The 57,671-nt window shown below is 62.9% G+C and carries 45 protein-coding genes, 1 tRNA gene, 1 pseudogene and 1 riboswitch; of the genes and pseudogenes, 22 read left to right on the top strand and 25 right to left on the bottom strand.

The window, feature by feature from the left end:
- The first annotated feature begins 49 nt into the window (after positions 1 to 49).
- Positions 50 to 127: riboswitch (SAM riboswitch) on the top strand.
- Between the two features lie 113 nt (positions 128 to 240).
- Entirely contained in the window at positions 241 to 1,410 is a 1,170-nt protein-coding gene (gene metX, locus ACFSQT_RS11130; protein WP_379018472.1) for a homoserine O-acetyltransferase MetX, read from the top strand.
- A gap of 58 nt (positions 1,411 to 1,468) precedes the next feature.
- Complete coding sequence (gene metW / locus ACFSQT_RS11125) at positions 1,469 to 2,083, top strand: methionine biosynthesis protein MetW (RefSeq protein ID WP_379018470.1); 615 nt, start codon at positions 1,469 to 1,471, stop codon at positions 2,081 to 2,083.
- 42 nt (positions 2,084 to 2,125) lie between these two features.
- Here the strand turns inward: metW and ACFSQT_RS11120 are convergent, their stop codons facing one another.
- Positions 2,126 to 2,413, bottom strand: coding sequence for a DUF1330 domain-containing protein (locus ACFSQT_RS11120; protein WP_379018468.1), 288 nt, complete (start codon positions 2,411 to 2,413; stop codon positions 2,126 to 2,128).
- 408 nt (positions 2,414 to 2,821) lie between these two features.
- Between ACFSQT_RS11120 and ACFSQT_RS11115 the strand changes: the two genes are divergently transcribed.
- Positions 2,822 to 3,757: a glycosyltransferase family 2 protein gene (locus tag ACFSQT_RS11115; protein ID WP_379018466.1), complete on the top strand. Its 936-nt coding sequence runs from the start codon at positions 2,822 to 2,824 to the stop codon at positions 3,755 to 3,757.
- Positions 3,758 to 3,778: 21 nt separating this feature from the next.
- Here ACFSQT_RS11115 and ACFSQT_RS11110 read toward each other — a convergent pair whose 3' ends face one another.
- The 3 genes from ACFSQT_RS11110 to ACFSQT_RS11100 form a co-directional block, all read right to left on the bottom strand.
- A complete protein-coding gene (locus ACFSQT_RS11110) occupies positions 3,779 to 4,582 on the bottom strand; it encodes a DUF1194 domain-containing protein (protein WP_379018464.1) in 804 nt (267 codons plus the stop codon).
- 87 nt (positions 4,583 to 4,669) lie between these two features.
- Positions 4,670 to 6,496, bottom strand: a complete 1,827-nt coding sequence (locus ACFSQT_RS11105; RefSeq protein ID WP_379018462.1) for an ABC transporter ATP-binding protein/permease — start codon at positions 6,494 to 6,496, stop codon at positions 4,670 to 4,672.
- 133 nt (positions 6,497 to 6,629) lie between these two features.
- Positions 6,630 to 7,418, bottom strand: coding sequence for a class I SAM-dependent methyltransferase (locus ACFSQT_RS11100; protein WP_379018460.1), 789 nt, complete (start codon positions 7,416 to 7,418; stop codon positions 6,630 to 6,632).
- A gap of 158 nt (positions 7,419 to 7,576) precedes the next feature.
- On the opposite strand from ACFSQT_RS11100, the gene gloB reads away from it, so the two are divergent.
- Positions 7,577 to 8,344 carry a hydroxyacylglutathione hydrolase gene (gloB, locus tag ACFSQT_RS11095; RefSeq protein WP_379018458.1) on the top strand — a complete coding sequence of 256 codons (768 nt, stop codon included), beginning with the start codon at positions 7,577 to 7,579 and terminating at the stop codon, positions 8,342 to 8,344.
- A 21-nt stretch (positions 8,345 to 8,365) separates the two neighbouring features.
- Complete coding sequence (locus ACFSQT_RS11090) at positions 8,366 to 8,794, top strand: cupin domain-containing protein (RefSeq protein WP_379018456.1); 429 nt, start codon at positions 8,366 to 8,368, stop codon at positions 8,792 to 8,794.
- A gap of 31 nt (positions 8,795 to 8,825) precedes the next feature.
- On the opposite strand, the gene ACFSQT_RS11085 is transcribed toward ACFSQT_RS11090, so the two are convergent.
- From ACFSQT_RS11085 to ACFSQT_RS11075, 3 genes are read right to left on the bottom strand one after another with little or no spacing between them, the layout of a single operon-like run.
- Positions 8,826 to 9,500, bottom strand: coding sequence for a lysoplasmalogenase (locus ACFSQT_RS11085; protein ID WP_379018454.1), 675 nt, complete (start codon positions 9,498 to 9,500; stop codon positions 8,826 to 8,828).
- Positions 9,497 to 10,390 carry an aromatic amino acid exporter YddG gene (gene yddG / locus ACFSQT_RS11080; protein WP_379018452.1) on the bottom strand — a complete coding sequence of 298 codons (894 nt, stop codon included), beginning with the start codon at positions 10,388 to 10,390 and terminating at the stop codon, positions 9,497 to 9,499. The genes ACFSQT_RS11085 and yddG overlap by 4 nt, the downstream gene beginning before the upstream one ends.
- Positions 10,391 to 10,427: 37 nt before the next feature.
- Positions 10,428 to 11,216, bottom strand: a complete 789-nt coding sequence (locus tag ACFSQT_RS11075; RefSeq protein WP_379018450.1) for a DUF3108 domain-containing protein — start codon at positions 11,214 to 11,216, stop codon at positions 10,428 to 10,430.
- Between the two features lie 255 nt (positions 11,217 to 11,471).
- Here ACFSQT_RS11075 and rpmB point away from each other — a divergent pair, with 255 nt between their 5' ends.
- The 3 genes from rpmB to ACFSQT_RS11060 all read left to right on the top strand — a co-directional run bounded on the left by rpmB (position 11,472) and on the right by ACFSQT_RS11060 (position 13,292).
- Positions 11,472 to 11,768: a 50S ribosomal protein L28 gene (gene rpmB, locus ACFSQT_RS11070; protein WP_379018448.1), complete on the top strand. Its 297-nt coding sequence runs from the start codon at positions 11,472 to 11,474 to the stop codon at positions 11,766 to 11,768.
- 159 nt (positions 11,769 to 11,927) lie between these two features.
- The gene (locus ACFSQT_RS11065; RefSeq protein ID WP_379018446.1) at positions 11,928 to 12,608 is read left to right on the top strand and encodes a queuosine precursor transporter; all 681 of its coding nucleotides are present in this window, start codon (positions 11,928 to 11,930) and stop codon (positions 12,606 to 12,608) included.
- A gap of 3 nt (positions 12,609 to 12,611) precedes the next feature.
- Positions 12,612 to 13,292, top strand: coding sequence for a spermidine synthase (locus ACFSQT_RS11060; RefSeq protein WP_379018444.1), 681 nt, complete (start codon positions 12,612 to 12,614; stop codon positions 13,290 to 13,292).
- 24 nt (positions 13,293 to 13,316) lie between these two features.
- Here the strand turns inward: ACFSQT_RS11060 and ACFSQT_RS11055 are convergent, their stop codons facing one another.
- The 7 genes from ACFSQT_RS11055 to ACFSQT_RS11025 form a co-directional block, all read right to left on the bottom strand.
- Positions 13,317 to 13,802 carry an SRPBCC family protein gene (locus ACFSQT_RS11055; protein WP_379018442.1) on the bottom strand — a complete coding sequence of 162 codons (486 nt, stop codon included), beginning with the start codon at positions 13,800 to 13,802 and terminating at the stop codon, positions 13,317 to 13,319.
- Positions 13,799 to 14,167, bottom strand: coding sequence for an ArsR/SmtB family transcription factor (locus ACFSQT_RS11050; RefSeq protein ID WP_379018440.1), 369 nt, complete (start codon positions 14,165 to 14,167; stop codon positions 13,799 to 13,801). Before ACFSQT_RS11050 ends, ACFSQT_RS11055 begins: the two co-directional genes overlap by 4 nt.
- Positions 14,168 to 14,479: 312 nt before the next feature.
- Positions 14,480 to 15,508 carry an esterase-like activity of phytase family protein gene (locus tag ACFSQT_RS11045; protein ID WP_379018438.1) on the bottom strand — a complete coding sequence of 343 codons (1,029 nt, stop codon included), beginning with the start codon at positions 15,506 to 15,508 and terminating at the stop codon, positions 14,480 to 14,482.
- The gene (gene cobT / locus ACFSQT_RS11040; RefSeq protein ID WP_379018436.1) at positions 15,505 to 17,403 is read right to left on the bottom strand and encodes a cobaltochelatase subunit CobT; all 1,899 of its coding nucleotides are present in this window, start codon (positions 17,401 to 17,403) and stop codon (positions 15,505 to 15,507) included. The genes ACFSQT_RS11045 and cobT overlap by 4 nt, the downstream gene beginning before the upstream one ends.
- Positions 17,404 to 17,412: 9 nt before the next feature.
- The gene (locus tag ACFSQT_RS11035; protein ID WP_379018434.1) at positions 17,413 to 17,868 is read right to left on the bottom strand and encodes a hypothetical protein; all 456 of its coding nucleotides are present in this window, start codon (positions 17,866 to 17,868) and stop codon (positions 17,413 to 17,415) included.
- 9 nt (positions 17,869 to 17,877) lie between these two features.
- Positions 17,878 to 18,864: a cobaltochelatase subunit CobS gene (cobS, locus tag ACFSQT_RS11030; protein ID WP_379018432.1), complete on the bottom strand. Its 987-nt coding sequence runs from the start codon at positions 18,862 to 18,864 to the stop codon at positions 17,878 to 17,880.
- 123 nt (positions 18,865 to 18,987) lie between these two features.
- Positions 18,988 to 19,617 (bottom strand): J domain-containing protein, encoded by a 630-nt coding sequence (locus tag ACFSQT_RS11025; protein ID WP_184876143.1) that lies wholly within the window; start codon positions 19,615 to 19,617, stop codon positions 18,988 to 18,990.
- Positions 19,618 to 19,797: 180 nt separating this feature from the next.
- Between ACFSQT_RS11025 and ACFSQT_RS11020 the strand changes: the two genes are divergently transcribed.
- Positions 19,798 to 20,100: a BolA family protein gene (locus ACFSQT_RS11020; protein ID WP_379018430.1), complete on the top strand. Its 303-nt coding sequence runs from the start codon at positions 19,798 to 19,800 to the stop codon at positions 20,098 to 20,100.
- 30 nt (positions 20,101 to 20,130) lie between these two features.
- Here the strand turns inward: ACFSQT_RS11020 and ACFSQT_RS11015 are convergent, their stop codons facing one another.
- Together ACFSQT_RS11015 and ACFSQT_RS11010 are read right to left on the bottom strand one after the other, a co-directional pair.
- The gene (locus ACFSQT_RS11015; protein WP_379018428.1) at positions 20,131 to 21,684 is read right to left on the bottom strand and encodes an acetolactate synthase large subunit; all 1,554 of its coding nucleotides are present in this window, start codon (positions 21,682 to 21,684) and stop codon (positions 20,131 to 20,133) included.
- Positions 21,685 to 21,810: 126 nt separating this feature from the next.
- On the bottom strand, positions 21,811 to 22,617 hold the full coding sequence (locus ACFSQT_RS11010) for an alpha/beta hydrolase (RefSeq protein WP_379018426.1): 807 nt from the start codon (positions 22,615 to 22,617) through the stop codon (positions 21,811 to 21,813).
- Positions 22,618 to 23,072: 455 nt separating this feature from the next.
- Here ACFSQT_RS11010 and ACFSQT_RS11005 point away from each other — a divergent pair, with 455 nt between their 5' ends.
- Genes ACFSQT_RS11005 through ACFSQT_RS10995 form a run of 3 tightly spaced genes read left to right on the top strand, consistent with a single transcriptional unit; the run spans position 23,073 to position 27,904 of the window.
- Positions 23,073 to 25,022, top strand: a complete 1,950-nt coding sequence (locus tag ACFSQT_RS11005) for a PrkA family serine protein kinase (protein ID WP_379018424.1) — start codon at positions 23,073 to 23,075, stop codon at positions 25,020 to 25,022.
- A gap of 18 nt (positions 25,023 to 25,040) precedes the next feature.
- A complete protein-coding gene (locus ACFSQT_RS11000) occupies positions 25,041 to 26,354 on the top strand; it encodes a YeaH/YhbH family protein (RefSeq protein ID WP_379018422.1) in 1,314 nt (437 codons plus the stop codon).
- A gap of 8 nt (positions 26,355 to 26,362) precedes the next feature.
- On the top strand, positions 26,363 to 27,904 hold the full coding sequence (locus tag ACFSQT_RS10995) for a SpoVR family protein (RefSeq protein WP_379018420.1): 1,542 nt from the start codon (positions 26,363 to 26,365) through the stop codon (positions 27,902 to 27,904).
- Between the two features lie 135 nt (positions 27,905 to 28,039).
- Here ACFSQT_RS10995 and ACFSQT_RS10990 read toward each other — a convergent pair whose 3' ends face one another.
- From ACFSQT_RS10990 to ACFSQT_RS10980, 3 genes are read right to left on the bottom strand one after another with little or no spacing between them, the layout of a single operon-like run.
- Complete coding sequence (locus ACFSQT_RS10990; RefSeq protein ID WP_379018418.1) at positions 28,040 to 28,936, bottom strand: HlyC/CorC family transporter; 897 nt, start codon at positions 28,934 to 28,936, stop codon at positions 28,040 to 28,042.
- Complete coding sequence (gene aroB, locus ACFSQT_RS10985; RefSeq protein WP_379018416.1) at positions 28,933 to 30,096, bottom strand: 3-dehydroquinate synthase; 1,164 nt, start codon at positions 30,094 to 30,096, stop codon at positions 28,933 to 28,935. The genes ACFSQT_RS10990 and aroB overlap by 4 nt, the downstream gene beginning before the upstream one ends.
- On the bottom strand, positions 30,093 to 30,701 hold the full coding sequence (locus ACFSQT_RS10980; RefSeq protein WP_379018415.1) for a shikimate kinase: 609 nt from the start codon (positions 30,699 to 30,701) through the stop codon (positions 30,093 to 30,095). Before ACFSQT_RS10980 ends, aroB begins: the two co-directional genes overlap by 4 nt.
- 209 nt (positions 30,702 to 30,910) lie before the next feature.
- Here ACFSQT_RS10980 and ACFSQT_RS10975 point away from each other — a divergent pair, with 209 nt between their 5' ends.
- The 5 genes from ACFSQT_RS10975 (at position 30,911) to ACFSQT_RS10955 (ending at position 34,956) form a co-directional block, all read left to right on the top strand.
- Positions 30,911 to 31,063 (top strand): histidine kinase, encoded by a 153-nt coding sequence (locus ACFSQT_RS10975; protein ID WP_379018488.1) that lies wholly within the window; start codon positions 30,911 to 30,913, stop codon positions 31,061 to 31,063.
- Between the two features lie 50 nt (positions 31,064 to 31,113).
- Positions 31,114 to 32,043, top strand: a complete 930-nt coding sequence (locus tag ACFSQT_RS10970) for a site-specific tyrosine recombinase XerD (RefSeq protein WP_379018413.1) — start codon at positions 31,114 to 31,116, stop codon at positions 32,041 to 32,043.
- Between the two features lie 99 nt (positions 32,044 to 32,142).
- Entirely contained in the window at positions 32,143 to 33,093 is a 951-nt protein-coding gene (locus ACFSQT_RS10965; RefSeq protein WP_379018411.1) for an acetyl-CoA carboxylase carboxyltransferase subunit alpha, read from the top strand.
- Positions 33,094 to 33,311: 218 nt separating this feature from the next.
- On the top strand, positions 33,312 to 34,643 hold the full coding sequence (locus tag ACFSQT_RS10960) for a L,D-transpeptidase family protein (RefSeq protein ID WP_379018409.1): 1,332 nt from the start codon (positions 33,312 to 33,314) through the stop codon (positions 34,641 to 34,643).
- 55 nt (positions 34,644 to 34,698) lie between these two features.
- On the top strand, positions 34,699 to 34,956 hold the full coding sequence (locus ACFSQT_RS10955; RefSeq protein WP_379018407.1) for a sulfurtransferase TusA family protein: 258 nt from the start codon (positions 34,699 to 34,701) through the stop codon (positions 34,954 to 34,956).
- A 3-nt stretch (positions 34,957 to 34,959) separates the two neighbouring features.
- Here the strand turns inward: ACFSQT_RS10955 and ACFSQT_RS10950 are convergent, their stop codons facing one another.
- A complete protein-coding gene (locus ACFSQT_RS10950; protein WP_379018405.1) occupies positions 34,960 to 36,072 on the bottom strand; it encodes a CobW family GTP-binding protein in 1,113 nt (370 codons plus the stop codon).
- 4 nt (positions 36,073 to 36,076) lie between these two features.
- Complete coding sequence (locus tag ACFSQT_RS10945) at positions 36,077 to 37,231, bottom strand: serine hydrolase (RefSeq protein ID WP_379018403.1); 1,155 nt, start codon at positions 37,229 to 37,231, stop codon at positions 36,077 to 36,079.
- 216 nt (positions 37,232 to 37,447) lie between these two features.
- Here ACFSQT_RS10945 and ACFSQT_RS10940 point away from each other — a divergent pair, with 216 nt between their 5' ends.
- Positions 37,448 to 38,611 carry a M20 aminoacylase family protein gene (locus ACFSQT_RS10940; protein ID WP_379018401.1) on the top strand — a complete coding sequence of 388 codons (1,164 nt, stop codon included), beginning with the start codon at positions 37,448 to 37,450 and terminating at the stop codon, positions 38,609 to 38,611.
- A gap of 85 nt (positions 38,612 to 38,696) precedes the next feature.
- A tRNA-Arg gene (locus ACFSQT_RS10935) sits at positions 38,697 to 38,773 on the top strand.
- Between the two features lie 359 nt (positions 38,774 to 39,132).
- Here the strand turns inward: ACFSQT_RS10935 and ACFSQT_RS10930 are convergent.
- A complete protein-coding gene (locus ACFSQT_RS10930; protein WP_379018399.1) occupies positions 39,133 to 39,888 on the bottom strand; it encodes a recombinase family protein in 756 nt (251 codons plus the stop codon).
- A gap of 768 nt (positions 39,889 to 40,656) precedes the next feature.
- On the opposite strand from ACFSQT_RS10930, the gene ACFSQT_RS10925 reads away from it, so the two are divergent.
- Entirely contained in the window at positions 40,657 to 41,118 is a 462-nt protein-coding gene (locus tag ACFSQT_RS10925) for a hypothetical protein (RefSeq protein ID WP_379018397.1), read from the top strand.
- Between the two features lie 422 nt (positions 41,119 to 41,540).
- Entirely contained in the window at positions 41,541 to 52,598 is an 11,058-nt protein-coding gene (locus tag ACFSQT_RS10920) for a VCBS domain-containing protein (protein WP_379018395.1), read from the top strand.
- Between the two features lie 226 nt (positions 52,599 to 52,824).
- On the opposite strand, the gene ACFSQT_RS10915 is transcribed toward ACFSQT_RS10920, so the two are convergent.
- The 3 genes from ACFSQT_RS10915 to ACFSQT_RS10905 form a co-directional block, all read right to left on the bottom strand.
- Positions 52,825 to 54,171: an HlyD family type I secretion periplasmic adaptor subunit gene (locus ACFSQT_RS10915; RefSeq protein ID WP_379018393.1), complete on the bottom strand. Its 1,347-nt coding sequence runs from the start codon at positions 54,169 to 54,171 to the stop codon at positions 52,825 to 52,827.
- The gene (locus tag ACFSQT_RS10910; RefSeq protein ID WP_379018391.1) at positions 54,158 to 55,927 is read right to left on the bottom strand and encodes a type I secretion system permease/ATPase; all 1,770 of its coding nucleotides are present in this window, start codon (positions 55,925 to 55,927) and stop codon (positions 54,158 to 54,160) included. Before ACFSQT_RS10910 ends, ACFSQT_RS10915 begins: the two co-directional genes overlap by 14 nt.
- A gap of 205 nt (positions 55,928 to 56,132) precedes the next feature.
- On the bottom strand, positions 56,133 to 57,155 hold the full coding sequence (locus tag ACFSQT_RS10905) for a DUF5681 domain-containing protein (RefSeq protein ID WP_379018389.1): 1,023 nt from the start codon (positions 57,153 to 57,155) through the stop codon (positions 56,133 to 56,135).
- A gap of 22 nt (positions 57,156 to 57,177) precedes the next feature.
- On the opposite strand from ACFSQT_RS10905, the pseudogene ACFSQT_RS10900 reads away from it, so the two are divergent.
- A pseudogene (locus ACFSQT_RS10900) lies at positions 57,178 to 57,621 on the top strand (transposase); the annotation flags it as partial.
- Positions 57,622 to 57,671 lie beyond the last annotated feature (50 nt).

The raw sequence follows: 57,671 nt of genomic DNA, 5'->3' as shown, positions 1-57,671 counted from the left end.
GGACTGCGGCTGGCCGTTGACGCCAGCGTGCCACAGCCCTAGAAGAGGTGCGAACTTCCGTGGTGATTTGGCCGGTCGGCTTGCAGCCACGTTAAACAACTTGCTAAAGGGCCGTTTGCATCCTGTAACCGGCTTTGCGACTGCAATGCCGGTTTTTTGTTGTCCGCGCCGGCCGGACACCGCATCGGCATCGATTTTCGACAGGCACGGTGCGCGGATTCAAAGTGTGAGATGGATGCAATGGCCGCTCTGCGCGCTGGACGAACCAACAACGAGGCTGACAAGCCGTCGAGCCCGGTGTTGCGTTTTGGGCCCGACAAGCCGCTCAAGCTTGATGCCGGCACGCTGCTGTCGCCATTCCAGATCGCTTATCAGACCTATGGCACGTTGAACGACGCCCGCTCCAACGCCATCCTCGTCTGCCATGCGCTGACCGGCGACCAGCACGTCGCCAACACCAATCCGGTGACCGGCAAACCGGGCTGGTGGGAAGTGCTGATCGGCCCCGGCAAGATCATCGACACCAACCGTTTCTTCGTCATCTGCTCCAACGTGATCGGCGGCTGCCTGGGCTCCACCGGCCCGGCCTCGACCAATCCCGCCACCGGCAAGCCCTACGGGCTCGACCTGCCGATCATCACCATCCGCGACATGGTGCGCGCGCAGCAGATGCTGATCGACCATTTCGGCATCGAAAAACTGTTCTGCGTGCTCGGCGGTTCGATGGGCGGCATGCAGGTGCTGGAATGGGCGTCGAGCTATCCGGAGCGCGTCTTCTCGGCGCTGCCGATCGCCACCGGCGCACGCCATTCCTCGCAGAACATCGCCTTCCATGAGGTCGGCCGGCAAGCCGTGATGGCCGATCCGGACTGGCACGGCGGCAAATATTTCGAAAACGGCAAACGCCCGGAAAAGGGGTTGGCGGTAGCGCGCATGGCGGCCCACATCACCTATCTGTCGGAAGCCGCCCTGCACCGGAAATTCGGCCGCAATCTGCAGGATCGCGAGGCGCTGACCTTCGGCTTCGACGCCGACTTCCAGATCGAAAGCTACCTGCGCCACCAGGGCATGACCTTCGTCGACCGCTTCGACGCCAACTCCTATCTCTACATGACGCGGTCGATGGACTATTTCGATCTCGCCGCCGATCATGGCGGGCGGCTGGCGGATGCCTTTGCCGGCACCAAAACCCGCTTCTGCCTGGTGTCCTTCACCTCGGATTGGCTGTTTCCGACCGAAGAGAGCCGCTCGATCGTGCACGCGCTCAACGCGGCCGGCGCATCCGTATCCTTCGTCGAGATCGAGACCGACCGTGGCCACGATGCCTTCCTGCTCGACGAGCCGGAACTGTTTGCCGCCATCAATGGCTTTATCGGCTCCGCGGCACGGGCGAGAGGGCTCAGCGCATGAGCCCGGAAAGTTGCAGACTTGTCCGTCCAGGATCATGCGCAAGGCAGGAGGCGAAGCCATGAGCGTCAACCGCGACCAGCGCGTCGACCTCGAGGTCGTCGCCAACCTCATCCCGCCCCAGTCCCGCGTGCTCGACGTCGGCTCGGGCGACGGCTCGCTGCTCGAGTTGCTGCAGGACACCAAACAAGTCGACGGCCGCGGCCTTGAGCTGTCGCAGCGTGGCGTCAATGAATGCGTGGCACGCGGCCTCTCGGTCATCCAGGGCGATGCCGACAAGGATCTCGAATTCTATCCCGACAAGGGCTTTGACTTCGTCGTCCTGTCGCAGACCTTGCAGGCTACCCGCAACCCGAAGCTGGTGCTCGACGAACTTCTCAGGATCGGCAACCGCGCTATCGTGTCCTTCCCCAATTTCGGCCATTGGCGGGTGCGCATGTCGCTGTTCCTCAACGGCCGCATGCCGGTGACCAAGGACCTGCCCTATTCCTGGTACGACACGCCCAACATCCACTTCTGCACCATCCGCGACTTCGTCAACCTGTGCGACGAGCTCGGTGCGACCGTTGAGAAGGCAACGGCGCTCGACGCCAATGGCCAGAAGATCGGCCTGTCGATGCCCTGGTGGTTCTGGAATTTCTTCGGCCAGCAGGCAGTATTCTTGCTGAGACGATAATCTCGCTGCTGTATCTCTTTAATCGCTGCGCCGTTGTCGACTTCACGTCTGGCCAAGGACATCTGTGGCCCTATGTGGATGCTCAACGCCATCAACGAAGATCACAGCGGATTGCGAGTTGTCGGTCCGCAACCTCAGGATCGCCTGGTAGCCGGCCGGGTTGTACCATCCGCGCACTTGCTGTCTGTCTGGAAACTCGATGATGATCAGGTGGCCCGGCCATTTGTTTTCGATCACCTCGACATCGCCGCCATGGACCAGAAAACGGCCGCCGAAAGGTTCCAGCGAGGCATCGATCTTCTGCAGATATTCGACAATCTGCGGACCCATCTGGACTTGGCGCATATGGGCAACGGCGTAAGCGGTCGTGATTGTACTCCCTCCGGAACCGAAGCCGACCAGCCGGCCTCGCAACGGCAATCTGCCCAAACACCGGCCACGTTGCGATTACGTCTGACGTAATGGCATGCATCCGGATTGTAGACGCGTCGTCGCAAAGGCGATTTGCAAGCATAGCGCGCGGCAATAGTGTTGCAGTTGAAGCGCTAGTTTCTGGAATTCGTCATTTCACCCGCTTTGAGCAGCATCCCGATTGGTGACACGGACGCCTGTTTTCTGTAGCGTCATGGCCAATACAGGGGGATATGGAAGGGGGAGTCCGATCCATTTTGACCGTCCTGAAAGATCGAAAGACCTTGCAGAAGGCGTGTTTTTTGCGCTGGGAATGGCTGACGCTATATGACCGGGAAGACAGAGCAGGCTCCTCTCATTACGGTGATCACGCCGACCCACAACAGGCGGGAAGCGGTATTGCGCGCTGTGGAAAGTGTCCTTTCCCAGAGTATGTCGAGGTTTGAGCATATTGTCGTCGACGATGGCTCGACTGATGGGACCGCGGCGGCGCTGGCCGGCATTCGCGATCCGCGACTGATCTATGTCGGCGCGAAATGGCGAGGCGCCAATGCCGCCAGGAATGCGGGCATCGAACGCGCGCGGGCGCCCGTCGTGACATTCCTCGATTCCGATGACGTCTATCTGCCGCACAGGCTTGAACGGACCCTGACCTGGTTCGATGCCGATCCGGCGCTCGAAGTGCTGATCAGCTCCTATGTCTCGCTGAAGGGCGGACGCGCCACCAATTGCATCAATCGCGATGCATTCCTTAACCCGGGCACGCTGGAGCGAACGCTGGTCGCGGAGACGATCTTGATCGCGGGATCGGCGATAACAGCCCGCCGCGAGGCCCTGCTGGCCATCGGCGGCTACGACAGCGATATCGCCCGGATGCAGGATCGGGAATTGCTGCTGCGCCTTGCCCGGCGCTTCGGCGCGCAACTGTCCCAGAACATCGACTGGACCAAGCACAATTCGGAGAATTCGATTTCGCGACGCCGCCGCGGCTATGTCGAAGCCTATGCGAACCTGATGAGCAAACACCCGAATATTGCGCGCTCGTACCCGCATATTCCGCCCTACATGATCACGCGGCAGATCATTTCCGATATTCTGAAATGTCGGATACCGGAAGCCTTCTCGGGCTACATGGCCAACCGCTCGTCGAAGGACCTCGGCTATTCGCTGCCCGAACTGATCAATGGCTATGTCTATGGCCGGCGCTGGCGCCGCGACCTCCACGATGAGTTTCGGCAGAAGTTCGGCGCCCGTCCGGCCTGAGGCCTGTCGTAACAGCAGAGCTCATCGGTCGAGTTCCGGAAAATATGGATCCGAAAAAAACCGCCTGTCCCGCTCGCCCTGCAGGCAGTCGATAGGCGTGGCAGCATCGACGGGGACGACCCTGGCCTTGTCCTGAACGCCGCTCACTTCTAGGATCAGCTTGCGCCGTATTGCCGTCGAAAATTCAGCGGCCGCGTAGATCGGCAGCACGAAGGAACCAGGCCCTCCGGTCACGCACTGTGCATAATACCGGTCGAGATGGCTGAAAGTCGGCGACGGGTTGATCAGGATCGGCAGGCCGTTGATGACGATGCCTTTCGCGGTTGCCGCATCACGCGTCGCGGTGACCGGCGGCCCGATATTGTTCGGACCATCGCCTGATATATCGATGACACTGCGCTCACCCTCGAAAGAAGTGCGATCGAAAAGCTCGGTGCCGAAAGCCAGCGCACCGGAAATCGAGGTGCCGCGGAAGCTGCGAAACGGGCGGGCCGCGACCTTGTCGGCAAAGCTGTTGGCGCTCTCGGCGCTGTCGATGATTTGCCAGTCGATGACCCCGTCATCGCGCACCGTGCCGGCCCATTCGAAATACGCGAGCGCGATGCGGCCCGTCTTGCCGGCGCGGACAGCCTGGATGAAATCGGGATGCCGCAGCGCCTCGACATAGCCGGCGCGCTGCAAGGCGAACTCCTTCTCGTCCATCGACAGCGAAATGTCGACCGCCAGCACCAGCCCGACGTCCACCGCCAGCGCATCCGGCGGCGACGCTATGGGAGTTGCCTGGGCACAGGCAAGACAGGCAAGCAAGCGCAAAGCATCAAGCATGGCCGACGCCAGGGTTGTTTCTTCGGGAAATCTTCCTTCGCGATCACGGCAAAATAAAGCTTGGAGCCTGCAACCCGGGAAAACAGCCTATTTCCGGCGGCGGGCGGCAGTTGGCGGCGGGTCGATCGCGCCGGCCCTGACGCGAACGGGTTTCAGCGCCGGTGCATCGGCATCCTTGACGATCGTCAAGGCGCGCGGAAAGAACTGGTTGTTGTGCAGTCCGCGTCCGATGTTGAGGATCGCGGTCCCGGGCAAGCGCTTCTCCAGCATTGACAGCACGCGCCGCAGCGAAGGTCCGTCGAACGCGTCCATGGCTTCGTCGATGATCACCCACTTCGGCTGCCGCAAGGCGAGCCTGGCGAAGGCCAGCGAACGCTGTTCGTCATCGCCCAGCTCATGCTCCCAGCGCGCGCTGCGATCGAGTGAGGATGACAGTCGTCCAAGCCCGACTTCGGCAAGCACCGCTGAAATGTCGGCGTCACTCGCCGGCGCCGGTCCGTTCGGATGATCGAGGACCTCGCGCAACGTACCGGCCGGGAAATACGGGACGCGCGGCACGAATATGGGGGTTTCTCCCGCCGGCAGGCCAATCCGTCCGCGCCCCCATGGCCACAGGCCGGCTATGGCGCGGAAGAACAACGTCTTGCCGGCGCCCGGGTCGCCGGTGATCATGACGCGCTCGCCGGGGCGGATTTCGACATGCTGATCGGCGAGCCTGGTGCAGCCCTCCGGCGAGGCCACTTCGAGCTTCTCGAAAGTCAGGCTGCCATTGGCATTGTCGCCGAAGGCAATGCGCCTTTCCGTGTCGTGCAGCACATCGGTTTCATCGAGCGCGATGCGGAAGTCGGCGACGCGCATCAGCGTGGCGCGCCAATCGGCAATGCTGCCGATGTTGTTGATGAACCAGCGCAAGGAAGAGTGCACCTGGTTGAAGGCGCCGACCGCCATCATCAGCCCGCCAAAGCTGATATCGCCTGAGAAATAGACCGGCGAGGCGACCAGGATGGGTGCCACCACGGTGATCCAGCCATAGGTGTCGGTCACCCAGGACAGGTTGATCTGGGCGGTGTAGATGCGCCGCATGGCCCCCAGCACCGTGCCGAGGTCGAGTCCCAGCCGTCGCCTGGCGTCGGCCTCGCCATGGTACAGCGCAATGGCATCGACATTCTCGTTGACGCGCACCATCGAGGAGCGCAGCTCCGCTTCCCGCGTATAGCGGTCGCTGTTGAGGCGGATCAGCGGCCGGCCGACCAGCCAGCTCAGCCAGGAGGCGGTGCCGGCATAAAGGATGGCGGCCCAGACCATGTAGCCCGGTATGGCCAGAGAGGTGCCGCCGATATGAAACACGAAGCCCGAAGACAGCTCCCACAGCACACCGACGAAGGACACGAGCAGGATGCATGACTGCAGCAACCCGACGCCGAGATCGGTCGACAGGTCGGACAGATGCGCGGCATCCTGCTGCATGCGCTGGTCAGGATTGACACCGATGGCGCCGGCATTGGCCAGACGGAAGGCGCGCGCTGGTCGCATCCATTGGTCGATCAGATCCGCCGTCAACGCTTCGCGCAGCTTCAGCCTGATCATCTGGTTGAGCCAGGTCTGGCCGATATTGAGCACCAGAAGCCCGCCGGCGATTGCCGCAAAGACGAGAAGCTGGTGCAGGAAGGCCGCCATGTCGCGGCGCGCAAGCGCATCGTAGAAAGGCTGGTTCCAGCGGTTGAGCAGGACCTGGCCGATCGACGTAGCAATGATGACGGCCATGATGCCAACCGATGTCCAGAGCAGCCAGCCGCGAACCGGCGACCCCGCCAGCGCCTGCCTGATCGTTGCCACCTGATCGCGCAGGCTGCTGGCTTCGACCGCCACGGTGATGGGCTGAACGGCGGCGACATTGTCCAGTTGATCAGCCATGGCTGGGGTCCTTGCGTTCAGTAGCGGCGCTGAAACCGGATGGAGAGACTTGAAGGCACCCATCGTTCAAATGAGCTGCCAGCCCACTGGCGACAGATAGGGTGGGAAACGACCCCGGACGTTCTCGCAGCGATCACGAAGCCGTCACCCGCGCAGCCGATGGCTTGGCATCCCCGACCTCGTTCCGACGGCCGAGCCGCGTGGCGCCGTGCGGCGACAGCACCGGTACGAAGACGCGGCGCGAGGCGCGCTGGGCGACCGGCACGCCTTGATAGAGCCGTTTCTGCGCCTCGACGACGATGACTCCGGAAAAGATCGGCCACAGCCGCCGGCCGGCGCGTTCCAGCACATTGTGGAAGCGCATCATGAAGCGGCGTCGCGATGGCGGGAAGAACAGCGCGTCGGACCAGGAGGCGGGCGTGAAATTCGCCTCGCGCAGCAGTTCCGTGAGCTGGCCGCGCGAGAACGGCCGGCCATTGCCGAACGGTGTATGCTCGAAGCGCGCCCAGACGCCGCGCCGGTTGGGCACGACGATGACGACGCGCCCCGCCGGCGACAGCACACGCCAGATCTCGTTCAGCGTTTCGCGCGGGTTTTCGACGTGCTCGAGCGAATGGACGAGCAGCATGCGGTCGATGCAGGAATCGACCAGCGGCAGTTCCTCGTCGAAGACCAGTGCCGTCGCCGTCGGCCCCATCGCCGGCCACACCACGGCGCCCTGCGTTGCCGGCATGAAGGCGAAGACCCGCTCGGCGTCCGCGCCGAAGCGCTCCAGCCACGGCAAGGTGTAGCCGAGGCCGACCAGCCGCTCGTTGGGCACGGCTGCCCAGATTGACGACAACGCCATGGTGATCGAGCGCTCGGCGAACCGGCCGAGCGTTGTCGAATAGAAGGAGCGAAGATCGACGATGTCGGAATGCATGCGAGGGATGTAGCTGTGATATCGGCGGGTTTCAACAAAAGGCCTCGTGAGCCCGCCATTCCAGGAATGACATCGTCATTCCGGGATGTCATTCGACATTCCCGGGATGACATCCGCGCGGCGACGCCCTATGTCTGCGGCGACAATGGAGAGATGCGATGCCGGTCGAAATCGAACAATTCATGTGCCGCAGCGACAATTTCGGCGTGCTGGTGCATGACCCGAAAAGCGGACAGACCGCGATCATCGACGCGCCCGAGGAAGCGCCGATCCTGGCCGCGCTCGAGCGCACCGGCTGGACGCCGACGATGATCCTGACCACGCATCATCACGTCGACCACGTCGAAGCCAATCTGGCCTTGAAGGAGCGCTTCAAGCTGCGCATCATCGGCCCGGAAGCGGAAAAGGCCAAGATCCCCGGCATCGACGAAACCGTCGAAGAGGGTTCCGTCGTTCATCTCGGCGACGAGCGGATCGAGGTGATCGCCACGCCTGGCCACACCGCGGGCCACGTCTCCTATTACTTACCGGCATCGCAGGTGGCGTTCACCGCCGACACGCTGTTTGCGCTGGGCTGCGGGCGGCTGTTCGAATGCAAGCCGCCGGTGATGTACGAGTCGCTGAAGAAGCTTGCAGCGCTTCCCGCCGCGACCGTCATCTATTGCGGCCACGAATACACGCTCTCCAACGCCCGTTTCGCGCTGACCGTCGACCCGACCAATTCGGCGTTGAAGGAACGTGCCGCCAAGATCGAGGCGCTGCGGGCCGACAACAAGCCGACGCTGCCGACGACGATCGGCGATGAGCTGTCGACCAATCCGTTCCTGCGCTGGCACGATCCGGCGATCCGCAAGCATCTTGGGCTGGAGAATGCCTCGGACGCCGAGGTGTTCGCCGAAATCCGCAAGCGCAAGGACAATTTCTAATTCAGGCAGAGTCCGGACATCATGACCAGCGCAGCCGAAATCATCGCCATCCTCGGTCTCAAGCCGCATCCGGAAGGCGGCTGGTATGCGGAGACCTTTCGCGATGGTGCCGGCGGCGCGCGTGGCCATTCGACCGCGATCTATTTCCTGCTGGAGCAGCATCAGGTTTCGGCCTGGCACCGGGTCAAGGACGCCACCGAGGTCTGGCATTTCCATGCCGGCGCTCCGCTGGCGTTGTCGATGAGTGAGGAAGATGGCGCCGTGTACGAGCAGGTGCTCGGCACGGAACTGGCGGCGGGCGAGCGGCCGCAGATCGTCGTGCCGGCAGGCTGGTGGCAATCGGCGCGCAGCCTCGGCGAATGGACGCTGGTCGGCTGCACCGTAGCACCCGGCTTTGAGTTTGCCACGTTCGAGCTGGCCGAGCCTGGCTGGCAGCCGAAACAACCCTGACGCGGCAAGAACCCCTAGCTCAGCAAGAACCCTAGCTCAGCAAGAACCCGACCGTGATCGCCAGTTGGGCGGCGTAGTACAGCGCCCAGACGGCAAAGCGCATCCAGGCGCGGTGCGGCGAGATGGCGGCCACCAGGAATTTCTCCGCGGCGAGCAGCCCGTCCGATGCCATGAACAACAGCGCGCCGCCGATAATCGAGACGCTGCCTGTCGTCAGCGCCGAAACACCCATGGCGAGAATGGCCGCGACATAGACGACGATCGGAACGCGCAGGCCGGGACCGACGCGCCGCCAGAGCACCGCCAGCATGACGATCGCGAACACCGCCATGGCCAGGGCGATCGCCCCGCGCCACGATTCGGCGCCAAGCAACTCCAGGCCGCCGCCGCTGCGCAGAAACAGCGCGACATAGACGACATGCGCGCCGAGAAAACTGGCCAGCCCGCCGAGAAAGGCCTTTTCACCGTCGCGCGACAGGAAGGCGTCGCCAACAGCGCTGAGCGTGAGCGCGATGACCAGCAGCAGCGGCCCGCCTTGCAGCGCCGCCAGCACGGCAAGCATCGCCACCGCGAGCGTCTTTGCCGCCGAGCGGGCGAGTGTCGGCGGCATGCCAAGCGTGAAAGCATAGATCACCGCCGCCGCCAGCGAAAAGATCAGCGTTGCATTGGCATTGGCGTCGATGCCGCCCGCAAACGGCATCGTCATGCCTCTGCCCCGCTCCTGGCCACGGCCGGCTTGCGCAGAAACAGCGATTTTGCCGCCAGCGCCGCCCCGCCTGTGATTAGCACGCAGGCGGCTAGGATGCGCAGCGACGGCTCGGCGACGCCGGCCGCGATCAGCACCAGCGTCGACAACAGCGGCGCCGCATAGCTTGCAGCACCCAGCACCTGGATGTTGCCGCGCTTGACGCCGATGTCCCAGGCGTAGAAGGCCGCCCCGACCGGCATCAAGCCAAGCCCGAGCACGGCCAGCCACTGGCTGGCACCGTCAGGCAGCACGGTCTGTTCCAGCGCCAGGTGGCAGGCGAGCGACAGCACCGCGGTGGCGGCGCAGAACCAGGTGACGATGCTGGTCGGCACCGACGGGAAGCGCCGCGACAAAAGCGAATAGGACGACCACAGCACGGCGCAGACGGCGGCCATGGCATAGCCGAAGGCGTAGCGGGCATCGAAGGCGAGGCCGCCGCCCTTGGTGACGATCAGCACGGTGCCGGCAAGGCCGAGCAACGCGCCCACGACATGGTTCCAGGCCAGGCGCTCGCCCGGCATCAGCGCCGAACCAAGCACGATCAGCAGCGGCCACAGATAGGCGATCAGGCTCGCCTCCACCGCCGGCGCATTGCGCAGCGCGGTGAAGTAGAAGAAGTGGTAGCCGAACAGGCCGGCAATGCCGATCAGCCAGACCTGCGGCGGTATCTTCCGGCTCTTGTCGGCGGCCGGCATGACCAGCCGCGCGACAAGCCCGACCCCGGTGCCGATCGAGAAGGTGATCGCCGACAGCAGGAACGGCGGCACCTTGCCGGATGCATCCGTGAGCAGCGCCAGCAGCGCCCACATGGCGACCGCCGAGAAGCCTATCAGTGTTGCGCGCGCCATTCTGTCTCCAGTGGCGCGCCCCAGTGGCGCGCCTGGTCTATTGTATCGCTTCGAAACGCCTGGCGCTGATGGTCAAGGTGCCGATCTGCGTTCCAACCGTGGCGTGGATCGGCGCATATACGCCGGTTTGGCCGAGCGGTGCAAACGTCACCATCATGCGGCTGCGGTCCTTCAGATAATTGAGCGCCTTGCGGCCCTTTCGGTAGCCCGCCACCGGCTCGAAGCCCATCCGGCAGGTGATGGTGCCGCCCTTGTAACCCGGCACCGAGATCGTGCCTTTCGAAGCATAGGTCAGCGTCAGATTGGCGCGCATCTCGCCGTCGTAAAACTTCACCGTGCGGCCGCAGACCTGGTCGAGGCTGTCGGCATGGATGACGGTGGCGGCCATCGGATCGAGCACCGATGCCAGGTCGCTGGCGCCGAGCGGCACCCAGCTTTTGGGGTCGCGCTTGTCCGGCGCAGGGATGACCTGCGTCGAGGTGACCGCGCCATTGGCAAAGCGGATATCGACCACCGATGCCTTCTTGCCGGAGGTGTAGTCGGCACGAAACGCCTGCGGCACCATCTTCTTGCCCGAAATCGTGCCTTTGGACGAGACCGTGCCGCGCGTATCGTCGAACAGCCTGGCGAGACCGGCCGCGCTGACGCTGCCTTCGATCGCGTAGGCGCCGTTCTCATAGTGGCTGGAAAACGTTGATTTCGCTATCGAAAGACCAAGGAACGACACCGTGTACTCGCCCTTGAACGACTGCGGCGAGGCAGCCGTGGCGGCGGACGGCAAGGCAATGGCAAGCACGGCAGCAAGGGCATGAGACGAACGAAGCATGGCGGCATCGGTCCTTGATTTTTGGCCGGAGGCGGGCGACCCCGGTCTGGCGTGTCCCTGTGAGACCGCTTATAGGAAGAATTCCGGCCTTAATATGAAATGCCGGGCGCGTCCGTGGGCAAGCCGGAGCTTGACGCCTCGGCGAAATGCAACTATGGAACGCCAACTTTTTCCATAAGGCCGCCTGACCAGAACCGCGCGCCACCCGGCGTGGGCTTGAAGGTTTGGCAGACCCGAGAACTGAAGGTTAGAACAATGTCCCGCACCTGCGAACTCACTGCCAAGGCAGTCATGTCCGGCAACAATGTGAGCCACGCCAACAACAAGACCAAGCGTCGCTTCCTGCCGAACCTCGTCAATGTGACGCTGATCTCGGAAGCGCTGAACCAGAACGTGCGCCTGCGCATTTCGGCCAACGCGCTGCGTTCGGTCGAACATCGCGGCGGCCTGGATGCCTTCCTGGCCAAGGCCGACGTCAAGGAATTGTCGCAGCGCGCGCGTCTGTTGAAGAAGCAGATCGCCAAGAAGCTTTCCGAGCAGGCTGCCGCCTGACATCGTCTAAAGGCGGGGGACGACCGCCGTGGCCAACCTCTTGTTGGCCTTGGGCGTCGGATCGAATCCGCAAGGTTCAGCGATCCGATGTTCAGATACGAGCGAGCACCGCCCGAACAGGCATGATGCTCCGCTGGTTCCATTACCCAGGATAAAAAAATGAATTCCTTCTCACGATACCTGCCGTTCGTGGCGGCCATGGCGCTTGTCGTCGTCGCGTCGAACATTCTTGTGCAGTTCCCGATGCAGGGGCAGATCGGCGGCCTGTCACTGGCCGACCTTTTGACTTGGGGCGCCTTCACCTATCCCTTCTCGTTCCTGGTCACCGATCTCGCCAACCGCCGCTACGGGCCTGCCGTGGCACGCAGGATCGTCTTTGTCGGCTTCATGACGGCGGTGGTCTGCTCGATCCTCATCCCGCCCTTCCTGTTCCGCCACGGCCTGATCGAATTCGAGACCGCGGCCGACCGGCTGGTCCGCATCGCGGCGGCGTCAGGTGCCGCGTTCCTCTGCGCGCAATTGCTCGACGTCACCGTGTTCAACCGGCTGCGCCGGCAAAGCTGGTGGCGGGCGCCGATCGTCGGCACGCTGGTCGGCTCGGTGTTCGACACCGCCGTGTTCTTCACCGTCGCTTTCTCGGCCGCTTTCGCCTTCGCTGGTCCCAACGACGGTTTCGCGCTCGAAACCGCACCGCTGATGGGCGTCTTCCATGTCGACGCGATGCGCTGGGTTTCCTGGGCGCTCGGCGACCTCAGCGTGAAGCTGATCATCGCCGTAGTGGCGCTCATCCCCTACCGGCTGCTCGCCGCCCGCTGGAGCCAGCCGGCAGTCGCGGTCTAGGCCGTGATACCCTGGGTCCAGCTAGACGCTGCAAAGACACCTGACGGCCAGAAGGAACTGCGCCTCAAGCGGCGCGGTTCCGAATTCTCGATCATGCTCGGCACCAACGAGCTGATGAACAGCCGTCTCAGCGGCTCCGAGGAAGCGCTGGCAAGACTGTCTTGCCAAAGGATTGCCGGCCGCCGCCAGCCGAGGATCCTGATCGGCGGGCTTGGCATGGGCTTTACCTTGCGCGCCGCACTCGCCGAGTTGGGCGACGATGCCGAAATTGTCGTCGCGGAACTGGTGCCGGCGGTCGTTGCCTGGGCACGCGGCCCGATGGCCGAGGTCTTTGGCGGCTGTCTCGACGATCCGCGCGTCACTGTTCAGGAGACCGACGTCGGCCAGCTGATACGATCGGAGGCGTCGGGCTATGACGCCATCCTGCTCGATGTCGATAACGGCCCGGAAGGCATCGTCCACAAATCCAACGATGCGCTCTATGGCGCGACCGGCCTGAATGCCGCACGCACCGCCCTCAAGCCGGGCGGCGTCCTGGCGGTATGGTCGCAAGGCCCCGACAGCGGCTTCACGCGGCGGCTTAAGCAGGCGGGCTTTGCGGTCGAGGAGGTCAACGCGCGCGCCAACGGCAAGCGCGGCGCGCGCCATGTCATCTGGATCGCCACCAACGGCCCACGATCCTGACCGAGAGCCGGACAGCGGATCGGTTTACTTCGACTTCTGGAGTTCCGCGGCAAGGGCTTCCAACAGCCCGCGTGTCCCCTCTTCCCGCCCTTTCGCGGAATCGACACCGTCGAAAAACGCGCCTTGCTCGGTATAGGTCAACCGCGTGCCGTTGCCCGAGGGTGTCAACTCGACGGTGGTCAGCGATGCCGACATTGGCTGCGGCCCGATCGCCATCCTGTAGGAGAAGACGATGCGCTGGTCGGCAACGATGTCCTGGAACTGCGCATCGAGCCTGATCTCCGGGCCGCCAGCATAGCTGAATCGCGACACCTCGCCACCGCCGACGCGGAAGTCGAAGCTGAATTCGGCAATGGCAAACCCGTCGCCCTCGATCCGCCAGCGCCGCACCGTCGCCTCGTCGGCGAAGGCATGGAAGACGCGGGCCGGCGATTGCGGGTAGGTCCGCTCGATGGTGAATGTGGAGTGGATGACGGAATGCTCGTCTTTCACGGGGGCGATCTGGTTCATGTCTGTTCGTCCTTTTCCTGATCTTGAACTTTCGGGGGCGATTGATCTGTTTCGGCCAGGATCTGGCCAAGACGGTCGAGGTAGCGTTCCGCCGGTAAGCGGCGTTCAGCAATCCAGTCGGCGAGCGGGGCAAGCCCGCCCGGTTCGATCCGGCAGGTGCGCACCCGCCCGATCTTTTCGCTGCGGATCAGCCCGCAGGCCTCCAGCGTCTGCAGATGTTGCAGCACGGCGGCGAAGGTCATGCCGAACGGCTCCGCCAACTGGCTGACGGTGGCCGGTCCGCGACTCAACCTTTCCAGGATCTGCCGGCGGGTGGGCTCGACCAGAGCCCGCAGGATGCTGTCGATCTCGGAATAGTTAAGCATGGACTTGAGTATTGCGAGATCAGCATCAATTGTCAAGTCTGGACTAAAGTATTTGGCGAACGTAACTCGAGCGGTGAAAAATCGCCCCCCCGCTCCGTCGAGCTGGGCTCGACACCTCTTCCCCGATCGACGGGGAAGAGGAAGGGCGCGAAACGATTCCAGCTGGCTCCCTTCCTCTCCCTCCGGAGGGGGAGAGGTGGCGCCGCGAAGCGGCGACGGAGTGGGGGAAGGCGCCCGACCAGATCGAACCCGCCTCAAAATCGAACCCGCGGTTGAAGGCCCTCAACTTCAGCTTCGCAAGGGAGCTGCCGCTCAATCCTGGTGCAGGATGAATTCCAGATAGAGGTTGCGCTGGAGGATCGAGTGGTTGTCGTCGGAGATCAGCGACACCATCAGCGCGCCGTCGTCGCGGGTCCAGACGTCGAGCCCTTCCATATTGTCGATCTGGTAGCCCATGTCGGCCTCCAGCAGCACCGGCCCGTCGGCGACGGCACCCTTCTCGACGCTTTCGCCATAGATGCGCCGCAGCCGCATCTTGACGCCGCGGGCCATCGAAAAGCTGCGCTCCAGCAACAGCAGGTCGCCATCCGGCAGGAAGGCGCCGTCGGTGATGTCGAAATCGCCGTTGCGCTTGACGGTGAACACACCCTTGTGCGGCCCTTCGATGATGGCGGCATAGATATTGCCGGCCTTGTCGAGGCTCTTCTCGGTGACCACGACCAGACCGCCCTCGTGCTGGCCGTTGGCATTGGCATGGGTGACGGTCTCGAAACCGCGATTCTGGCGCAGTTCCCGGGCCGGCACCAGGAAGCCCAATTCCTTGAACGGCGCCTTCATGTCGGTCGGGTCGATCTTGAACTGGGCGACGCGGTGGTTGCGCTCGAAGCCGACGGTGGCGATGCCGTCCTTGACCGCGAGGCCTTCGGCGTCGACCTCCCACTTCTTGGCGATCGCCTGGCCCGATCCGTCGACCATCTGCTGCATGTGGAAATTCCGGATGCCGGACGGTCGCTTCTCGGCGTCGCGCACCACCGTGCCGAAGAACCAGAAGCCGGTGTCGGCAACGCCAATGAAGTCGCTGCCGGCTTTGAGAAAGCGGAAGGCCGACAGCGCGCCGAAATCGCGCGTCGGCGAGGTCATCTCCAGCCCGCCGACGAATTCGAGCAGGCCGAACTGTTTGTCGGCGCGGCCGATCTGGAATTCGGTGATCGGGCGGGCCGAGATTTCAACCGGTTCGACCGAGGTCGAGCCAGCCGAGCCGGCTGATGCCGAAGCCACGCCGGCTAGCAGGGCGATGGCGGCGAAAAGCGTCTGCCGTAAGCCGCCGCGCGAAAAGATCATCCGGCGCGTCGCAAGCCGCCGCGCCGCGTGTCGCGCGCGCTTTCCTCGGCGAACAGCGAAGCCAGTTGCTCGGTCATGGCGCCGGCCAGTTCCTCGGCATCGACGATGGTGACGGCGCGCCTGTAATAGCGGGTGACGTCATGGCCGATGCCGATGGCCAGCAGTTCCACCGGCGAGCGCGTCTCGATCAGTTCGATGACGGCGCGCAGGTGGCGCTCGAGATAATTGCCCGGATTGACCGACAGCGTCGAATCGTCGACCGGCGCGCCGTCCGAGATCATCATCAGGATCTTGCGCTGTTCCGGCCGCGCGATCAGCCTGTTGTGCGCCCACAGCAGCGCCTCGCCGTCGATATTTTCCTTGAGCAGGCCCTCGCGCATCATCAGGCCGAGATTGCGCCGTGCCCGCCGCCATGGATGGTCGGCGGATTTGTAGATGATGTGGCGCAAATCGTTGAGCCGGCCCGGGTTCGGCGGCTTGCCGTCCTTCAGCCACTTCTCGCGCGCCTGCCCGCCCTTCCAGGCCCGCGTGGTGAAGCCGAGGATCTCGACCGAGACGCCGCAGCGTTCCAGCGTGCGCGCCAGGATGTCGGCGCAGGTGGCGGCGACCGTGATCGGCCGGCCGCGCATCGAGCCGGAATTGTCGAGCACCAGCGTCACCACCGTGTCGCGGAATTTGGTGTCGCGCTCCTGCTTGAAGGACAATGGCTGCATCGGATCGATGACGACGCGCACCAGCCGCGCCGGGTCGAGATAGCCCTCTTCCAGGTCGAAATCCCACGACCGGTTCTGCTGCGCCATCAGGCGGCGTTGCAGCCGGTTGGCGAGCCGGCCGACGACGCCGGACAGATTGGCAAGCTGCTTGTCGAGGAAGGCGCGCAACCGGTCGAGTTCTTCTTCCTCGCAAAGCTCCTCGGCGCCGACCGTCTCGTCGAACGCGGTGGTGAAGACCTTGTAATCGATTTCCTTCGGCAGATTGGTGAAGGGATTGTCGTTGCGGCGCGCCTCGCCGGGCGTCTCGGCATCGGCATCGTCATCGTCCGACAGATCGTCGGCGGTGGCGTCGGACGCTTCCGTCTCGGCCGACTGCTCGTCGTCGGCGGACGCCTCGGCATCCTCGGACTGCGACTGCTCGGAGCCGGAATCCTCCTCGCCGCCCTCCTCGCTCTGCTCCTCGCCTTGCGGCTGGTTGTCGTCATTGTCCTCGGAATCTTCCGTCTCCTGGTCGTCGCCGAGTTCCTCGGCCATCTCCATGGAGGCGAGCATCTCGCGCACCACGCGGGCGAAGGCCTGCTGGTCGTCGAGCTTGGCCGAGAGACCGTCGAGATCGGCGCTGGCCTTTTCCTCGACCCAGGGCCGCCAGAGCTCGACCAGGCGTTCGCCGCTTTTCGGGATCGGCCGGCCGGTCAGCTTCTCGCGCACCATCAGGGCGAGTGCTTCCTCGATCGGCGCGTCGGCCTTGTCCTTGACGTCGACGAGATTGGCCTTGGCGTATTTGTCCTCCAGCATCGAGCCGATGTTGTCGGCGACGCCCTGCATGGCGCGACTGCCAATCGCCTCGACACGGGCCTGCTCGACCGCGTCGTAGACGGCGCGGGCCTGCTTGCCTTCCGGCGCCAGCTTGATGTGGATGCGTGCGTCGTGGCAGGCGCGCTTCAGCGCCATGGAATCGCCGAGGCCGCGGGTGATGGCGATGTCGGCCTTCGACGCCTTCTTCGGCAGTTCCGGCAGCCGGGCACGGCTGCCGGCCAGTGCCGGCCTGTCCTTGGCGAAGCCGACTTCGAGTTCCTTGTCGCCGGCAATGGCGCGCATGCAGACGGTGACGGCGCGCTTGAAGCTGTCGGCTTCAGACCCCGTCTTCGACTTGTTGCGCGTGTTGTCGCCCGGACCCGCCATTATCTATCTCTATTTCACAGCTGGCTGTTGGCCAAGCCGAGTGCGCAGGAGGCCGACAATCTCTTCCACCGAGATTGTAAAGTAGCCTCCTCTCCCACTGTCATATGCCTGTCTCCACAGACCGTATCCGTGGTCAAACCCAGCGGGAATTGCACCAATTCCCTCAAGGTCAACCACACTTTGTCTCAATACGTCAGCCGCTACAGGGAGGTGGGGAATGGTTTGTAGCTGCTTTCCATCATTGGGTATCGGCGCATCGGTGACCGCAATCGATACGATCGGCTGGCTTTCGCCCTCCAAGCTATCGACCGCGCCTATGATCACCCGCGATGATACCGGTGTCGCTCCATGGTAAGTCCAAGTCTGCCCCGGTTTGAATGGTTCGTTCTGGGCCATGGCTGCCTGACAGATACCAAAGCTCAGGATTGAAAAACTCCACAGGAACGTCCGGCGGGTTGTTCCCATCGAGCGGTGTCATCCCAGCACGACGTTGGCGGCGCTTTCCGGCAGATCCTCGCCGAAGGCGCGCTGGTAGAACTCGGCAACCACCGAGCGCTCGAGCTCGTCGCACTTGTTGAGGAAGGTCAGCCGGAACGCCATGCCGATATTGCTGAAGATCTCGGCATTCTCGGCCCAGGTGATGACCGTACGCGGGCTCATCACAGTCGACAAATCGCCATTGATGAAGGCCGAACGCGTCATGTCGGCGACGCGCACCATCTTGTTGACGATGTCCTTGCCCTTGCCGTCGCGATAGTGCTTGGCCTTGGCCAGCACGATGTTCACCTCGTTGTCGTGTGGCAGATAGTTCAGCGTGGTGACGATCGACCAGCGGTCCATCTGCGCCTGGTTGATCTGCTGGGTGCCGTGATAGAGGCCGGTGGTGTCGCCGAGACCCACCGTGTTGGCGGTTGAGAACAGCCGGAAGGCCGGATGCGGACGGATGACCCGGCTCTGGTCGAGCAGCGTCAGCCGGCCCGACGATTCCAGCACGCGCTGGATGACGAACATCACGTCCGGACGCCCGGCGTCATACTCGTCGAAGCACAGCGCGACATTGTGCTGGTAGGCCCAGGGCAGGATGCCGTCTCGGAATTCGGTGATCTGCAAGCCGTCCTTGACGACGATCGCGTCCTTGCCGACGAGATCGATACGGCTGACATGGCTGTCGAGGTTGACGCGCACGCAAGGCCAGTTGAGGCGGGCGGCGACCTGTTCGATATGGGTCGACTTGCCGGTGCCGTGATAGCCCGACACCATGACGCGGCGGTTGTAGGCAAAGCCCGCGAGGATCGCCATCGTCGTATTCTTGTCGAACAGATAGTCCGGATCGATGTCGGGCACATGCTCTGATGTCACCGAATAGGCCGGCACCACCATCTTGGACTCGAACCCGAATTTCTCCTTCACCGACACCGTCGTGTCGGGCAGGTTGGCGATGTCGCGATCGACCTTGTTCATATCTCTCAACGTCTCCACGGGCGAAAAGCCTGATTTCGCCGGCAATCGATTTTGTCCGGGGGCGGTCTTAGAGCCTTTTCCAACCTTATGAAAGTTGGAAAACGACACGAACCAGATGGTCGCTCAGCACAGGCCAGCCTGTTTGAGCACGCGATAAGCCTGCAGCACATCGCGGAACCGGTCTTCCGAACCTCTGTCTCCACCATTCGCATCCGGATGGTGTCGCTTCACCAGTTCCTTATAGCGCGCCTTGATCTCCTTGCCAGTCGCCTTTGTATCAAGGCCAAGCGTTTCCAGCGCCTTGGCCTCAAGCGGCTTGGCCTTGCGCTCGCGCGCCTCGCGCGGATCCTTCGGCCCCTTGAACAGGTCGAACGGGTCGCGCATGCGATTGTAGTAGCCGGCGCGGCCGGAACGCATCTGGGCCACATCGGGCGACGAACGCGTCGAGGCGCCGTTGACGCCCATCTTCCAGGTCGGCCGGTGGCCGGTCATCGCTTCCTTCTGGAAACGCGCCACCTCGGTATCGGGCACGCCGGAGAAATAGTTGAAGCCCTTGTTGTACTCGCGCACATGGTCGAAGCAGAAGCGGAAATACTCGCCCTCCTTCATGCGCCCGACCGGCGCACGATGGGTGCCCGCCTCCTTGCAGCCGTCCCACTGGCAGATCGGCGAGTGCGACTTCAGCTCCGCATCCTTTTCCGGGCGGATGCGAATCTTCTCGAAATATTTGGGGTACGGCTTCATTTCACCCATTTATGGGGCGTTCGCAGATGCGAAACAAGAATTGACATTTCCGCGATGATCGCCCTAACCGCTGAATCGCGGCATAAAGCAGGCGAATGGCGGATTTTGTTGCCCGGCAGTAGCTTTTGCGAAGGCCAATTCCGGTTTGTCGGCTGATGCGCCAGGCATATGTGGTGAAGGGAGACGGCGATGTCCATACAGGCGACCATGGAAGACAAGCTCAACAAGGCATTTTCGCCGGACCGGCTGGTCATCATCAACGAAAGCCATCTCCATGCCGGCCATCACCACCATGGCTCCGACCATCACGGCGCCTATGACGGCACCGGCGAGACACATTTTCGCGTCCGCCTCGTCTCTTCCGCCTTTGCCGGCATGAGCCGCATCGACCGCCACCGCGCCGTCAACGAATTGCTTGCCGACGAACTGAAAGCCGGCGTGCATGCGCTGGCGATCGAACCGGCGGCTCCCGGCGAAAAGACCCGCTGGTAGGTCAGTCCGCCCTGACCCTCCGCGGCGCGGTCAGATCACTGCTTCGATAAGGAACGGCCCGCGCCGAGACAGGGCACTGTCCAGCAGCGCGTCGAACCGCTCGCATGTGTCGGCGCGCGCCGCCGCCACGCCCATGCCCTTGGCCAGCGACACCCAGTCCAGCGCGGGATGGTCGAGGTCGAGCATTCGCCTGGCATTCTCGCCGATCGCGTTGACGCCGACATTGCGCATCTCGCCATGCAGGATCGCGTAGGTGCGATTGGAGAAGACGATCGTCACCACGGCGAGATTTTCCCGCGCCTGGGTCCACAGGCCCTGCACCGTGTACATGCCGCTGCCATCGGCCTCCAGATTGATCACCTTGCGGTCTGGACAGGCGATCGCCGCCCCGGTTGCCATCGGAATGCCGCCGCCGATCGATCCGCCGGTGCCCATCATGTAGTCGTGCGGCGCTGCAAAGGCCGACAATGCGAAGAAACGCCGCGCCGAGGTGACCGCCTCGTCGCAGACGATCGCATCGTCCGGCAGCTTGCGCGCCACCGACAGCGCGATCGCATCTTCCGTCAGCCTGCCGTTCGGCGTTGCCTCGTCTGGGAAGCCGGTTGCGAACACCGTCTGTTGTGACGGCTTGACGCCGAGTTCGTCGCGAAGCGCCTCCAGTGCCGCATTGAGATCCTCGCCATGGGCGGCCAATGTCAGCACCTGGCAATCATCCCGGACAAGCCGTCCCGGCTTTCCCGGATAGGCGAAGAAGGCAACCGGCTCCCGAGCGCCGACCAGGACCAGAACGTCGATATCCCTGAGCAGTGCCGTCGCCGCATCGATCGGATAGGGAATGCGGGTCGGCGCGACACGCCCGCGCCCGCGTTGCATCCGGGCGATCAGGACTTCGCTGAACAAGCGGACCTCGCTGCCCGCCGAGATCTGTCCGGCGACGGCGAGTGCATCGGCTCGTGCGGCCTGTCCGCGAACGATCATGCCGACCCGGCCCGGAGCGGCACGGATCGCCGCGGCGACCGTGCGAACGGCGTCGATGTCGACGGCGGGCGATGGCGACAGCGTCACCTTGCGGGGCAAAACCGCGCCGACTTCGCCCCAGGCGGCGTCCGCCGGCAGGATCAGGGTAGTAACGCCGGGAGGTGTCAGCGAGGCGCGGAAGGCCGCCTCGGTTGCTGGCGCGACGTCGTCCGGACCACCGATGCGGCGCACCCAGTTGGACATCGGCGTCGCAAGGCTCTCGATATCGCTGGTCAGCGGAGCATCGAGCGGCAGATGGTAGGAGGCATGGTCGCCGACAATGTTGATCATCGGGCTCAGCGCGCGCCGGGCATTGTGCATGTTGGCCAGGCCGTTGGCCAAACCAGGACCGGTGTGCAGCAGCGTCGCGGCGGGGCGGTCGGTCATGCGCGCGTAGCCGTCGGCGGCACCAGTCACCACGCCCTCGAACAGGCCGAGCACGCAACGCATCCGCGGTTTGCGGTCAAGGGCCGCAACGAAATGCATTTCGGACGTGCCGGGGTTGGCGAAGCAGACCGTCACATCATTGGCCAGCAGCACGTCACACAGGACATCGGCGCCGTTCATGCAACTCTCTCCCGCTTGACGATCGAAGAAGCAATTGCACAGGCAGGCGCCCGGGCGGCAATACCCCGCCAGCACTTTTGATCTGATCCAGTTCCTCTACCCCCTGGCTCGTTGGCAGTCAGGGGATCAGCCGACCGTCGATTTCATGAACGCCAGCGCGGCGGCCGTCAGCGCATCGCCATCCTCGCCGAAATCGCGATTGATCGACAGATGCGTATAGGCGCTGCCGTCGAACACGGTGACCTCGGTGCCGGTGGCGCGCAGGCGCGCGGCAAAAGCCTTCGATTCCTCGCCGCGGCCCGCGGCGCGCGAATAGGCGATGAAGGTCGGCGGATGCTTGCGGCCGTCCACATAGCTGGCGGGCGACAGCGCGGCCCATTGCGAGGGATCGGAAAAGACACGCGCATAGGCCCGGACCATGCCGCCATTGCTGGAAAGCGCGGCAAGATCATAGGCCCGCGTGTCGTCGAGGATGAGCGCAGCTATGCCAGGCAGCCCACCGCGCATGCCGGTCAAGGCAATCAGATGGCAGCCGGCCGAATGGCCCATGCCGACAATGCGGTTCGGATTGCCGCCATGCTCGGCAATGTTGGCGCGCACATAGGCATAGGCTTTTTCGACGTCACCGGCCTGGGTGGCGACATCGGCCTCGGGCAACATGCGGTAGTCGATGGAGACGAAACAGAACCCATTGGCGAGCAGGAAGGCCGGCTTGGCGCCGACCTGGCTGAGTTTGCCAAACTGCCAGGTGCCGCCATGGACGAAAAACACGACCGGCAGGGCTGTTGCACCATCGGGCGCGTAGATGTCGAGCTTGGCCGGCCCGTAATCGAAGGTTTTTGGCGCGGGTTGGCGCGGGCGCCGTGCGGCCGATGCTCCCAATGGCAGCATCGCCGCCACGGAGGCCAGAATGAGGCTTCGTCGATCGATCATCATGGTCTCCCGACCGTGCAGGCCAACAGTGCCCGGCGGACGCCACGGGCGTCCAGTTAAGGATTGGTAATATCCAGAGGTCTGGCCCGGCGATCGATCATCGATCCGAACCTCGAATGGGACTCCGACTTTTGGGGGCTTATCCGCTGTAGGGAGGCCGGATCAACCGGGCTTCGTCGAACGCGCATCGGGTCGCGGCCGCCGCAGCATCAGGCCGCATCAAATGCACTGCCCCTGCGGTTCAGTTCACGAAATCAATATCTGCCCCTTGACGGCCTTATCTAGCCATCACCACCTAAGTATTTGGGCAAGCATTTTAGCCACAGGGGTGGTGTCCGGTTTTCAACGCCAGATGCACGCGCTCTCCTTCATGTGAAGGGAACCACAATGCGTTCCGGCAGTTGAATACATGATGAGCCGGCTGCCAGCCAAAACGGCTCTGAGGGCAAAGTATCATGCGCGAGAATCAGTCCGACGTCTTCGATCTGTTTTCGGAGATTTATGCGAACGCGGCCCAGGAAGAAATCAGCCTCCAGCAATATCTCCTTGCTTGCCGAGAGGATCGATCGATGTATGCCTCGGCGCCGGAACGAATGGTCGAGGCGATCGGCGAGCCGAACCTGGTCGACACCAGCAAGGACGAGCGGCTGGGCCGGATTTTCTCGAACCGCACCGTCAAGATCTATCCCTCCTTCTCCGACTTCTACGGAATGGAGGACACGATCGAGCGCATCGCCGGCTATTTTCGCTACGCTTCCCAGGGGCTCGAGGAGCGCAAGCAGATCCTCTATCTCCTCGGCCCGGTCGGCGGCGGCAAATCCTCGCTTGCCGAACGGCTGAAGAAATTGATGGAGCAGCGCCCGATCTACACGCTGAAGGTCGGTAACCAGGTCAGCCCGGTTTTCGAATCGCCGCTTGGCCTCTTCCATCCCGATCGCATGGGCGACCTGCTGCAGGATAAATACGGCATAGCCAGACGCCGGCTGAGCGGGCTCATCTCGCCATGGGCGGCCAAGCGCCTCGACGAACTGTCCGGCGACATATCCAAGTTCAGCGTGGTCAAGCTGATGCCTTCGCGATTGCGCCAGATCGGCATCGCCAAGACGGAGCCCGGCGATGAAAACAATCAGGACGTCTCGGCCCTGGTCGGCAAGGTCGACATCCGGCAATTGGAAAATTTCAGCCAGTCCGATCCGGACGCCTATTCCTATAGCGGCGGACTGAACCGGACCACCCAGGGCCTGCTTGAATTCGTCGAAATGTTCAAGGCGCCTATCAAGGTCCTGCATCCGCTGCTGACCGCGACCCAGGAGGGCAGCTACAATGGCACCGAAAATTTCGGCGCCTTTCCTTACCAGGGGATCATCGTGGCCCATTCCAACGAGTCGGAGTGGCAGCAGTTCAAGAACAACAAGAACAATGAGGCCTTTCTCGATCGCATCCTCGTGGTCAAGGTGCCCTATTGTCTGCGGATCACCGAAGAGAGGCAGATTTACGAAAAGCTGCTGCGGGAGAGCGAATTGGCCGCCAGCCCCTGCGCCCCCGAGGTGCTGGACATTCTCAGCCGATTCACCGTCTCGACCCGCCTGGCCGAGCACGACAATTCGCCGCTTTACACCAAGATGCGCGCCTATGACGGCGAGAACCTGAAGGACGTCGACCCCAAGGCGAAGTCGGTTCAGGAATATCGCGATGCCGCCGGGGTCGATGAGGGCATGAGGGGGGTCAGCACGCGCTTCGCCTTCAAGATCCTGTCGCAGACCTTCAACTACGACACCAAGGAAGTGGCTGCCGATCCCGTGCATCTGATGTACATTTTGGAGGAGGCGATCAAGCGCGAGCAGTTTCCCAAGGAAGCGGAAGCAGCCTATCTCGATTTCATCAAATCGGAGATCGCCACGCGGTATGCCGAGTTCATCGGCCACGAGATCCAGAAGGCCTATCTCGAATCCTATAGCGAATACGGCCAGAACCTTTTCGACCGCTACATCGCTTATGCCGATGCCTGGATCGAGGACCAGGACTACAAGGACCCCGACACCGGCCAGATCTTGAAACGAGAGGTTCTTGAAAACGAATTGTCGCAGGTCGAAAAACCGGCCGGTATCGCCAATCCCAAGGACTTCCGTAACGAGGTGGTGAAGTTCGCGCTGCGCGCGCGCGCGAGAAACCACGACCGCAACCCGTCATGGACGAGTTATGAAAAGCTCCGCGAGGTCATCGAGAAGCGGATGTTCGGTCAGGTCGAGGACCTCTTGCCGGTGATCAGCTTCGGCTCCAAGCAGGACAGCGTCACGGAAAAACGACACAACGAATTCGTCCAGCGCATGGTCGAGCGCGGCTACACCCAGCGGCAGGTGCGCCGCCTGGTGGACTGGTACATGCGGGTGAACAAGGCGGGCTGAGAGAGCCGGGATGGTTGCATGCCGATCTTCATCGACCGTCGCCTGAATCCAAAGGACAAGAGCCTCGGCAATCGCCAGCGCTTCCTCAAGCGTGCCCGCGAGGAACTGAAGCGGAGCATACGCGATCAGATCCGCACTGGCAGGATCGCCGACGCGGATGCCGAGCACGCCGTGTCCATGCCCGAAAGAGGCACGGACGAGCCGAGCTTCAACAACGCCCGCAACAGCGGCAGGCGCCAGCACATCCTGCCGGGCAACAGGCATTTCTCCCCTGGAGACCTGATCCCCAAGCCCGGCGAGGGTGGCGGCGCGGGAGCGTCGTCCCCGGGAAACACGGCGTCTGAAGACGACTTTCGTTTCGTGCTGTCACGCGAAGAGGTGCTGGATCTTTTTTTCGAGGATCTCGAACTTCCGGACATGGTCAAGCTCAACCTCAAGGAAATCCTTGCTTTCAAACCGCGCCGGGCCGGCTTCGCCGCTACCGGTTCACCGACCAACATCAATGTTGGGCGCACGATGCGTAACAGCCACGGCCGTCGCATTGCGCTGAGGCGTCCCAAGCAGGCGGAGTTGGACGCGATCCTCCAGGAAATAGCTACGCTAGAGTTGGCGCCATCCAGCGCTGCGGCACGCCAGAGCATTGCGGCATTGCGCGAGGAGCTTGACCGGCTGGAACGCCGCCGCCGGCGAATTGCCTATGTCGATCCGGTCGACATCCGCTTCAACCGCTTCGATCCCCAGCCTGTGCCGAACGCCAACGCCGTCATGTTCTGCCTGATGGATGTGTCCGGCTCGATGGGCGAGCGCGAAAAGGATCTGGCCAAGCGCTTCTTCGTGCTGCTGCACCTGTTCTTGAAACGGCGCTACGACCGCATCGAGATCGTCTTCATCCGCCACACGCACCTGGCCCAGGAGGTCGACGAGGATACATTTTTCTACAACACGCAAAGCGGCGGCACTGTCGTTTCCACCGCGCTGGAGGAAATGCATCGCATCATTGGCGAGCGTTACCCGGCCCGCGAATGGAACATCTATGCCGCCCAGGCCTCGGACGGCGACAATTTCGCCGGCGATTCCGAGCGATGCATGGCCTTGCTCAACGGCAAGCTCATGCGGCTCTGCCAATATTTTGCCTATGTCGAGATCATCGACGAGCGTGAAGCCCATATCTTCGGCACAACCGAAAACGGGACATCGCTATGGCGTGCCTATAGCGAAATCGACCTGAGATGGCCGAACTTCCAGATGAGCCGCATCGCCACGCCCGCCGATATCTACCCTGTCTTTCGCCAGCTCTTCGGCAGACAGCTGGCTCCCCTTAAGAGAGCGTGAGGGGTCCGATGGCCAGACAAGCCAGCAAATCCAGCCTGCTTTTTTCAGGGTCCGACTGGGATTTCAAGACATTGTCGCGGGTCTATGACGAGATCGAGGCAATCGCGGTCGAAGAGCTTCATCTCGATACCTACCCCGTGCAGATGGAGATCATCTCCTCCCAACAGATGCTCGACGCCTATTCGTCGGTCGGCATGCCACTGATGTACCGTCACTGGTCTTTCGGCAAACATTTCCTCCACGAGGATCTGCTCTATCGCAAAGGCGGGCGAGGGCTCGCCTATGAACTGGTCATCAATTCCAATCCCTGCATCGTCTATCTGATGGAGGAAAACACCATGGCCCTGCAGGCCTTGGTGACGGCCCATGCTGCGCTCGGGCACAACCATTTCTTCAAGAACAATCAGTTGTTCAAGCAGTGGACGGACGCCGGGGCGATCCTCGGCTACCTGGGCTTCGCCAAGGGCTATATTGTCCGTTGCGAGGAGCGGCACGGCCTCGCCGCCGTCGAGGCTGTTCTCGATTCCGCCCACGCGCTGATGGCGCAGGGCGTGTTCCGCTATCACCGGCCGCCGAAGCTGTCGTCGGAGCGGCAGCGCGAGGGGCTTCGCGAGCGCCTCGAATACGAAGAGCGCTCCTACAACGATTTGTGGCGCACGCTGCCTCCTTCTCCGCAAAGGGTCAGCGATAAGGATCAAGGCCCGGAGCGGAAGAAATCGCTCAACCTGCCCGAGGAAAACCTGCTTTATTTCCTGGAAAAGAACAGTCTGGTCCTGGAGCCTTGGCAGCGAGAGATCATCAGGATCGTTCGTGTCATAGCCCAATATTTTTATCCGCAGCGGCAAACACAGGTGATGAACGAGGGCTGCGCCACTTTCGTGCACTATACGCTGATGAACAGGCTGTTCGATCGCGGCCAGATCAGCGAAGGCGCCATGCTCGAAATCCTGCGCAATCATTCCAACGTGGTCTTCCAGCCGGCGTTCGACGATCCGCGCTTTTCCGGCATCAATCCCTACGCTCTCGGCCTCGATATGATGCAGGACATCCAGCGCATCTCGACCGAGCCGACGGCCGAGGACCGGGACTGGTTTCCCGACATCGCCGGCCACGGCAACTGGCGCGAGGTCCTGCTCGACGCGTGGGCGGATCACCGCGACGAGTCCTTTATCCGCCAGTACCTCAGTCCGACTTTGATCCGAAAATGGCGGTTCTTTGTGGTCGGCGACGCTGCCGACCAACCGCATTGCCAGGTCGCCTCGATCCACAACGAGCGCGGCTATGACAAGATACGCGCCGCGCTCGCTCACAGCTACGATTTCGGTGCGAACCGACCGGACATCCAGGTGGTGGATGTCGATCTGCTCGGTGACCGGCATTTGCGACTGCAGCACAAGGTCAATAACGGCGTCCTTCTCGAGGATACCAGCCGCGACGCCACGCTTCGTCACATCCGCAGGCTTTGGGGTTATGAGGTCAGCTTGGCGGCCGTCGACGCTGAAACCGGCGCGACGATCCACGAACGCTCGACGAGCCAGATCGCAGAATGAGGCTGCGTGGTTGCGCTGGTTCTCATGGCATCGAAAAGTGCGCGCCGGTCTTGGGCGACAAGCATCGAAACAGAGGCTTGAAGCACGTCGCCTGAATTCAGATTTCAGATCGATTCGACCTGAAATCATCCGGCTCTAAGCGTCGCCGGCTGGCCTGATCCTTAGCCGGGCGATCCGGTTCTTGTCGCGCTTCATCACGACGAAGCGCTTGCCATGGAACGTAAAGGCCTGTTTTTCCTCGGGGATCGACTGCGTCTCGTGGATGACGAGGCCGGCAATGGTGGTGGCCTCCTCATCCGGCAGGTTCCAGTCGAGCGCCCGGTTCAGGTCGCGGATCGGCACCGTGCCGTCAACGACGACGGAACCGTCGGCCTCCTGCTTGACGCCCTGGATGTCGACATCGTGCTCGTCGGCGATCTCGCCGACGATCTCCTCGATGATGTCCTCCAGCGTCACCAGCCCTTCGACCTCGCCATATTCGTCGACGACGATGGCGAAATGCGCCTTGCGGCGCAGGAAGGCGTTGAGCTGCTCCTGCAAGGTCGTGGTGTCGGGCACGAACCACGGCTTCGAGGCGATCTTCATCACGTCGATCTTGGAAAAGTCGTTGCCGACATCGTTGAGCGCCCGCAGCAGGTCCTTGGCGTGCAGCACGCCGACGATGTTGTCGAGCGAGCCCTTCCACAGCGGCATGCGGGTATGCGGGCTCTGCAGGATCTCGCGCACCACCGCCTCCGGCGCATTGTCGGCGTTGACCGAGCGCATGTTGGTGCGGTGGACCATGATGTCGGACACTTCGAGCTCGGCGAGATCGAACAGGCCGCCGACGCGATCGCGATCCTCGCGCACCACCTGGCCGTCGCGGCGGAAATCGTCGACCGCGCCGCGCAATTCGTCCTGGCTCGAGCGCTGCGGCTCGATGCGCGACAGTTCATAGCCCAAAGCGGCAAGCAGGCGCGTGCGCAAGGCAACGGCCACCAGGATGAGGACGGCAAGGACAGCGACGACGATCCAGCCGGTCTCGTTGGTCATCTCGGCCGCATCTTCTGCTGGCCCGGCCGGCCTTCCTGCTCGCCCGGATGGTTCTCCCTGAGGAACGACAGCACTTCCGAAGCCGGCACGTCCTTGGCGATGAAGGCCTGGCCGATGCCGCGCGTCAGGATGAAGGTCAACGCACCGCGCGACACCTTCTTGTCCTGGGCGATGAACGAAAGCAGCGCCTCGGCGTCGGGCAAATCTCCTGGAATGTCGGCCATCCGCCACGGCAGGCCGACGGCACGCAGATGCGCCTCGACGCGCGCCGCGTCGTCGGGGCTGGCGAGATTGAGCCGCGACGAGAACCGATGCGCCAGCGCCATGCCGATGGCGACACCCTCGCCATGGACGAGACGGGTTCCGTCATAGCGCGTGGCGGCTTCCAGTGCGTGGCCGAAAGTGTGGCCGAGATTGAGCAGCGCCCGGTCGCCGGTCTCGAACTCGTCGCGGGCGACCACATCGGCCTTGGCGCGGCAGGCTTCGGCAATGGCCTGCGCCCTCTCCGGCCCGCCGGCGAACACCTGGGCCCAGTTCTCTTCCAGCCAGGCGAAAAACACCGGCCGGTCGATGAGCCCGTATTTGGCGAGCTCGGCATAGCCGGCGCGGAATTCGCGGATCGGCAGCGTGTCGAGCACTTCGGTATCGGCCAGCACCAGCTTCGGCTGATGGAAGACACCGACAAGGTTCTTGCCGCGCGCGCTGTTGATGCCGGTCTTGCCGCCCACCGAGGAATCGACCTGCGCCAGGAGCGAGGTCGGGATCTGCACGAAATTCATGCCGCGGCGCACGATGCCGGCGGCAAAGCCGGCAAGATCGCCGACGACGCCGCCGCCGAAGGCGATGACGATGTCGCCGCGCTCCAGCCTGGCGGCCAGCACGCCGTCCACCACCTCTTCGAGATGGGCAAAGCTCTTGGTCTTCTCGCCGGGCGGCAGCGTGATGACGGCGGGCTGGATGCCGCTCTTTTCGAGACCGGCCTTCAGCGCATCGAGATGCTTCGCCGCGACATTGGCGTCGGTGATGACCGCGGCGCGTGTGCCTGGCAGGCGGCGCGAAATCTCGGCACCGGCGCGCGACAGTAGCCCGGAGCCGATCAGGATGTCGTAGGCCCGGTCGCCAAGACCGACTTCGACGGTGACTGGCTGATCAGCGCTCACGATCGTACCTCGCCTGTCGCGGCAGCCTCATCAATGCCGAAATGCCGGCAAAGCGCATCCACCACCTCCATCGCGATGACCTCCTTGCGGTCGTCGCGGGTCGGCACTGTAACATTGGATGTCGCGTAGACCGGATAGCGCTCGCCCATCAGCCGCTCCAGCACGGCGCGGGGATCGGCGCTTTTCAGGAGCGGCCGGTTCTGCTTCTTGGAGACCCGGTCCATCAAAAGGTCGAGTTCGGCCTTCAGCCACACCGACACGCCATGGCCGGCGATGGCCTCGCGCGTCTGCGCGTTCATGAAGGCGCCGCCGCCGGTCGACAGCACCTGCGGGCCATTCTCCAGCACGCGCAGGATGACGCGTTGCTCCAGGGCCCTGAACTCGGTCTCGCCATAACGCTCGAACAGTTCCGGAACGGTCATGCGCGAGACGCTTTCGATCTCCTGGTCGCTGTCGATGAAGGGCAGCGCCAGCATCGCCGCCACCTTGCGGCCGATCGCCGTCTTGCCGGCGCCCATCAACCCGACAAAGACGATGGAACGGCTGCCCAGCCGCCCAAGCAGCGCGGCGTGGTTCTCGTCCGGAGGATTGGCTGGCGCGTTCATCAGATGTCTCGAGGACCCTCTTTTGCCGGCGTATCGACATGAAAAGCCCGTTTGCGTCAAGCGTGGCGAGCAGCCTGGGGCCGATATGGCTGGCCGGGCTGCATCGGAAGTTGCTAACGGGCCCCAGCTTCTTCCTTGAATTGGCCGGATTGGCGTCCCATAAGGGCACAGGGTTTGGAAACGCAGAACCAGAAGACGGGCGAAAATTGATGCCGACACTGTTTCGCTTTGTCGTGACCCTCGCGATTCTGGCCGGCATTGCCTATGGTACGATGTTCGCCCTGGTGATGTTCGTCGAGCCCAGGAAGGGGGAAATGAGCGTGCGCATTCCGCCCGAAAAGCTCAACCCCAAGAAAAGCTGATCGCCGCCAGGAAGCCCTGCCAAGAAAAATCCCGCCAAGAAAAACCCGGAATGAACAGCGCCGCCCGCATCGAAGCCTTTCTGGAAATGATGAGCGCCGAGCGCGGTGCCGCCGAAAACACGCTGTCCTCCTATCGCCGTGACCTCGAAGACGCTTCGGACGCGATCGATGGCGGGCTTGCCGGTGCCGCCGCGGTCAATATCCGCGCCTATCTCGACGACATCGCCGCGCGCGGCTTTGCGCCGACGTCGCAGGCGCGCAAACTGTCGGCGATCCGCCAGTTCTTCAAGTTTCTGTACGCCGAGGGCCTGCGCGCGGATGACCCGACCGGCACGCTGGACAGCCCGAAAAAGGGCCGCCCGCTACCGAAGACGATGAGCGAGGCCGACACCGGCCGGCTGATCGACCGCGCGGCACTCGAGGCCGGCGATCCCGGCAACGATACCGGGCGCGGCGACAGTGCGTGGCTGGGGGCACTGCGCCTGCATGCGCTGGTCGAGGTGCTTTATGCCACCGGCCTGCGTGTTTCCGAACTGGTCGGCCTGCCGGTGACGGTGGCGCAGCGCGACGACCGCTTGTTCATGGTGCGCGGCAAGGGCGACAAGGAGCGCATGGTGCCGCTGTCGGCCAAGGCGCGCACGGCGATGCGGAGCTGGCTTGCCGCCCGCGCCAAGGTGCCCGCCTTTGCCGACAGTCCGTTTCTGTTTCCGGCCGCCTCGAACAGCGGCTATCTCTCGCGCCAGGTCTTCGCCCGCGACCTGAAGGGGCTGGCGGCAAGGGCCGGCATCGCCTCGGCGAAGATCTCGCCGCACGTGCTGCGCCATGCTTTCGCCAGCCATCTCCTGCAGAACGGCGCCGATCTCAGGGCCGTGCAGCAGTTGCTCGGCCACGCCGACATATCGACGACACAGATTTACACCCATGTACTGGAAGAGCGGCTGGTGCGGCTGGTCAACGATCATCATCCGCTTGCCGACTAGGCCTCATATCGTTATGTGAGGACGACGTTTCACCGCCCGGAGCCTTGGATTTCAGGGTTCTGCCAGTCCTCGCCTTCCGACGTATCGGTCCGCTCAAGCATGTACAATTACCTCGATTTCGAAAAGCCGGTGCAGGACCTCGAGGGCAAGATCCTCGAGCTGAAGAAGCTTGCCGAGAATGGCGAAGCGGTCGATGTCGGCGACGAGATCAGCCGTCTCGAGAAGCGCTCGCGCGACGCACTGCGCGACGCCTACAAGGCGCTGACGCCGTGGCAGAAGGTGCAGGTGGCGCGCCATCCGGACAGGCCGCATTGCGTCGACTACATCAAGGGCCTGTTCAACGATTTCACGCCGCTGGCCGGCGACCGCAATTTCGGCGAGGACCAGGCGATTGTCGGCGGCTTCGCGCGCTTCCGCGGCGAGCCGGTGGCCATCATCGGCCAGGAAAAGGGTTCCGACACGACCAGCCGGCTGAGGCACAATTTCGGCTCGGTGCGGCCGGAAGGCTACCGCAAGGCGGTGCGGCTGATGGAGCTCGCCGACCGCTTCAATATCCCGCTGCTGACGCTGGTCGACACCGCCGGCGCCTATCCCGGCGTCGGTGCCGAGGAGCGCGGCCAGGCGGAAGCCATTGCCCGCTCGACCTCGGCCTGCCTTGGCCTGAAAGTGCCGTCGATCTCGGTGGTCATCGGCGAAGGCGGCTCCGGCGGCGCCATCGCGATCGCCACTGCTAACCGCGTCTACATGCTCGAACACGCCATCTATTCGGTGATTTCGCCGGAGGGCGCCGCCTCGATCCTGTGGCGCGACACGACGCGGTCGAAGGACGCGGCGACCAATATGAAGATCACCGCGCAGGATCTTCTGGAGCTGAAGATCATCGATGCGATCATCCCCGAGCCGCTCGGCGGCGCGCATCGTGGTGCCGAAACCGTGATTGCCGCGACAGGCGACCTCATCGCCAAGACGATGAAGGAGTTTTCCGGCGCCAACACCGATTTCCGCGAGCAGCGCCGCGAGAAATACCTGGCAATGGGCCGTAGTCTCTAACCATGGTCCGGCGCCTGTCCGCCGCAATGTGGCGGCGCGGAGCATTTTTGCCACAAAAATGCCGCTGCATTCGGCTCAATGAGACTGCCGCCAGGGGACGCATCGACACTTGCGGTAAGGAATTTTCAAGGTTAACGGGCTTAGGGTCCGTCCATATGCAGCGCAGCAGCCGGGGCGTAAAACGCCCTGGCGTCAGAGAAAAGACGATATCCGTAGCCATGTTCGCAAAGCTTGCCCGCACCGGAATCCTGATCGCTGCCCTCGGCGTTGCCGGCTGCAACAATTCGTCGATGAAGGATTTCGCGCCGGAGGCCAACAAGCCGCTGCCCGACAAGATCCTTGCCGACATGAAGGCCAAGGGCATGATCCGCACCTCGTCGGTGATGGCCCGCATCTTCAAGGAAGAGGGCAAGCTCGAAATCTGGAAAGCCAAGACCAATGGCCGCTACGACATGGTGGCCAGCTACGACATCTGCAAATGGTCGGGCAAGCTTGGGCCGAAATACACTGAGGGCGACCGCCAGGCGCCGGAAGGTTTCTATACGGTGCGCCCGTCACAGATGAACCCGCGCTCGAACTATCATCTGTCGTTCAACATCGGCTTTCCCAACGCCTATGACCGTGCCAACGGCCGCACCGGCGCCAACCTGATGGTGCACGGCGCCTGTTCGTCGTCGGGCTGTTATTCGATGACCGACGCGCAGATCGAGCAGATCTATGCCTTCGGCCGTGACGCCTTCCAGGGCGGCCAGACCGAATTCCAGATCCAGGCGTTTCCGTTCCGCATGACCGCCGCCAACATGGCGCGCTACCGCAACGACCCGAATTACGAATTCTGGAAGATGCTGAAGGTCGGCTACGACAATTTCGAGGTCACCAAGGTGCCGCCGAAGGTCGACGTCTGCGAGAAGCGCTATGTCTTCAATCAAGTTGCCGCCGAAGGCCAGACTTTCAATCCGACCGGCCCCTGCCCGGTAACGACGCAGCCTGATTCGCTGAAGAGCGCCTACAACGCCTATCAGAGCACCTACGACGCGGCGTTCAACGGCGCGCTCAAGGCCAGCGTGCCCCCGCCGAAGCCGACCATCGCTGGCGTCAAGGAAGCCAGCATCGTCTCCGACTGGTCGAAGCGCCGGGCCCGCGGCGAGCGCGTGCCGATCGATCCGCCGTCGCTCAATACCGACGGCTCGGTCACCGAGACGGCGCGCATGGGCCGCATCGATTCGCCGGCCGGCCGCAAGATGGCCGCGCTCGACGCCGAAAAGGCCGCCAAGCAGAAGGCCGAGGAGCAGAGGCTTGCCGCCATAGAGGCCGCCAAGCAGGCCAAGGAAGCCGCCAAGGCCCAGGCTCTGGCCGAAAAGGAAGCCGCCAAGGCACAGGCCCTCGCCGAGAAGGAAGCCGCCAAGACCGCCAAGGAAGCCCCTGTCGCCACCGCCACCATCACGGCCCCCACGGAGGCGCCGCCTGTGGTTGAAACGCAGGCGGCAAGCGCCGACGAGAGCCGGGTCACCAGGCTGAAGAACAAGCTGCTCGGCATGTTCGGCGGCTGAGGTCTTTCGCCAATGCATGTCGCCCAGAAGTGCGCAGCGGCTTTGGCACAACGACATGCTTGAAAACAAGGCCTCCAAGCACGACGCTGTCTATGACCTGAAGGGGCTGAACTGCCCTTTGCCGGTGCTGAAAGCGAAAAAGCGCCTGGCCGCAATGCAGCCTGGCAGCCGGCTGTGGCTCGAGACCACAGACCCGCTCGCCGTCATCGATATTCCGGCATTCTGCGCCGACAGCGGCCATCAGCTGATCGAGACGGCCTCGGTGTCCGGTGGCCATCGTTTTCTGGTCGAGCGCGGCGAGCAGCAATCGTAGAGTTTAACGCCCGGCGATCGCCAGCGGATTGTTTTCCAGCGCCGTGCGGTCTGGCGTGTCGATGGCCGGCCGGTTGGTGAAGGCGGCAAACAGCCGGCGCACATAGTCTTCCGGCATGTCAAGCGTGATCAGCACCAGCCGCGTGCCGCGCTGGCCGTCCGGCCAGGACGGCAATTGCACCGGCGGATGCAGGATCTTCTGCACGCCATGGATCACCAATGGCCGCGACGGGTCTTCCCTGAGTTCGATGACGCCCTTCATGCGCAGCAGATGCTCGCCATGCGTCGAACGCAGCAGGTCGAGGAACATCTCGATCGCCGAAAACGGCACCGGTCCATCATGGACCAGCGAATAGGAGCGCACCCGCTGATCGTGGCGATGGCCGTGGTCGTGGCCATGCTGGTGATCATGATCGTCATGACCGTGGTGGTCATGATCATGCGCCGCTTCCTCGCCCAGCCAGCGCCGCACGTCGGCGGATTTGGTCGCCGGGTTGTAGAGCCCGCAATCAAACAGCGCCGCCACACCCGTCCCCGTGTCGGCGGCATCAAGCAACTCGGCCCCCGGATTGATCTGCCGCAGGCGCGCCCGCAGCGTCTCCAGTTCGCTGGCATCGGCGATCAGATCGGCTTTGCTGAGCACGATGCGGTCGGCGACGGCGACCTGCTTGACCGCTTCGACATGGGCGTCGAGCGTGGCGCTGCCATTGACCGCATCGACGAGCGTGATGACGCCGTCGAGCCGGAAGGCCTGGACAAGCGCCGGATGGGCCATGATCGACTGCAGCACCGGCGCCGGATCGGCAAGGCCCGTGGTCTCGACGATGACGCGGGCAAGCCGGGCGATGCGGCCGGTCTGCAGCCTGTCGACCAGATCGGCCAGCGTGTCGACCAGTTCGCCGCGGACCGTGCAGCACAGGCAGCCGTCCGAAAGCTGGATGATCCCATCGGAGGCCTGCTCGACCAGCAGATGGTCGATCGCCACCTCGCCGAACTCGTTGATGATGACCGCCGTGTCGGCCAGCGCCGGGTCCTTCAACAGCCGGTTGAGCAGCGTCGTCTTGCCGGCGCCGAGGAAACCGGTCAGCACCGAGACTGGGATCGGGAAGCCGCCCATCAGGCTAGTTCGCGGCCTTGACCGGCTGGTCGCCTTGCGCGGCGGAACCGGCAATGACCGCCGGTGCCGGCCTGTCGGGGCGCCAACTCGGGATCGGCACGTCGGCATATTCCTGGCCGCCCTGGCCGAGCATGGCCTTCGGCGCCGGGCCGTTGGCGCCGCCAAGGCCGACGGCAACCAGTGTCGGCACATGGTCGAGCTTTTCCTGGTAAGGCGACTTCGGCACGTCCTTGGCGGCGGCGGCCGGCGGTGCCTCGGACTGCTCTGCGGGCGCCTTCTTCTTGCAGATCTCGTCATGCATGTCGTTGGGCGAGACCGTGTCGCCGTAGGGCGCCAGCGTGGCGATGGTGGCCGAGCCGGCGGCCGGCGTGTCAAAACCCTGGTCGAGCAGTTTCGCCGCACTCTCGGCGCGGGTGATTGCCGACTTCTCGCCAAGCACGACCGCCACCAGGGTGCGGCCGTTGCGCGTCGCCGAGCCGATCATGTTGAAGCCGGAGGGACAGACGAAGCCCGTCTTCATGCCGTCGGCGCCGGGATAGCGGCCGATGAGCAGATTGTAGTTCGGGATCGCCTTCTTGCCGACCGCAAGCCCCTCGATCGAGAACCACGGCGCATATTGCGGAAATTCACGCCGGATCGCCATCACCAGGACGGCGAGGTCGCGTGCCGTCGTGTACTGGTCCGGCGAATAGAGCCCGTTCGGATTGACGAAATGCGAGCCGTTCATGCCGAGCCGGGTCGCCTCGGCGTTCATCCGTTCGGCGAAGGCTGCCTGCGAGCCGCCGACATTCTCGCCGATTGCCATGGCGATGTCATTGGCCGACTTGACCAGCATCATCTTCAGCGCATTGTCGAGCCGCATCACCGAGCCCGGCTTGAAGCCCATCTTGCTTGGCGGCTCGGCGGCGGAGTGTTTCGTCACCTTGATCGGCGAATCGAGCTGGACCTCGCCGGCCGCGATCGCCCGGAAGGTCACATAAGCGGTCATCAGCTTGCTCAGCGACGCCGGATACCAGCGCTTGAACGCATCCTGATGCTGCAGGATCTTGCCGTCGTTGAGGTCGAACACAACCACCGGATTGGCCAGCGCTGACCCGGCCAGGACCGACAGTGCGATTGCGCCAGCCGAGAATAGTTTGAGGAAATGCCTGTGCCGCATGATCAAATCCGAAATCGCCTCTTGCCGTAGTCGCCCCTGGCTCCGTAAGATTTCGTTACGCGATCGCCAGCATGATGGGTCCGACCCTCAAAAACCGGACCACATCGTTGCGGTGCTATTTACCCTATGTGACGCCAACATGGCAAAGCGCCTGACGATCACAATTGCAAGGCAGCGGACGACGCCCGCCTGTCCCAACAGCGAGATGGAACCATCATGCCAATCCTGAACCGTGCCGCCGAAATGCAGAACGAAGTTGCCGGCTGGCGTCAGCACCTGCACCAGACGCCAGAACTGAACTTCGACGTCTTCAAGACCGCCGCGTTCGTCACCGAGAAGCTGAAGGCCTTCGGTTGCGACGACGTGGTCACCGGCCTCGGCAAGACCGGCGTCGTTGGCATCATCCGCGGCCGCCAGGGCGCGGGCCCCACCATCGGCCTGCGCGCCGACATGGACGCGCTGCCGCTCAACGAGATCTCCGGCAAGCCCTACGCTTCGACCATTCCCGGCAAGATGCATGCCTGCGGCCATGACGGCCACACGGCCATGCTTTTGGGGGCCGCGAAATATCTCGCCGAGACGCGCAACTTCACCGGTTCGGTGGCGGTGATCTTCCAGCCGGCGGAGGAAGGCGGCGGCGGCGGCAACGAGATGGTCAAGGACGGCATGATGGAACGCTTCGACATCTCCAAGGTGTTCGGCATGCACAACATGCCGGGCCTGCCTGTCGGGCAGTTCGCCATCCGACCGGGCCCGATCATGGCGGCGACGGCCGAGTTCACCATCACCGTGCGCGGCAAGGGCGGCCATGCGGCGATGCCGCACGGCACCATCGACCCGATCGTCATCACCAGCCAGCTGGTCGGCGCCTTGCAGACGATCGCCTCGCGCAGCACCGATCCGGTCGAGGCCGTGGTGGTGTCGGTGACCAAGTTCCACGCCGGCGATGCCTACAACATCATTCCCGAAACGGCCGAAATCGCCGGCACCGTGCGCACCTTGCGCAAGGAAATCGCCAAAAAGTCGGAAGAGCGCATCCGCGCCATCTGCGACGGGCTGGCGACCGCTTTCGGCGCCAGGATCGAGGTCGATTATCAGGCGAACTACCCCGTGACATTCAACCACGCGGAAGAGACGGTGTTTGCCGGCGATGTCGCGGCAAACGTCGCCGGCGATGCCCATGTGCACCGCGGCATCCAGCCGGTGATGGGCGGCGAGGATTTCTCCTACATGCTGGAAGCTCGCCCCGGCGCCTTCATCTTCATCGGCAACGGCGACACCGCCGGCCTCCACCATCCGGCCTACGACTTCAACGACGCGGTCATCCCGCATGGCATGAGCTACTGGGTGAAACTGGCGGAAACCGCACTCGCCGCCTGAAGCCGGCCGCGCAGCGGGCTGGCCGAATTGCCTTCGGCCGGCCTCTTGGCGAAACGATCCGAAGCGGCTATGTGTCTGGCCGCGTGGTCCCGTAGCTCAGTAGGATAGAGCGGCAGATTCCTAATCTGTAGGTCACAGGTTCGATTCCTGTCGGGATCACCACTCAGTCACAGCAAATATGGCTTGCGCAGGCTGGCTCTAAATTCGGTCGACATATCCGTGGGATAGGCTGGGCCGTCTCTGAACAGTCGGGCTTGGTCGCCCCGCAGGTCTCTGTTTCTCGCGCTTTTTCACCACCCGTCTCTGCAGGCGGTTTTCCGCGCCCTATTGTTTTCAATAGCGATGCAATGAGGATCGTTGGATATCCTGAAGAATGTGCCCCAACGCCAGACGGCTGACTTGGGCCATCGACCAATGAGGCTATCAAAAGCCCAGGGAGGTCCGTTGCTGATCCCAATCGGCCGGAAGATTGACAAGCCGTGCGAGCCGCCGTGCGGTCAGATTGATGGGGTGTTTGCCCGCTAGGATGTCGTCCACAATCGCCGGAGATAGGAAGGCCAGCGGCAAAGCCTTGCTAAGGTCCGCTCGGTGAATTCCGGTGGCTTTCGAAAGCTCAGAGATACTTCGAGCCGTGCCATTTGTAAATGCCGCCAACATGGCGTGCGACCTAGCCAGTAGGTTGATGAGGCTAGGCGGGATTTGCCTTTCAGTAGAGCGATCAGCTGCTCATCGACAATTAATTCCAATTCATCAGCCGGAACTCTCCAACCACTATCGTCTGTGCGCCGGGCGACCTTCAACCTATTGGAGATATAGTAGCGGTAGCGCTTGCCATGATTGCTGGCATAAGCCGGGCTCAATCGATCCCCGGTCTCGTCGAAGACGAGACCGGTTAGCAGATGCAGATCCGCGACATTCGACTGAGACCGCCGTCTCGGCCCTTGCTCCTTTAGCAAAGCCTGAACTGAGGCAAACAACTCGGCATCTACGATTGGTTGATGGACGCCGTCGTAGCATGTGTTTTTGTGCCGAGCCTGGCCTATGTAAACCGGGTTTGAAAGTAGATGATAAAGCCGCCCGCGGCTGATCGGAGGTCGGAGCGAGTTGGGTCCATCCATCGTTCGGTTCTGGTTGAGTTCCTCAGCCAGGGCCAGCACAGACTTCAATTCCAGATAGCGTTGGAATATCGCCCTGACGGTTGTCGCACCAGCTTCATCAACTACCAGCTTCTTGTCGACGGCGCTGTAGCCTAGCCAATCGGACGTCCGCACGTTCACAGGTTTGGTCGAAAACCACCCTCCCGTCTACGTCCGTTTCTTCAAGGTCAGATTCTTCAGCGGACAGTCCGCTAACGGCCAATTGCGGTCATGTGCGAAGTTGCATCCGATTGGCTGCTTCTGGCGCGCAGCCGGTCGCTGAATTCGCAGAACATCCGTTATGGAATACGCGGATCGATTGCATGCCAATCCTCGCGCTAGCACACCGCTGTACTTTGGGTTGGTTGGATCAGCCATTTGCCGGGCCAGAGCCGGAGCACCAACCGGCTTCGTGATTCATCCCGTCCCAAGCCGATCGTGGCACGCTCTGTGGGCCGACTTCACCAGACCACCGGCAATGCGAAAATGCGAAAAAATTTAGTCACGCGGGCTCAATTTTAGACCGTTAACCGTTCATCCGTTTGGATGTTGACGCTTACTCTTCATTGGCGTTAAGAATGCGTTAATATAAGCGCCTCCTAAAAAAGAAAACTGACCGGCAATCAGGAAAGGGCGTTATGGGGGCTATGGGAACGCAGAGCGGCTAGCAGAGTCGTTGCGGCTACATGTTGAGCCAAGACTGCACGGACGGCCATGTTGAGTCTGGCTGATCGCGGGACTGTGTCCATGCGACTGGACTGCGCACTGACAGTGGCCGTCTGCCAGAATTGGCATGTTGATCGTACTGTTTCAGATGGAGAGTGACTAATCTTTCAATGCGGCAGTGAAAATAGATGTGGAGGGCATCTGTATCTGTACCCGTGTATGAGTAAAAAGGGTGGGGTTAAAATGGCTTCTTCTCAGATCGCACGCGCCGGTGGAACTGCGATAGCGCGTTCCAATTCACCGCGGGCCGGCGACGACGTCGTCAGCTTTACCGACGATACGACCATCCTCATTTCGCCCCGCCGGCCCAGTATTTCCCTCGACCAGATGACAAATGATCTAGGCGAAGACGCAAAGACACTTTCCCCCATCTACAGTGACTTTTCCGCCTCGATCGATACAAACAAACCCTCGGTTGCTCGTGAAGATCCGGCCGGGGCCAAGCTATGTCCAATGCCTCCGCGAGCGTGTGAGCTTGGCGTCAGCACAACTGTCATCGGTCTGGATGGGAACTCATTTGATGCTGGCGCTCTCGCAGGGATCATTCCCTGGCTGGCGATCGCAAGCCATTCGCACTTGATTTCATTTGAATGGCGACTCCGACGGGCGTTGACGCGTCCGGCCGACGTTAAATGTTTCGCATAAAGAACTTGCGCTTCGGGCAAGCGCTCCATGGGCACTAGGGGGAAACTATTATGGGTGGAACAACGACATCTTTTTCAAATACGCCGCAGGCAGTGGATGATTTCTTCACCAGCGTTTTCACCGGGCTCACTGAAGACAGTTTCGGGACCATTTTCCTCAATGTAATGGCCAACGATCTAGGCGGAAACGCCAAATCACTATGGTCAGTGGATAACGGCACGAACAACACAGGCGCGATGAGCGGCTACATCGCAGCTGATTTGTTGACGCAGGACTTAGGCCGGATTGAATCCGCGGGTTCCGATACAAGTGCCAACGGCGCAAAGATCTGGATTACGGCCGACGGGAAGGTGGGATACGATACAGCGTTTTTGTCGACTGCTTTCAGGTCGCAGTTGCAGGGGTTGAATGCCGGCCAATATTTGACGGACACCTTTATCTACTCTATCCGGCTCGGCAACGGGACGCTCAGCTGGGCAACCGCGACCATTCAGTTCGCGGGGACCAACGACGGGCCGGTTCTGAGCGGCACAAGCGATCCGGCAGCGGTGCTCGAACTGACTAGTGCCTCGGCCCAGAACCTGGCGGCGATCACAGGCAATTTCTCTGTGAGCGATCTCGATATCGGCAACACGCTGCATGCGTCGGTCGTGGGCAGCCCGGTGGTGCAGCTCAATGGCAGTCCGTTCTCGTTGCCCGCCGGGGCAGCCGCGCTGATCGCCAGTGGCGCATTCACGCTGACGGATACAACCTCCAACGGTGGCGCGGCCAACATCGGCTACAGCTACGATCCGACCGCCGCCAACCTCGATTTCCTGCGCGCGGGCCAGAGCCTGACCATCACCTACACGGTGCAGGTCAATGACGGCACGACCAACTCAGGCACGCAGAATGTCACTTTCACCATCCACGGCACCAACGACGCCGCCGTGATCGGCGATCCGACCGTCGCCGACGTCACCGAGGACAGCTCGCCGACCACCCTGACGGCGACCGGCTCGATTTCGATCACTGATGTCGACACCGGCGAGAACCACTTCAACACGACCGTGACCCCCGGCGCCGGCAATCTCGGCGCCCTCGTCCTGGCCGCCGACGGCTCCTACACCTACTCGGTCGCCAACGCCGCCGTGCAGTTCCTGGCCGGCAGCAACGCCAATGGCGGCACCGCCACCCATCTCGACACCTTCACCGTGACCGCGGCCGACGGCACCTCCAAGCTCGTCAGCTTCACCATCCACGGCACCAACGACGCCGCCGTGATCGGCGATCCGACCGTCGCCGACGTCACCGAGGACAGCTCGCCGACCACCCTGACGGCGACCGGCTCGATTTCGATCACTGATGTCGACACCGGCGAGAACCACTTCAACACGACCGTGACCCCCGGCGCCGGCAATCTCGGCGCCCTCGTCCTGGCCGCCGACGGCTCCTACACCTACTCGGTCGCCAACGCCGCCGTGCAGTTCCTGGCCGGCAGCAACGCCAATGGCGGCACCGCCACCCATCTCGACACCTTCACCGTGACCGCGGCCGACGGCACCTCCAAGCTCGTCAGCTTCACCATCCACGGCACCAACGACGCCGCCGTGATCGGCGATCCGACCGTCGCCGACGTCACCGAGGACAGCTCGCCGACCACCCTGACGGCGACCGGCTCGATTTCGATCACTGATGTCGACACCGGCGAGAACCACTTCAACACGACCGTGACCCCCGGCGCCGGCAATCTCGGCGCCCTCGTCCTGGCCGCCGACGGCTCCTACACCTACTCGGTCGCCAACGCCGCCGTGCAGTTCCTGGCCGGCAGCAACGCCAATGGCGGCACCGCCACCCATCTCGACACCTTCACCGTGACCGCGGCCGACGGCACCTCCAAGCTCGTCAGCTTCACCATCCACGGCACCAACGACGCCGCCGTGATCGGCGATCCGACCGTCGCCGACGTCACCGAGGACAGCTCGCCGACCACCCTGACGGCGACCGGCTCGATTTCGATCACTGATGTCGACACCGGCGAGAACCACTTCAACACGACCGTGACCCCCGGCGCCGGCAATCTCGGCGCCCTCGTCCTGGCCGCCGACGGCTCCTACACCTACTCGGTCGCCAACGCCGCCGTGCAGTTCCTGGCCGGCAGCAACGCCAATGGCGGCACCGCCACCCATCTCGACACCTTCACCGTGACCGCGGCCGACGGCACCTCCAAGCTCGTCAGCTTCACCATCCACGGCACCAACGACGCCGCCGTGATCGGCGATCCGACCGTCGCCGACGTCACCGAGGACAGCTCGCCGACCACCCTGACGGCGACCGGCTCGATTTCGATCACTGATGTCGACACCGGCGAGAACCACTTCAACACGACCGTGACCCCCGGCGCCGGCAATCTCGGCGCCCTCGTCCTGGCCGCCGACGGCTCCTACACCTACTCGGTCGCCAACGCCGCCGTGCAGTTCCTGGCCGGCAGCAACGCCAATGGCGGCACCGCCACCCATCTCGACACCTTCACCGTGACCGCGGCCGACGGCACCTCCAAGCTCGTCAGCTTCACCATCCACGGCACCAACGACGCCGCCGTGATCGGCGATCCGACCGTCGCCGACGTCACCGAGGACAGCTCGCCGACCACCCTGACGGCGACCGGCTCGATTTCGATCACTGATGTCGACACCGGCGAGAACCACTTCAACACGACCGTGACCCCCGGCGCCGGCAATCTCGGCGCCCTCGTCCTGGCCGCCGACGGCTCCTACACCTACTCGGTCGCCAACGCCGCCGTGCAGTTCCTGGCCGGCAGCAACGCCAATGGCGGCACCGCCACCCATCTCGACACCTTCACCGTGACCGCGGCCGACGGCACCTCCAAGCTCGTCAGCTTCACCATCCACGGCACCAACGACGCCGCCGTGATCGGCGATCCGACCGTCGCCGACGTCACCGAGGACAGCTCGCCGACCACCCTGACGGCGACCGGCTCGATTTCGATCACTGATGTCGACACCGGCGAGAACCACTTCAACACGACCGTGACCCCCGGCGCCGGCAATCTCGGCGCCCTCGTCCTGGCCGCCGACGGCTCCTACACCTACTCGGTCGCCAACGCCGCCGTGCAGTTCCTGGCCGGCAGCAACGCCAATGGCGGCACCGCCACCCATCTCGACACCTTCACCGTGACCGCGGCCGACGGCACCTCCAAGCTCGTCAGCTTCACCATCCACGGCACCAACGACGCCGCCGTGATCGGCGATCCGACCGTCGCCGACGTCACCGAGGACAGCTCGCCGACCACCCTGACGGCGACCGGCTCGATTTCGATCACTGATGTCGACACCGGCGAGAACCACTTCAACACGACCGTGACCCCCGGCGCCGGCAATCTCGGCGCCCTCGTCCTGGCCGCCGACGGCTCCTACACCTACTCGGTCGCCAACGCCGCCGTGCAGTTCCTGGCCGGCAGCAACGCCAATGGCGGCACCGCCACCCATCTCGACACCTTCACCGTGACCGCGGCCGACGGCACCTCCAAGCTCGTCAGCTTCACCATCCACGGCACCAACGACGCCGCCGTGATCGGCGATCCGACCGTCGCCGACGTCACCGAGGACAGCTCGCCGACCACCCTGACGGCGACCGGCTCGATTTCGATCACTGATGTCGACACCGGCGAGAACCACTTCAACACGACCGTGACCCCCGGCGCCGGCAATCTCGGCGCCCTCGTCCTGGCCGCCGACGGCTCCTACACCTACTCGGTCGCCAACGCCGCCGTGCAGTTCCTGGCCGGCAGCAACGCCAATGGCGGCACCGCCACCCATCTCGACACCTTCACCGTGACCGCGGCCGACGGCACCTCCAAGCTCGTCAGCTTCACCATCCACGGCACCAACGACGCCGCCGTGATCGGCGATCCGACCGTCGCCGACGTCACCGAGGACAGCTCGCCGACCACCCTGACGGCGACCGGCTCGATTTCGATCACTGATGTCGACACCGGCGAGAACCACTTCAACACGACCGTGACCCCCGGCGCCGGCAATCTCGGCGCCCTCGTCCTGGCCGCCGACGGCTCCTACACCTACTCGGTCGCCAACGCCGCCGTGCAGTTCCTGGCCGGCAGCAACGCCAATGGCGGCACCGCCACCCATCTCGACACCTTCACCGTGACCGCGGCCGACGGCACCTCCAAGCTCGTCAGCTTCACCATCCACGGCACCAACGACGCCGCCGTGATCGGCGATCCGACCGTCGCCGACGTCACCGAGGACAGCTCGCCGACCACCCTGACGGCGACCGGCTCGATTTCGATCACTGATGTCGACACCGGCGAGAACCACTTCAACACGACCGTGACCCCCGGCGCCGGCAATCTCGGCGCCCTCGTCCTGGCCGCCGACGGCTCCTACACCTACTCGGTCGCCAACGCCGCCGTGCAGTTCCTGGCCGGCAGCAACGCCAATGGCGGCACCGCCACCCATCTCGACACCTTCACCGTGACCGCGGCCGACGGCACCTCCAAGCTCGTCAGCTTCACCATCCACGGCACCAACGACGCCGCCGTGATCGGCGATCCGACCGTCGCCGACGTCACCGAGGACAGCTCGCCGACCACCCTGACGGCGACCGGCTCGATTTCGATCACTGATGTCGACACCGGCGAGAACCACTTCAACACGACCGTGACCCCCGGCGCCGGCAATCTCGGCGCCCTCGTCCTGGCCGCCGACGGCTCCTACACCTACTCGGTCGCCAACGCCGCCGTGCAGTTCCTGGCCGGCAGCAACGCCAATGGCGGCACCGCCACCCATCTCGACACCTTCACCGTGACCGCGGCCGACGGCACCTCCAAGCTCGTCAGCTTCACCATCCACGGCACCAACGACGCCGCCGTGATCGGCGATCCGACCGTCGCCGACGTCACCGAGGACAGCTCGCCGACCACCCTGACGGCGACCGGCTCGATTTCGATCACTGATGTCGACACCGGCGAGAACCACTTCAACACGACCGTGACCCCCGGCGCCGGCAATCTCGGCGCCCTCGTCCTGGCCGCCGACGGCTCCTACACCTACTCGGTCGCCAACGCCGCCGTGCAGTTCCTGGCCGGCAGCAACGCCAATGGCGGCACCGCCACCCATCTCGACACCTTCACCGTGACCGCGGCCGACGGCACCTCCAAGCTCGTCAGCTTCACCATCCACGGCACCAACGACGCCGCCGTGATCGGCGATCCGACCGTCGCCGACGTCACCGAGGACAGCTCGCCGACCACCCTGACGGCGACCGGCTCGATTTCGATCACTGATGTCGACACCGGCGAGAACCACTTCAACACGACCGTGACCCCCGGCGCCGGCAATCTCGGCGCCCTCGTCCTGGCCGCCGACGGCTCCTACACCTACTCGGTCGCCAACGCCGCCGTGCAGTTCCTGGCCGGCAGCAACGCCAATGGCGGCACCGCCACCCATCTCGACACCTTCACCGTGACCGCGGCCGACGGCACCTCCAAGCTCGTCAGCTTCACCATCCACGGCACCAACGACGCCGCCGTGATCGGCGATCCGACCGTCGCCGACGTCACCGAGGACAGCTCGCCGACCACCCTGACGGCGACCGGCTCGATTTCGATCACTGATGTCGACACCGGCGAGAACCACTTCAACACGACCGTGACCCCCGGCGCCGGCAATCTCGGCGCCCTCGTCCTGGCCGCCGACGGCTCCTACACCTACTCGGTCGCCAACGCCGCCGTGCAGTTCCTGGCCGGCAGCAACGCCAATGGCGGCACCGCCACCCATCTCGACACCTTCACCGTGACCGCGGCCGACGGCACCTCCAAGCTCGTCAGCTTCACCATCCACGGCACCAACGACGCCGCCGTGATCGGCGATCCGACCGTCGCCGACGTCACCGAGGACAGCTCGCCGACCACCCTGACGGCGACCGGCTCGATTTCGATCACTGATGTCGACACCGGCGAGAACCACTTCAACACGACCGTGACCCCCGGCGCCGGCAATCTCGGCGCCCTCGTCCTGGCCGCCGACGGCTCCTACACCTACTCGGTCGCCAACGCCGCCGTGCAGTTCCTGGCCGGCAGCAACGCCAATGGCGGCACCGCCACCCATCTCGACACCTTCACCGTGACCGCGGCCGACGGCACCTCCAAGCTCGTCAGCTTCACCATCCACGGCACCAACGACGCCGCCGTGATCGGCGATCCGACCGTCGCCGACGTCACCGAGGACAGCTCGCCGACCACCCTGACGGCGACCGGCTCGATTTCGATCACTGATGTCGACACCGGCGAGAACCACTTCAACACGACCGTGACCCCCGGCGCCGGCAATCTCGGCGCCCTCGTCCTGGCCGCCGACGGCTCCTACACCTACTCGGTCGCCAACGCCGCCGTGCAGTTCCTGGCCGGCAGCAACGCCAATGGCGGCACCGCCACCCATCTCGACACCTTCACCGTGACCGCGGCCGACGGCACCTCCAAGCTCGTCAGCTTCACCATCCACGGCACCAACGACGCCGCCGTGATCGGCGATCCGACCGTCGCCGACGTCACCGAGGACAGCTCGCCGACCACCCTGACGGCGACCGGCTCGATTTCGATCACTGATGTCGACACCGGCGAGAACCACTTCAACACGACCGTGACCCCCGGCGCCGGCAATCTCGGCGCCCTCGTCCTGGCCGCCGACGGCTCCTACACCTACTCGGTCGCCAACGCCGCCGTGCAGTTCCTGGCCGGCAGCAACGCCAATGGCGGCACCGCCACCCATCTCGACACCTTCACCGTGACCGCGGCCGACGGCACCTCCAAGCTCGTCAGCTTCACCATCCACGGCACCAACGACGCCGCCGTGATCGGCGATCCGACCGTCGCCGACGTCACCGAGGACAGCTCGCCGACCACCCTGACGGCGACCGGCTCGATTTCGATCACTGATGTCGACACCGGCGAGAACCACTTCAACACGACCGTGACCCCCGGCGCCGGCAATCTCGGCGCCCTCGTCCTGGCCGCCGACGGCTCCTACACCTACTCGGTCGCCAACGCCGCCGTGCAGTTCCTGGCCGGCAGCAACGCCAATGGCGGCACCGCCACCCATCTCGACACCTTCACCGTGACCGCGGCCGACGGCACCTCCAAGCTCGTCAGCTTCACCATCCACGGCACCAACGACGCCGCCGTGATTTCCAACCTTAACGTGAGCAGCACCTCCATCAGCTTCATCGCGACTGACCCCGACAATCCGACCCTATCCTTGTCAGCGCCGTTTGCCGCTGCTTTCGGCAACCCATCAATCACCAGCGGGGCGACTACGGCCCTCACTCCTACGCAGCAGGCGTCCGTCGTCTCGGGAACTCTGCAGGTCACTGATGGGAGCGCCAACGCGAATGTTGTCGACCTGTTCCTCGGCACCAGCGCCGGCAACAGCTTCACTGCCGGTGCGAGCAGCACCGCGATCTACGGATTTGCGGGCAATGATACCCTTACGGGTGGCAGCAGCGCCGATTGGATCTTCGGTGGTGCTGATGACGATACGATCATCGGTGCGCAGAACGACAATTTGCTCGACGGCGGCACTGAAACCGACATCCTTCAGATCGGAGCAAATTTTGCCAGCACCAGCGATGCGCAGATCGTCAACATCGAGAACGTCCTGCTGACTTCCGCGGCGACGTTGAACTTCTCCAATCAGACGGAAGGCTTCACAATCACCGGCTCGGCCGGCGTGGACAGCATCACAGGCGGCTCGGCCGCTGACACTATCGTGGGCGCGCAGAACGATACGCTGCTCGACGGCAGCGGCGGCAATGACACGCTGCAGATCGGCGCCAACTTCATCAGTGCGAGCGATACGCAGATCGCGAACATCGAAAACATTGTGCTCACCGCGGCCTCGACGTTGAACTTCTCCAATCAGACGGAAGGTTTCACGATCATCGGCTCGGCCGGCGTGGACATCATCACCGGTGGCTCGGGCGCCGACACCATCACCGGCGGCGCCGGTGCCGACACGCTCGACGGCAGCGGCGGCAACGACACATTCAATCTGGCGAACGGTAACTTCGTGGCGGGCGAATCGATCACCGGCGGCGCAGGGGCCGACCAGATCGTGCTGACGACGTCCGGCATCGTAGACTTCTCTACCGGGACCCTGAGCGGAATCGAGACGCTGACCGGCAGCAGCGGCGACGATGGGCTGACGCTGGGCGTAGCGCAGTTCGCAGGGTTCAACGCCATTGACCTGGGGTCGGGAGCAGGCGACTACGTCAATGTCAATGTCACCGGCACGGTGGATATCTCGACGGCAAACAACCCGACGCTCACCGGCGTTGAGGGACGCAATCTCACCGGCTCCGGCGGGAACGACTCGATCACGCTGACCGGCGCGCAATTGAATGCCTTCACATCATCGATCAGTCTTGCCGGCGGGACCGACACGATCAACCTGACCTCGACCTCGACTGTTCTCAACACGCTCGCCGACATCAGTCTCGTCAATGTCGAGGCGATCTCGGCGGCCGGGGCTGCGGTCGGCGTGACGATCAACCTCGGCATTCAGAGCGAGGCGTTCACGATCACCGGCAGCGCGTCCGCCGACACCATCACCGGTGGCTCGGGCGCCGACACCATCACCGGCGGCGCCGGTGCCGACACGCTCGACGGCAGCGGCGGCAACGACACATTCAATCTGGCGAACGGTAACTTCGTGGCGGGCGAATCGATCACCGGCGGCGCAGGGGCCGACCAGATCGTGCTGACGACGTCCGGCATCGTAGACTTCTCTACCGGGACCCTGAGCGGAATCGAGACGCTGACCGGCAGCAGCGGCGACGATGGGCTGACGCTGGGCGTAGCGCAGTTCGCAGGGTTCAACGCCATTGACCTGGGGTCGGGAGCAGGCGACTACGTCAATGTCAATGTCACCGGCACGGTGGATATCTCGACGGCAAACAACCCGACGCTCACCGGCGTTGAGGGACGCAATCTCACCGGCTCCGGCGGGAACGACTCGATCACGCTGACCGGCGCGCAATTGAATGCCTTCACATCATCGATCAGTCTTGCCGGCGGGACCGACACGATCAACCTGACCTCGACCTCGACTGTTCTCAACACGCTCGCCGACATCAGTCTCGTCAATGTCGAGGCGATCTCGGCGGCCGGGGCTGCGGTCGGCGTGACGATCAACCTCGGCATTCAGAGCGAGGCGTTCACGATCACCGGCAGCGCGTCCGCCGACACCATCACCGGCGGCTCGGGGGTCGACAGTATCTCAGCACAGAACGGCAACGACACGATCGTCGGTGCCCAGAACGATACGCTGCTCGACGGCGGCGGCAATTCCGACACGTTGCAGTTGGGCGCGAACTTCACGTCATCCAGCGATGCGCAAATCGCGAACATCGAAAACATCACGCTGACCACTGGTGTGTCGTTGAACCTGTCGAACCAGACTGAGGCGTTCAACATCAACGGCTCGTCGAGTGCGGACACCATCATAGGAGGCGGTGGCGCGGAAACCATCAACGGCCAAGGCGGCAATGACACATTGACAGGCAATGGCGGCGCGGATCAATTCCGGCTGCGCACCAACGGCGGGACCGACACGATATCCGACTACGCGGACAACACCGACAAAATCGCCTTCCTTGGCGGGGCTGTTACGGGTGGCTTCACCTTTGGTAACACGACGGCGACGGCTGGTGGCGCAACGCTCGATAGCAACGACTTCACTAGCCGCAATGCTATCAGCACCATCAACAACAACGACGACAATCAAGTAGACGTCATTAGCAATTCTCAAACCACTACCCAGATCTTGAACGATACGGGAGGCGGGGCGACGAACCTGTACGCGATCGTCTTTAACTCAACGACCGGCAAGGGAGAAATCTGGTTCGACTCAGACTGGAGCAATACGGGTAGCCGCGTGCAGGTGGCAACTCTCAGCAACGTCACAAATGTGGCGGGCGTTACCGCGATCACTGCCTCTGACATTGTCGTCTACGACAACACGCTTGGACCCGCAGGCGTTGCCGGCAGCGCGATCACTCTCGGCCTCACCGATCCGGCGGCTGGTCATATCGGTCCACTCACTCTCACGATCAGCGGCATTCCGGCAGGCTGGAGCCTGAGCGAAGGCGTCGACGCCGGCGACGGCACCTGGACGGTTTCGACCGATAAAGTCGCTGCGCTCTCAATCACCTCGCCGGATAGTTATGCCGGTGCGCTGCTGCTCAATATCACCGAGGCTTGGACAAACAGCGACGGCAGCACGGGCGGAGCGCTTGCGGCCGCTAACGTCGAGGTCTTCGCTCAAGGCAATCCGATCTACGCGCTTTCCACCGACGATCACCTCACCGGCTCCTCCGGCGCCGATCTGTTCGTCTTCGGTCAGCCGATTGCCGCCGATACACTGCACAATTTCGATGTGGCGGCAGACAAGATCGACCTGATCGGGTTCGATGGCGTCAACGGCTTCAGTGACCTTGCCATCACCGACGACGGTAACGGCAATGCCTTGATCACCGTCGGCACCGGTGAGACGATCACCGTGCAGGGCGTGGTGGCCTCAGATCTCGCAGCCGGCAACTTCCTCTTCAATCAGGAGCCGGTCACCCACAATGCCGGCACGATGTCGATCGCCGACGGCGCGATTATGCCGCTCGGCGGGGTGATCGACAACACGGGCACGATCGCGCTCGACAGTGCCGGCTCGACCACGCAGCTCGAAGTGATCGCCAGCGGCATAACGCTGCAAGGTGGTGGACAGATCGTCCTGTCCGACAGCGATGCGAACGTGATCTCCGGCACGTCTGCCGACGTCACCTTGACCAATGTCGACAACACCATCTCCGGCGCCGGCCAACTCGGCGGCGGTCTGCTCGGTCTGAACAACCAAGGCGCGATCATCGCCACCGGCACCCATGCGCTGGTTATCGACACCGGGAGCAGCACCATCGTCAACTCGGGAACGCTGGAGGCGACGGGGTCGGGTGGCCTGACGATCAACGGTGCCGTCGCCAACTCCGGACTGATCTGGGCCAATGGCGGTGACATCGCAATCGGCGGTCAGGTTACCGGCGACGGCGATGCCATCATCGGAAACATGTCGCAGCTGGAGTTTCACGCCGCCTCATCCGCAGACGTCATTTTCGGGACGGATGCAGCTGGCACATTGCGGCTGGACGATTCATTCGATTTCAGCGGCAGCATCGCCGGCATCACCAATGATGACAAAGTAGACCTCGGAGATATCTGGTACGGCACTGGAACATCCGCTGTCTATCAGGCAAACCAGGATGGAAGTGGGGGAACGTTGACTGTTTCGGACGGCACCCATGATGCCACGCTCCACATCGTCGGCGCTTACGATGCAGACAGCTTCACCGTAGCCGACGACGGCACTGGGCGGACAGTGGTTGGTTATAATCCGGCGGACGACTTCCACTTCGTCTGACGTTGAAGGCCGCAGGCTCCAATGTGATAGCGGGCGCCGGATCAATCCGGCGCCCGCTTCACATCCGAGCTTCCGATTATCAGGGAGATGGGGCGGGCCAAGAGCGGATCACCGTTTCAGGGAAACGGCGAACCCCACTCTATCTCTTTGTTTTGACACAAATCCCCAGGGAAAGCGCTACGCGCTTTTCCCGGGAAAACCGTTTCACAGTTTTCCTGGAATTGCTCTATCTCTCCCGGAAGGCGCGCTGGAACGAGTCCACAAGGGGCTTGGTCAGATAAGCCAGGAACGTTCGTTCGCCGGTTGAGATGAACGTTTCGACCGGCATGCCGGGATAGATCTGCTCGGGCTTGACATGCGGTGGCAGCTTGTCGGCCATTTTAAGCCGGACGGTGAAGTAAGGCAGTCCCGTGCTGGGTGTTATCAGCCGGTCCGCCGAAATGTAGAACACCTTTCCAGGCACTTTCGGCGTCGTGCGCGCGTTGAGTGCCGTGAACATCATGTTTGCGTCCTGCCCCACTCGGATTGAGTCGATGTCTTCGGGCTTTATCCTGGCCTCGACGATGAGCTCGTTCGTGGTCGGCAGAAGCTCCATCACCACCTCCCCTGCTCGGATGACGCTGCCTTCGGAATTGTAAAGCGATCGGACGATGATGCCATCCACAGGCGCCCGGATGGTCGTCCGCTCCAGGACCGATCGAGCAGCGTTGATTTGTTCCTCGAGGTCCGCGACCTGTGCCCGGGCTTTGTTCAGTTCCGTGACGGCATCCTCGACCCGGCTGGTTGTAAGCCTTTCAATCTGCTGGCGCGCTTCTACGGTCTGGGTCGCCGAGCTGGCAATCTGCGCTTCCAGAGATCCTGCCTGGCCGACCAGCTCGGCAGTGCTGCGCAGAAGATCGGTATATTCGGAACGATTCGTGAGTCCTTTTTTCAGCAGGTCTTTTTTTCTTTCCGTCTCCTCGTTGACGATCGCGAGCTGATTTTCCGCTGCCTCCTTCTGAGCCTTTAACCCGACAACGGCGTCCTGAAGAGCTGCCACCCTTTGCTTCAGAATCCCCTGTTCCGCGCCGTAACGCGCTAGCCGCGCCTGAAATTCCTTGTTTTGCTCTCCGAAGACACCGCTATATTCGGAGGCGCCTGAATAGGCTCCCAGGTCACTGGACAAGACAATTTTCTCAAGGCCGTCCCGTTCTGCTTCGAGCCGAGAAATTTCAGCCTTTTCTGCAACCCACTGCTTGAGAACGCGGTTGAGCTGGGACTGCGCCACCGTCGGATCGAGCACGATCAGGGCCTGGCCTCTTAAGACCCTGTCACCCTCGCGAACTCTAATGCTGCCGACGACACCTCCTTCGAGGTGCTGGATCATAACATTCTGCCCTGCTGCTGCGACCACACCCGGCGCGATCGTTGCTCCGGCAATCGGTGCAGTGGCTGCCCAGAACCCGAAGCCGAGCACGAAAACGGCCACGCTTGCATATCCCGCCAGCGTGATCCGATCCGTGCGTGTATCGATGTCGCGCTGCCAGCGATACGTCTTAGCGCCCGTCTGGATGGTTTGGCTAGGAACCGTCATTGGCGACCTTTACGTCCACGCGAGCAGGTGACGGGAAAGGCACCACTCCTTCGTTGTCATAGGACTGAGCGGCCGCGGCCGCCGCCGCTTGGCCCCGTCGCTGGGCAAGTTGGTCGAGCACGTCCTTGGTCAAACCGTAAATCTCGACCTGGCCATTGCGCAGCATGAGTATACGATCGCATTTGGAAGCGAGGGAGGGACGGTGGGTTATGACGAGCACGGTCGTTTTTCGTGATCGCGCCTGGATGATCGCCCGCTCGAGTGCGGCTTCGCCGTCGGAATCAAGATTCGCATTGGGCTCGTCGAGAACCAGGACCTTGGGATCGCCGTAAAAGGCGCGTGCGAGCCCAATGCGCTGACGCTCGCCACCCGAGAGGCGAACGCCGGTCGGGCCGATCACCGTCGAATACCCGTCCCTCTGACCCAGGATAAGCTCATGCACCTGCGCCTGCTGCGCTGCTTGAACCAATTTCTCATCAGGCGCATTTGGCTCAAAACGTGCGATGTTCTGGCCGATGGTCCCTGGGAAAAGTTCCACATCCTGCGGAAGATAGCCAATATGACGGCCGAGTTCCTCCGGATCCCAGTTTCGAATATCGCCGCCATCGATGCGGATCGCTCCGGAACGGGGCTCAATGGCACCGACTATGAGGCGCGCCAGCGTCGATTTTCCTGCCTGGCTTGGCCCGACGATCGCGACTGTTTCGCCGGCGCCTACTTCAAAGGTCAAGCGTTTTATCAGCGGCAGCGACCCGTCGGCCGAACCCGGAAGATGATAGACTATTTGATCTGCGCTCAACGCCCCTTGAGGCGATGGCAATGCAACATTTTCCTTTGGTCCGGACCTTGATTGGGCAGCTGAAAGCCGCTTCCATGCAAGATTGGCGTCGATGACCTGCCGCCAACTTCCAATGATCTGATCAAGAGGTTGCAAGGCGCGCGCCGAAATCATCGACGACGCAAATATCATACCGGCGGTCATCTCGTTGTGCAGAACCAGATAAGCGCCGACGCCCAATATCGCGATTTGCAGTACCGATCGTGTGGTGCGGGACACACCGCCGTAAAATGCGTTGGTGCGAGCGAGCCCATCGGAGGCGTGCAGCGAGCCGGAAAAACGAGTGCCCCAGAACTCTATCGCGTTCGACACCATGCCGAGCGCGCGAACCGTTTCGAAGTTTCGCGCGAAGGCCTGCGCCGAATTCATTGCGGCGCTAAGATTCTCCGCCGCCTCCTTGCCAGGCCGCGAACTCGCGACCTGGTTCAGCACGGCGATGGAAACCATGAGAACCGCTCCGACGACCGTTACAAGGAAAAGCAACGGGTGGATGAAATAAAGCAGGCCCACGAAGATTGGCCCAAAAGGAAGGTCGAAGAGAAAGAAAATCGTTCGTGAAGCGATGAAACCTCGCAGGGTGGCTAAGTCTCGCAAGGCTTGGACATCGCCGAGTCCAGCGCGGGGGCCACTCATTGCCGCGAGAAAAGACGATGTACCCAAAGAGACATCCAGTCGCGCGGCGAGTCGGCTTGCATACACGCCCCGCACGACTTCGAGCACTCCGAAAAGCAAAAGCGACGCAAGCGCCAGCAAGGTTAGGTAGGTGAGAGTATCCAGGTTGGCGGCGGGCAAAACTCGATCATATACCTGCAGCATATAGAGAGGCAGAATTAACACCAGGGTGTTCATCACTGCGGAGAAGAGGCCCATTTCGACCACGCTCCTCGACAGCACCTTTCTTCCTGTAGAACTGGACATCCCCAAAATTGGCTCCCCCCCGGGATAAGCGGTCAAATTAGACGACCATCATATATCATACGGGGTTGCCACGCTATCGGTTGGGATTCTTTTGATAGCCATAGTAAAGACCGCCAGCGCGAGCCGAGGCGTGAAGCTAAGTAGACCTGCGGCTCCAGCGCGAGACCAAAGCAGGCCGGCGCTATGTTCTGTCGACGGCCCTGCGTCATTCAAACACAAAGCCTCTCTCCTCGAAAAACTCTCGTGCCGTTTCATCGAAATGACCGTTGGCAATCGCATCGATTTCCAGATGGCCGTCTCCCGCAGCTGCCTGCAGATCGAGCATCAGCGTAAGCTTCTCCACCGCCCATCCAAGACTGGGAAAGAGCTGCCCGCGCTTGAATTTCTTACCCAGCTTGCGCCATGTCGAATAGACCTCCTTGAGGAGCCACCGTTGGGGATGGCGAGAATACAGGTCGACCTTGTAAATCATCACCGCTTCGGAAAGCCTCAGTCTTGGTGGCAAAGACCGGTTCATCATCCTTGCAACCTCGTAGGCTGCTCCGGGCCCCGATCGCGGATCATCGTGTCTGAGGTCGGGCATTAACCGTTCGTCCAGAGCTGCCTGGAGAATGAAGGCATGTCGGTAGTCTATTGTACTCCGTGTTTTCCTGGCGCTTTCCTCGTCAAAAGGCCCGATGATGCGCGCGCCGCTCTCGTCGTCGAGGATGATGTCGTCGGGGTGCGGTACTATAATAGGTTCGCTCTCACCTTTTGCCTTTGCTTCGGCAATGAGCTCACGGGCAACCCGTTGGTAGGTCCGCCAATAATCGCGGGATTCCCTGATTTCTCGAGCTTTGACTTCGTCGGCTCTTTGCAACCAATCCCCTATTAGGCCTTGAGAGCGAGCATTGCCTTTTAGGGCGTTGGCATAAACCGAGTGTACAAGCGCCGCACGTGCGGGAACCTCTGTGATCTTGCCACCCTCGCGCATAGTAACCTTTTTGTCGGCGCCTTTGAGCACGGCTTCAAGCATCGGTTGCTCAGCAAGCGACAGATCAGGCAGTGCCTTACGTGGTCGACCTCTTGGGTTTGGCGAGGGGGCGCCTTTCTTGAAACGCGTATGTTCTGGCGGACTGCCGTAGCCGGCGCCGAAGATGATGCGTTGCGTGATCTCGTTCTGAAGATCCTGGCTGAGCTCGACCGATTTTGCCTTCTTGGAAGTGCCCTTTCCCTTCTCAGCGGACATTGGAACGCCTCCGTTTCGAGACGCCAAAGTCGAGTGGCACCCGGGCGAGCTATGTCCCCGCGTCGGCTTCATCGTCACCAACCTGTCTCGCCCGGCCGAGCGGGTTGTCGCCTTCTACAATCAGCGCGGCACCTGCGAGCAGTGGATCAAGGAAGGCAAAGGCGCGATCAAGTGGACACGGTTGTCGTCCCGGACGTTCACTGCCAATGCCGTGCGGCTTCAGCTTCATGCGCTCGCCTACAATCTCGGCAACTTCCTGCGCACGCTGGCAACGCCGGAGCCGATAGACGACTGGTCGCTGACCAGCCGGAGGGAGAAGCTGATCAAGATCGGCGCCAAGCTCGTCAGCCACGGCCGCTATGTCGCCTTCCAGATGGCCGAGGTCGCCGTGCCGAGGATGCTGTTCGCCGAGATCCTGCGACTGATCGCCGAACTGCGGCCGCGCCCTGATCCAGCGCCGGCGTGAGCGGCCCGGTTGTCATGCCTACCAACGGAAACCACGGGACAGATACGCCT

This window comes from Mesorhizobium calcicola, assembly GCF_042682105.1.
GTDB lineage: Bacteria > Pseudomonadota > Alphaproteobacteria > Rhizobiales > Rhizobiaceae > Mesorhizobium > Mesorhizobium calcicola.
Note: the sequence above shows the minus strand (reverse complement) of the source record. Positions and strands in the feature narration are given on the sequence as shown.

Excerpts from the sequence above, each read along its gene's own strand:
- ACFSQT_RS11035 (WP_379018434.1), bottom strand. The coding sequence starts at position 17,868 with ATGGGAACAACCCGCCGGACGTTCCTGTGGAGTTTTTCAATCCTGAGC.
- rpmB (WP_379018448.1), top strand. The coding sequence starts at position 11,472 with ATGTCCCGCACCTGCGAACTCACTGCCAAGGCAGTCATGTCCGGCAAC.
- ACFSQT_RS10950 (WP_379018405.1), bottom strand. The coding sequence starts at position 36,072 with ATGGGCGGCTTCCCGATCCCAGTCTCGGTGCTGACCGGTTTCCTCGGC.
- ACFSQT_RS10970 (WP_379018413.1), top strand. The coding sequence starts at position 31,114 with ATGAACAGCGCCGCCCGCATCGAAGCCTTTCTGGAAATGATGAGCGCC.
- ACFSQT_RS11010 (WP_379018426.1), bottom strand. The coding sequence starts at position 22,617 with ATGATCGATCGACGAAGCCTCATTCTGGCCTCCGTGGCGGCGATGCTG.
- ACFSQT_RS10965 (WP_379018411.1), top strand. The coding sequence starts at position 32,143 with ATGTACAATTACCTCGATTTCGAAAAGCCGGTGCAGGACCTCGAGGGC.
- metW (WP_379018470.1), top strand. The coding sequence starts at position 1,469 with ATGAGCGTCAACCGCGACCAGCGCGTCGACCTCGAGGTCGTCGCCAAC.
- ACFSQT_RS10960 (WP_379018409.1), top strand. The coding sequence starts at position 33,312 with ATGTTCGCAAAGCTTGCCCGCACCGGAATCCTGATCGCTGCCCTCGGC.
- ACFSQT_RS11020 (WP_379018430.1), top strand. The coding sequence starts at position 19,798 with ATGTCCATACAGGCGACCATGGAAGACAAGCTCAACAAGGCATTTTCG.
- ACFSQT_RS10990 (WP_379018418.1), bottom strand. The coding sequence starts at position 28,936 with ATGACCAACGAGACCGGCTGGATCGTCGTCGCTGTCCTTGCCGTCCTC.
- ACFSQT_RS10905 (WP_379018389.1), bottom strand. The coding sequence starts at position 57,155 with ATGTCCGCTGAGAAGGGAAAGGGCACTTCCAAGAAGGCAAAATCGGTC.
- ACFSQT_RS11110 (WP_379018464.1), bottom strand. The coding sequence starts at position 4,582 with ATGCTTGATGCTTTGCGCTTGCTTGCCTGTCTTGCCTGTGCCCAGGCA.
- ACFSQT_RS11075 (WP_379018450.1), bottom strand. The coding sequence starts at position 11,216 with ATGCTTCGTTCGTCTCATGCCCTTGCTGCCGTGCTTGCCATTGCCTTG.
- ACFSQT_RS11085 (WP_379018454.1), bottom strand. The coding sequence starts at position 9,500 with ATGACGATGCCGTTTGCGGGCGGCATCGACGCCAATGCCAATGCAACG.
- yddG (WP_379018452.1), bottom strand. The coding sequence starts at position 10,390 with ATGGCGCGCGCAACACTGATAGGCTTCTCGGCGGTCGCCATGTGGGCG.
- ACFSQT_RS11115 (WP_379018466.1), top strand. The coding sequence starts at position 2,822 with ATGACCGGGAAGACAGAGCAGGCTCCTCTCATTACGGTGATCACGCCG.
- ACFSQT_RS11045 (WP_379018438.1), bottom strand. The coding sequence starts at position 15,508 with ATGATCTTTTCGCGCGGCGGCTTACGGCAGACGCTTTTCGCCGCCATC.
- ACFSQT_RS11065 (WP_379018446.1), top strand. The coding sequence starts at position 11,928 with ATGAATTCCTTCTCACGATACCTGCCGTTCGTGGCGGCCATGGCGCTT.
- ACFSQT_RS11005 (WP_379018424.1), top strand. The coding sequence starts at position 23,073 with ATGCGCGAGAATCAGTCCGACGTCTTCGATCTGTTTTCGGAGATTTAT.
- cobS (WP_379018432.1), bottom strand. The coding sequence starts at position 18,864 with ATGAACAAGGTCGATCGCGACATCGCCAACCTGCCCGACACGACGGTG.
- ACFSQT_RS10915 (WP_379018393.1), bottom strand. The coding sequence starts at position 54,171 with ATGACGGTTCCTAGCCAAACCATCCAGACGGGCGCTAAGACGTATCGC.
- ACFSQT_RS11100 (WP_379018460.1), bottom strand. The coding sequence starts at position 7,418 with ATGCATTCCGACATCGTCGATCTTCGCTCCTTCTATTCGACAACGCTC.
- ACFSQT_RS10940 (WP_379018401.1), top strand. The coding sequence starts at position 37,448 with ATGCCAATCCTGAACCGTGCCGCCGAAATGCAGAACGAAGTTGCCGGC.
- ACFSQT_RS11090 (WP_379018456.1), top strand. The coding sequence starts at position 8,366 with ATGACCAGCGCAGCCGAAATCATCGCCATCCTCGGTCTCAAGCCGCAT.
- ACFSQT_RS10955 (WP_379018407.1), top strand. The coding sequence starts at position 34,699 with ATGCTTGAAAACAAGGCCTCCAAGCACGACGCTGTCTATGACCTGAAG.
- ACFSQT_RS11055 (WP_379018442.1), bottom strand. The coding sequence starts at position 13,802 with ATGAACCAGATCGCCCCCGTGAAAGACGAGCATTCCGTCATCCACTCC.
- cobT (WP_379018436.1), bottom strand. The coding sequence starts at position 17,403 with ATGGCGGGTCCGGGCGACAACACGCGCAACAAGTCGAAGACGGGGTCT.
- ACFSQT_RS11000 (WP_379018422.1), top strand. The coding sequence starts at position 25,041 with ATGCCGATCTTCATCGACCGTCGCCTGAATCCAAAGGACAAGAGCCTC.
- metX (WP_379018472.1), top strand. The coding sequence starts at position 241 with ATGGCCGCTCTGCGCGCTGGACGAACCAACAACGAGGCTGACAAGCCG.
- ACFSQT_RS11025 (WP_184876143.1), bottom strand. The coding sequence starts at position 19,617 with ATGGGTGAAATGAAGCCGTACCCCAAATATTTCGAGAAGATTCGCATC.
- ACFSQT_RS10995 (WP_379018420.1), top strand. The coding sequence starts at position 26,363 with ATGGCCAGACAAGCCAGCAAATCCAGCCTGCTTTTTTCAGGGTCCGAC.
- ACFSQT_RS10925 (WP_379018397.1), top strand. The coding sequence starts at position 40,657 with ATGGCTTCTTCTCAGATCGCACGCGCCGGTGGAACTGCGATAGCGCGT.
- ACFSQT_RS10910 (WP_379018391.1), bottom strand. The coding sequence starts at position 55,927 with ATGTCCAGTTCTACAGGAAGAAAGGTGCTGTCGAGGAGCGTGGTCGAA.
- ACFSQT_RS10975 (WP_379018488.1), top strand. The coding sequence starts at position 30,911 with ATGCCGACACTGTTTCGCTTTGTCGTGACCCTCGCGATTCTGGCCGGC.
- ACFSQT_RS11015 (WP_379018428.1), bottom strand. The coding sequence starts at position 21,684 with ATGAACGGCGCCGATGTCCTGTGTGACGTGCTGCTGGCCAATGATGTG.
- ACFSQT_RS10980 (WP_379018415.1), bottom strand. The coding sequence starts at position 30,701 with ATGAACGCGCCAGCCAATCCTCCGGACGAGAACCACGCCGCGCTGCTT.
- ACFSQT_RS11120 (WP_379018468.1), bottom strand. The coding sequence starts at position 2,413 with ATGGGTCCGCAGATTGTCGAATATCTGCAGAAGATCGATGCCTCGCTG.
- ACFSQT_RS10945 (WP_379018403.1), bottom strand. The coding sequence starts at position 37,231 with ATGCGGCACAGGCATTTCCTCAAACTATTCTCGGCTGGCGCAATCGCA.
- ACFSQT_RS11050 (WP_379018440.1), bottom strand. The coding sequence starts at position 14,167 with ATGCTTAACTATTCCGAGATCGACAGCATCCTGCGGGCTCTGGTCGAG.
- gloB (WP_379018458.1), top strand. The coding sequence starts at position 7,577 with ATGCCGGTCGAAATCGAACAATTCATGTGCCGCAGCGACAATTTCGGC.
- ACFSQT_RS11105 (WP_379018462.1), bottom strand. The coding sequence starts at position 6,496 with ATGGCTGATCAACTGGACAATGTCGCCGCCGTTCAGCCCATCACCGTG.